Below are 54,292 nucleotides of genomic sequence, written 5' to 3'. Positions count from 1 at the left end.
GCGCTACTACACCGACGCCAACTTCCAGCGCCGCATCCTGCCGCCGCCCGTGCTGGTGCAGGGCCGCTATACGGATGCTCCAGCGGTCCGGCCGGACGACTGGAGCACCTTGGCGGTTCCCGCCATACCCGTTGCGCCTGCTGTCGCAGCCGCTGGGCTCGACGACCCCGACGACGGCGGCCCGCGCCGCCAGCCCGAGCTGTCCGACGCCGTGGCCTACAGCGCCGAACCCGAGCACGCGGCCAGTGACCTGGCGCTGCTTGATGACGAAGACGACCTGCCGCTTCCCCTGCCATCCCAGCTCGACCCGCGCCTGACGCGCGCGGCGCGGCTGGCCGCCCTCGATCCCAACGACGGAATCCAGCTATGAGCCATCTTCATTCCCGCCATCGCCTGAACCTGTTCATCGAGCGCGACCACGCCAAGCGCCTGGACGAGCTGGCCGCCAAGAAAGGCGTGTCCAAGTCGTCCATCGTTGCGGCAGCGCTGGCGTCCTGGCTGTCGCCGGACGCGGCCGACCAGCGCGAGGCGGCCATCGCCAAACGCCTCGATCGCCTGTCGCGCCAGTTCGAGAAGCTGGAGCGCGACCAGAACATCCTGATCGAGACGCTGGCGCTGTTCGTGCGCTACTACCTCACCGTCAGTACGCCGCTGCCGGAGGCGCATCAGGAGGCGGCGAAGGCGCAGGGCAAGGCGCGCTTCGAGCAGTTCATCGAACAGCTCGGCCGCCACCTGCTGCGCGGGCGCAGCCTGGTGCGTGAGGTGGTCGAGGAGATCCAGCCCGACGTGCAGCGGCTGGACGAGGCGGCGGCGCTGGCCGAGGCGCAGGAGCGTGCGAGGGAGACGGCCTTATGAACGAGCTATCTTCCGCCGCCACGTCGCTGGACCGACGCATCCGCATGTTGCGCACGGCGATGGGGCCGCTGATCGCCGCCGCGCTGGAAGACCCGGACGTGGTGGAGGTGATGCTGAACCCGGACGGCGCGCTGTGGCTCGACCGGCTGTCGTCGGGGCGTGCGGCCACTGGCGAGTCGCTGTCCGCCGCCGATGGCGAACGCATCATCCGCCTGGTGGCCGCGCACGTCGGCACGGAGGTGCATCGCGGCCAACCGCTGCTGACCGCCGAACTGCCGGAAACCGGCGAGCGCTTCGAGGGCATCTTGCCGCCGGCGGCGCCAGGCCCGGCCTTCGCCCTGCGCAAGCGCGCCGTGGGCGTGATCGGCCTAGCCGACTATGTGAGCGACGGCATTCTGTCCGAGCCGCAGGCCGCGTTTCTGCGCCGCGCGGTGCGCGAGCGTCAGAACATCCTGATCGCCGGTGGCACCAGTACCGGCAAGACCACGCTGGCCAATGCGCTGCTGGCCGAGATCGCCGATACCGGCGACCGCGTGCTGGTGCTCGAAGACACGGTGGAGTTGCAGTGCGCGGCGCGCGACCACGTGCCGCTGCGCACCCGCGCCGGCGTGGTGTCGATGACCGAGCTGGTGCGCGCCACCATGCGCCTGCGCCCCGACCGGGTGATCGTTGGCGAGGTGCGCGGCGGTGAAGCACTGGACCTCATCAAAGTGTGGGGCACCGGCCACCCCGGCGGCATCGCCACGTTGCACGCCAGCTCCGCCCACGGCGCGCTCTTGCGCCTGGAGCAACTGATTCTCGAAGTCGCCCTGACCCCGCCGCGCGCGCTGATCGCCGAGGCGGTGAACGTGATCGTGTTCATCGCCGGACGCGGCCGTGCCCGGCATGTGCAGACCGTCGCCCGCGTGAGCGGCTTCGACGGCCACGGCTACCAGCTCGACGACGCACTGGCACAGCCACTTCCTTCCCCGTCCTCAACCCACCCTGGAGAACTGCCATGACGCCTTCTCATGCTTTGCGCATTTCCGTAAATCCGCCTTTCCACGTTTCCCGCCTTGCGCGCCTGGCCGGGCCGACGCAACAGGGACTGCTGCTGGCGCTCGTATTCCTGCTGATGGCCGGCACGGCGCACGCGGCCGGTTCCTCGATGCCCTGGGAAGGACCGCTGCAAGCCATCCTCGAATCCATCCAGGGGCCGGTGGCGCGCATCGTCGCGGTCATCATCATCATTGCCACCGGGTTGGCGCTGGCCTTCGGCGATACCAGCGGCGGCTTCCGCAAGCTGATCCAGATCGTCTTCGGCCTGTCTATCGCGTTCGCAGCGTCCTCGTTCTTCCTGTCGTTCTTCAGCTTCTCCGGCGGGGCCGTCGTATGAGCGCGCCCGATGAGTTCGCCGACGGTTTCGCCAGTGGTTTCGAGGTGCCGCTGCATCGCTCGCTGACCGAGCCGGTCCTGCTGGGCGGTGCGCCGCGCACCGTGGCAATCGCCAACGGCACGCTGGCCGCTGCCGTGGGCCTGGGTCTGCAACTGTGGATTCCGGGCCTGGTGCTGTGGATCGTCGGCCATTCATTGGCGGTGTGGGGCGCACGGCTGGACCCGCAATTCATGCAGGTGTTCGCTCGGCACATCAAGCACAAGCCGCTGCTGGACGTGTGAGGGCGCCGCCATGTTGAACCTCACCGAATACCGCCAGCGTCCCGCACTGCTCGCCGACTGGCTGCCCTGGGCCGGGCTGGTGGCGCCCGGCGTGGTGCTCAACAAGGACGGCTCGTTCCAGCGCACCGCGCGCTTTCGTGGCCCGGACCTGGACAGCGCGACGCAGGGCGAGCTGATCGCCACGTCGGCGCGGCTCAACAACGCACTGCGCCGCCTGGGTTCGGGCTGGGCCTTGTTCGTGGAGGCCGAGCGGTTGGCGGCGGCCGACTATCCGCAGTCCGACTTTCCCGAGCCGCTGTCCTGGCTGGTGGACGAAGAGCGCCGTGCGACCTTCGAGGAAGACGGCAGCCACTTCGAGAGCGGCTACCACCTGACGCTGCTGTACCTGCCGCCGGAGGAATCCCACGCGCGCGCCGCCAAGCTGCTCTACGAGAACACGCCGCAGCGCGGGGTGGACTGGCGCGAGCGGCTGGCCGCCTTCGTCGCGGAGACGGATCGCTTCTTCGACCTGCTCGACGGCGTGATGCCGGAGATTGCCTGGCTCGACGACGGCGAGACGCTGACCTACCTGCACGCGACCATTTCCACGCGGCGCTACCGCGTCGGGGTGCCAGAGGTGCCGTTCCACCTCGATGCGCTGCTGGCCGACTGCCCGCTGGTCGGCGGCCTGGCGCCGATGCTGGGCGATGCGCACCTGCGCGTGGTGTCGGTGCGCGGCTTCCCGACCTCGACCTGGCCGGGGCTGCTGGACGATTTGAACCGCCTGGGCTTTGCCTACCGCTGGAGCACGCGCTTCCTGTGCATGGACAAAGCCGAGGCCGAGCGTGAACTGGGCCGCCTGCGCCGGCAGTGGTTCGCCAAGCGCAAGAACGTGGTGGCGCTGCTGCGCGAAACGATCTTCCAGCAGGAAAGCCCGCTGGTGGACACCGACGCCAGCAACAAGGCCGTCGATGCCGACGCGGCCTTGCAGGAGCTGGGTGGCGATCAGGTGGCCTTCGGCTATGTGACGGCGACCGTGACGGTGCTGGACGCCGACCCGGCCGTGGCCGACGAGAAGCTGCGCATGATCGAGCGCGTCATCCAGGGTCGCGGCTTCGTCACCATTCCGGAAACACTCAACGCCGTGGATGCCTGGCTGTCTTCGGTTCCGGGCAACGCCTACGCCAATGTGCGCCAGCCGATCATTTCCACGCTGAACCTCGCGCACCTGATGCCGGTGTCGGCAGTGTGGGCCGGGCCGGAGCGCAACGACCACCTCGACGGCCCGCCGCTGATCGTCACGCGCACCGACGGCGCGACGCCTTTCCGGCTGGTGACGCACATCGGCGACGTGGGCCACACGCTGGTGGCCGGCCCCACCGGCATGGGCAAGTCGGTGCTGCTCGCCACGCTGGCGATGCAGTTCCGACGCTATCCCGGCGCGCGCATCTTCGCCTTCGACATGGGGCGTTCGATGCGCGCCACCATCCTGGGCCTGGGCGGCGAGCACTACGACTTGGGCACGGATGGCGACATCGCGTTCCAGCCGCTGGCGCGCATCGACCAGGAGGGCTACCGCGCCTGGGCGGCCGAATGGCTGGAAGGCCGGGCGCAGCAGGAGGGTGCCACCATCGGCCCCGACGAGAAGGCCGCCATCTGGTCGGCGCTGCAAAGCCTCGCCGGCGCGCCGGTGGAACAGCGCACGCTGACCGGATTTTCAGTGCTGTTGCAGAACAACGCGCTGCGCCAGGCGCTCGCGCCCTACGTGCTCGGCGGCGCGCACGGCAAGCTGCTGGACGCCGACCACGACCGGCTCGGCACCGCCGATGTGCAGGGCTTCGAGATGGAGGAACTGATGGCCAGCCGCGCCGCCGTGCTGGCAGTGCTGGGCTATCTGTTCGCGCGCTTCGATGAGCGTTTCGACGGCGCGCCCACGCTGTTGATCCTCGACGAAGCCTGGCTGTTCCTCGACGACCCGGTGTTCGCGGCGCGCATCCGCCAGTGGCTCAAGACTCTGCGCAAGAAGAACGTCAGCGTGGTCTTCGCCACGCAGTCGCTTGCCGACATCAAGGATTCCAGCATCGCACCGGCCATCGTGGAGAGCTGCGCGAGCCGCATCTTCCTGCCCAACCCGCAGGCCACCGAGCCGCAGATTCGCACGATCTACCAGGGCTTCGGGCTCAACGCCCGGCAGATCGAGATCGTCGCCACCGCGCAGCCCAAGCGCGATTACTACTACCAGTCGCGCCTCGGCAACCGCCTGTTCGACCTCGACCTGGGGCCGGTCGTGCTGGCGTTCGCCGGCGCCTCGACGCCGCAGGATCAGCGCGACATGGACCGTGTATTGCGCGAGGCCGGCCACGCCGACTTCGCCAGTGTCTGGCTGCGCCATCGCGGCCTCGATTGGGCGGCCGAGCTGCTGCCGTCCGCGCCCGCCGCATCCCCGTTCTTATCCCCCCAATCACAGGAGAACCTGTCATGAAAACCCGTGTGCTTTCCGTTTCGCTCGCCGCCGTGCTGGCGGGCTCGCTGCTGGTCGTGCAACCCGCGACGGCGTTCACCGTCATCGACCCGACCAACCTGATCCAGAACACGCTGACCGCGATCCGCACGCTGGAGCAGATCAACAACCAGGTGCGCCAGCTCCAGAACGAGGCGCAGATGCTCATCAATCAGGCGCGCAATCTGGCTGGCCTCGACTACAACGTGGTCAACCGGCTGCGCTCGACGCTGGCGACCACCGAACGCCTAATCGCAGAGGCGCAGGGCCTGGCCTACGACGTGGCGCACATGGATCAGGAGTTCGCGCGGCTGTACCCGCACGAGTACGCCGCCAGCGTCAGCGGCGACCGCATGGCGCAGGATGCGCGCGAGCGCTGGCGCCACACGCTCGACGGCCTGCACACAGCGATGCGCGTGCAGGCGCAGGTGTCGCAGAACCTCAGCGAAGACGAGAGCGTGCTGGCCGATCTGGTCGCCCAGAGCCAGTCGGCCGGTGGCGCGCTGCAAGCCATGCAGGCGACCAACCAACTGCTGGCCTTGCAGGCCAAGCAGGCGATCCAGGCGCAGCAGCTCCAGTTGACGCAGGACCGTGCCGCATCGCTGGAGCTGGCGCGCCAGGCGGCGGCCACCGAGCGCGCCCGCGAGGTGCGGCGGCGCTTCCTCGGCGAGGGCACGCCGTACACGCCGCAGCCCGTGCGCTTCTACGGCAACTGAGGAAAGCGTGATGGACGACGTGGCGGTGATCGACCGATTCCTTGGTGTTTTCTCCACCTACATCGACTCGGGGTTCGGACTGCTGGGCGGTGAGATCGCCTTTCTCACCGCCACCCTGATCGTGATCGACATGACCCTGGCCGGTTGGTACTGGGCCATGAGCCACGCCACCGGCCAGGGTGACGACGTGATCGCCAAGCTGCTGCGCAAGGTGCTCTACGTCGGCGCCTTCGCCTACATCCTCAGCAACTTCAACCTGCTGGCGGGCATCGTCTTCCGCTCGTTCGCCGGGCTGGGGCTGATGGCTTCGGGCTCGACGATTTCGGAAACCGAGTTCCTGCAACCCGGCCGGCTGGCGAAGGTGGGCATCGACGCCGCCGAGCCGATCATGGAGCAGATCGGCGACATGACGGGCTTTCCCGGCGTGTTCGTGAACCTCGATGCCATCATGGTGCTGTTCCTGGCCTGGCTGGTGGTGATCCTCACCTTCTTCATCCTGGCGGTGCAGCTTTTCATCACGCTGATCGAGTTCAAGCTGACCACGCTCGCCGGCTTCGTGCTGGTGCCGTTCGCCTTGTGGAACAAGACCGCGTTCCTAGCCGAGAAGGTCTTGGGCAACGTGGTGTCGTCGGGCATCAAGGTGCTGGTGCTGGCGGTGATCGTCGGCATCGGCACCGGCCTGTTCGCCGAGTTCCAGACCGTGCCCGATGAACCGTCCATCGACCACGCGCTGGTGGTGATGCTCGCCTCGTTGGCGATGCTGGCGCTGGGGATCTTCGGGCCGGGCATCGCCACCGGGCTGATTTCCGGCGGCCCGCAACTTGGCGCGGGTGCGATGGCCGGTGCCGCGCTCGGCGTGGCCGGCACTGCCGTTGCGGCGGGCGCGGTGGCCACGGGCGTGGGCGGTGCCGTCGTCGCCGGTGCGCGCATGGCGCCCGGCGCTGCCCGCATGGTCGCCGGCGGTGCGCGCTCGATGGCATCCACCGCCAGCAGTGCGAAGTCCGCCTTCCAGGCGGGTTCCGCTGGCGCTGGTGGTGGCCTCAAGGGTGCAGCGGCCGGGCTAGGCAACGTCGCCCGCACGGGCGCGCAGTCGGTCGGCCAGAAGGTCGCCGCCGGTGCCCGCTCGCTGAAAGAGCGGGCCGCCTCTGCCATGCAGCCCGAAGCCGCCACCTCGACGGCTGGGGCGGGCGGCGGCGCTGCTGCCTCGACCGCCCAGGGCGGTGCGGACGCCACGTCCGACAGTACCTCGCAACCGGCCTGGGCCAAGCGCCTGCAACGCCGCCAGCAGCTTTCCCATGCCGCCACCACCGTTGCGCACACGCTGCGCGGTGGCGACGGCGGCGGCGCGGGCAGCGGCCCCAGCCTGCGCGATCCCTCGAATTCATAAGGAGAACTTGCCATGCGATTCAAACGACCGCAGGTGCGCTATGCCGAATCGCCGCAGCCGGCCACGCCGTACCAGAGCGCCGAACAGGTGTGGGACGAGCGCATCGGCTCGCCCCGCGTGCAGGCGAAGAACTGGCGGCTGATGGCCTTCGGTTGCCTGACGCTCGCGCTGCTGATGGCCGGCGGCCTGGTGTGGCGCTCGGCGCAATCCATCGTCACACCTTATGTGGTGGAAGTGGATCACGGTGGGCAGGTGCGCGCTGTCGGCGAGGCGGCCACGCCGTACCGCCCCAACGACGCGCAGATCGCGCACCACCTGGCGCGCTTCGTCACGCTGGTGCGCTCGCTGTCCATCGACCCTATCGTCGTCCGGCAGAACTGGCTGGACGCCTACGACTACACCACCGACCGCGGCGCGGCGGTGCTCAACGACTACGCGCGGGCCAACGATCCCTTCGCGCGCATCGGCCGGGAAACGGTGACGGTGGAGATCAACAGCGTCGTGCGCGCCAGCGATGCGTCGTTCCAGATTCGCTGGACCGAGCGCCGCTACGTCAACGGCGCGGCGGCGGGCATCGAGCGCTGGACGGCGGTGGTGTCCATCGTGCTGCAACTCCCCCGCACCGAGGCGCGGTTGCGCCGCAATCCCCTGGGCATCTACGTCAACGGCCTGTCGTGGAGCCGCGAACTCGATTCGACCGAAGGAGGCAGGCCATGAAAACGTCTTTCCGCTTTTACGCTGTTGCAGTGGTCGCCATTGCGCTGACCGGCTGTGCCACACCGCGCAAGCCGCCGACCATCACCCTCGACGAGCCGGTGCAGGCGCAGCCGCTGCCTGAACTGCCCAAGCCGGTGGAGGTGGTCGCGGTGCCCGAACCTTTGCCGCTGCCGGGGCAGTTGATGCCGTTGCCCGAGACGGTGGAGCCGCCACCGACGCCCGAGCCCACGGACGAGCGCGTGCGCGTGTCCCGCGCCAACGCGGAGGCGCGCGTCGCCCCCACGCGCGAGGGCTACGTCAACGCGATTCAGGTCTGGCCCTTCACCGACGGCGCGCTGTACCAGGTCTATGCCAGTCCGGGCCGGGTGACGGTGATTGCCTTGCAGCCCGGCGAGGAGCTGGTGACGGTCGCCGCCGGCGACACCGTGCGCTGGATCGTCGGCGACACGGCCAGCGGCGGCGGTGACGAGCTGCGCGTCAATGTGCTGGTGAAGCCGATCCGCTCGGGCCTCAAAACCAATCTGGTCATCACCACCAGCCGCCGCACCTACCTGATCGAGCTGACCTCGACTGAGAAGGCGTGGATGGCCTCGGTGTCCTGGGACTACCCGAGGGACCGGATGCTGTCCTTGCAGCGCCAGGCGCAGGCGGCCAGCGTCGCCGCGCCGCTCGATACGGGCCTGTCGCTGGAAAACATCCGCTTCCGCTACGCGATCAGCGGCAGCAATGCGCCGTGGAAGCCGCTGCGCGCCTTCGACGATGGCGAGAAGGTCTATATCCAGTTTCCCGCCGGCATCGCCCAGGGCGAGCTGCCGCCGCTGTTCGTGATCGGCGCGCAGGGCGACGGGCAACTGGTGAACTACCGCTTCCGCTCGCCGTACTACATCGTGGACCGGCTGTTCGGTGCGGCTGAACTGCGTCTGGGCGGCAAGAAGGGCGACATCGTGCGCATCGAACGTACCGATGGCGTCACGCGGGGGAACTGACCATGAGCCAGGACGATACCCCCGAGCTTGCCGCGCCACCGGCCGGCAAGCTGGCGCCCGAGGCGGTGGCGCTGCGCGCCCAACCGCGCCCGGTCACGCGCCTGAACCGGCGCATGTTGGCGGTGCTGGTCGGCGGCATGGCCACCGCCGTGCTGGGCGCGACGATCTGGTCGCTGCAAGCCCCGCAACGTCGGGGCGCAGGCGAGCAGGCCGAGCTGTACAACGTCGATCGCGTGTCGCGCTCCGAAGGGCTGGCGCAGTTGCCCGCCGACTACTCGCAACTGCCACCCGCGCTGCCGCCGGAGGTGCCGATGCTGGGCGAGCCCTTGCCCGGCGACCTGGGCGGGCCGATCCTGCGCGCCGAGCAGCGTGCGCAAGGCTACCCGCCATCCGGCCACGACCCGGCCGAGGCCGAGCGCCTGGCCCGCTTGAAGGAGGCCGAGGAAGCGGCTGCCTCGTCGGTGTTCTTCCGCTCGGGCGGGCAGCGCGCCACGGCGGCGGCACCAGCCCAGGCCGCCGCGCCTGCGTTCGCGTCGAACGCGGCCTTCGACCCGCTGGCGGCCGGGCCGGCCTCGACGGCCGCGCAGTCGCTCGACCCCACGGCCGTGCAGAACCGGCAGGAGCAGAAGGAGGCGTTTCTGTCACAAGCCGGTTCCACGCAAACCCGTAATTCCGGGAATCTGCAAATGCCTGTCTCGCCGTATCAGGTGATGGCCGGCACGGTGATCCCGGCCGCGCTGGTGACGGGCATCAAGTCCGACCTGCCGGGTGACGTGATCGCCACGGTGACGGAAACGGTCTACGACACGGCCACCGGCCGTTATCCACTGATCCCGCAGGGCTCGCGCCTGATGGGCCGCTACAACAGCCAGGTCAGCTACGGGCAGACGCGCATCCAGATGGTGTGGCATCGCATCATCCTGCCGGACACCTCATCGGTTCAGCTCGACAATCTGGTGGGCAGCGACCCGGCCGGCTATGCCGGCCTGGAGGATGGTGTCGATTGGCATTGGGATCGGATCTTCGCCGGCGCGGCGCTGACCACGCTGCTCGGCATCGGTGCCGAACTGGCCACCCCCGAGAACCGCCAGGACGGCAACCGCGTCATCATCGCCGGCCGCGACAGCGTGCAGGACACGGTGAACCAGATCGGCCAGGAGGTGACGCGCCGCAACCTGAACATCCAGCCCACCTTGACCAACCGGCCCGGCCTGCCGGTGCGCATCATCGTCAACCGCGACCTGGTACTTCAGCCGTACCAGCCGCTGTTCTTCAACAGGGGGTCGTCACGATGAGCACGAACAAACTGCGGCTCGGACCGCTGCCTTCCAGCACCAGCGTCAAGCTGACCTTCACATGCCCGGCCAGCCTCAAAGCCGACCTCGACCGCTACGCCGCGCTGCACGCGCAGACCTACGGCGAAGCGGTCGATGCCGTGACGCTGATTCCGCACATGCTGGAAGCGTTCATGGCGCGGGATCGGGGATTCAGGAAAGGGACGGCACCGCCGAAAGCGCCACCCGCGCCCCGACGCGATGCGCCGCCTGCATAGATGCGGTGCCGTACCCGCTGCAAACAAAATGCGCAGGCCATCGACCTGCGCTTTTTGCTTTGGGCTATGGCTCGGGGGAGCCTCGTCATATCATCGCCGCCAACGCCGAGCGTGGATGCACGCTCGGACACGCCGGAGCCCGCAACCGCGTTGCCCTTATGTGGCTCCTAGCCTGTTTGCGCGGAACCGCGCGAAGGGCCGGCGAGAAGACTCAAGCCCTTGTCCCATATAGACTTCGGGCATCTCGCCTATCTTTCGATGATGCTTGACAGGCGAAATTTTTTATGTCCCGTCGTCGGTGTTGCTCTGAGTCATCGCCTTTTAGGCGATAATCCAACACCTTGGCGTTTTTCCTGGAGAGCTCGACATGCGCGGCGAAGCGGAAGTCATCAATTATTTCATCGGTCTGCTCAAGGGCGAGCTGGCCGCTCGCGACCAGTACTTCCTGCACTCGCGGATGTATGCCGACTGGGGACTCACCGAGCTTTACGAGCGGATCAACCACGAGATGGAAGAGGAAACCCAGCACGCGGACGCGTTGCTCAAGCGCATCCTGTTCCTCGAAGGCGTACCGGACATGACTCCCGAACCGCTGAATACCGGCACCAGCGTGCCGGAAATGCTGCGGGCCGACCTCGCCTTGGAATACCAGGTGCGTGCGGCGCTGGCACAGGGTATCGCGCTCTGCGAGAAGTGCGGCGACTACGAGAGCCGCGAAATCCTTGAGCTACAACTCAAGGATACCGAGGAAGACCACGCCTACTGGCTGGAACAGCAACTGGGTCTGATCGACCGTATCGGCTTGCAGAACTACCTGCAGTCGAAGATGTAGAGCCGGCATCAACGAAAAAGCCCCGCGAATGCGGGGCTTTTTGTTTTTGTGCTGCACTCAGGCCTTGTCGCGTTCCAGCAGAGGCTTGAGGAAATGCCCGGTGTAGGACTGCGGTAGGGCGGCGAGCTCTTCGGGCGTGCCGCTGCCAATGATCTGGCCGCCCTTGGAGCCGCCTTCCGGGCCGAGGTCCACCAGCCAGTCGGCGGTCTTGATCACGTCCAGGTTGTGCTCGATGACCACCACGGTGTTGCCGTGGTCGCGCAACCGGTGCAGCACGTCGAGCAACTGCTGGATGTCGGCGAAGTGCAGGCCGGTGGTGGGCTCGTCGAGGATGTACAGCGTCTTGCCGGTGTCGCGCTTGGACAGCTCACGCGACAGCTTGACGCGCTGCGCCTCGCCGCCGGACAGCGTCGTCGCGCTCTGCCCCAGCTTGATGTAGGAAAGGCCCACGTCGATCAGCGTCTGCAGCTTGCGCGACAGCGCCGGAACCGCTTCGAAGAATTCGCGGGCTTCTTCGATAGTCATTTCCAGCACCTCATGGATGCTCTTGCCCTTGTACTTCACTTCCAGGGTCTCGCGGTTGTAGCGCTTGCCCTTGCAGACATCGCAAGGCACGTAGATGTCCGGCAGGAAGTGCATCTCCACCTTGATCACGCCGTCGCCCTGGCAGGCCTCGCAACGGCCGCCCTTGACGTTGAAGGAGAAGCGCCCCGGGTTGTAGCCGCGCGAGCGGGCCTCCGGCACACCGGAGAACAGCTCGCGGATCGGTGTGAACAGGCCGGTGTAGGTCGCCGGGTTGGAACGCGGCGTGCGGCCGATCGGGCTCTGGTCGATATCGACCACCTTGTCCAGATGCTGCAGGCCGTCGAAGCTATCGTGCGCCGCCGCTTCCAGCGTGGTGGCGCCGTTCAGCGCGGTGGCGGTGATCGGGAACAGCGTGTTGTTGATCAGCGTCGACTTGCCCGAGCCGGACACCCCGGTCACGCAGGTCAACAAGCCAACCGGGATTTCCAGGTTGACGTTCTGTAGGTTGTTGCCGCGCGCGCCCTTGAGCTTGAGCAGTTTCTTCTTGTCGCGCGGGGTGCGCTGCGTCGGCACCGCGATCTTCACCCGGCCGGAGAGGTACTTGCCCGTGAGCGAGTCGGGGTGATCCATGATTTCCTGCGGTGTGCCCTCGGCGACGATCTGCCCGCCATGCACGCCGGCGCCGGGGCCGATGTCGACGACGTAGTCGGCGAGGCGGATGGCGTCCTCGTCGTGCTCCACAACGATCACCGTGTTGCCCAGGTTGCGCAGGTGATTGAGCGTGCCGAGCAGGCGCTCGTTGTCGCGCTGGTGCAGACCGATGGAGGGTTCGTCGAGGATGTACATCACCCCGACCAGGCCGGCACCGATCTGGCTGGCCAGGCGGATGCGCTGCGCCTCGCCGCCGGATAGGGTGTCCGCGCTGCGGTCGAGGGTCAGGTAGTCGAGTCCGACGTTGACCAGGAACTCCAGGCGCTGGCGGATTTCCTTGAGAATCTTGTCGGCGATCTGGCCCTTCTGTCCGGTCAGCTCGAGCCCGGCGAAATAGTCGCTGGCATCGCCGACCGGCAGGCGGGTCACCGCCGGCAGTGTCTTCTCGCCCACCCACACATGGCGCGACTCGCGGCGCAGGCGCGTGCCGTTGCAGTCCGGGCAGGGCTGGGTGCTGAGGAACTTGGCCAGCTCCTCGCGCACGGTTTGCGATTCGGTCTCGCGGTAGCGCCGTTCGAGGTTGGGGATGATCCCCTCGAACGGGTGCGAGCGCTTGACGATATCGCCCCGGTCGTTGAGGTAGCGGAAGTCGACGCTCTCGCGGCCCGAGCCGAACAGGATCGCCTTCTGGTCGTCGGCACCGATCTGCCCGAACGGCGTTTCCAGGCTGAAGCCATAGTGGCTGGCCAGGGAACCGAGCATCTGGAAGTAGTAGACGTTGCGCCGATCCCAGCCGCGGATCGCCCCTTCGGCGAGGGTCAGCTCGCCGTTGACCAGGCGCTTGGCGTCGAAGAACTGCTTAACGCCGAGGCCGTCGCAGGTCGGGCAGGCGCCGGCCGGGTTGTTGAAGGAAAACACCTTCGGTTCCAGCTCGCTGATCGAGTGCCCGCAGACCGGGCAGGCGAAGCGCGCCGAAAAGATGGTTTCCTCGCCGGTTTCGCCTTCCATCGGCGCCACCAGCGCGATGCCGTCGGCCAGGCCCAGCGCGGTCTCGAAGGACTCGGCCAGGCGCTGCTGCAGGTCGGCACGCACCTTGAAACGGTCGACCACGATCTCGATGGTGTGCTTCTTCTGCTTGTCCAGCTTGGGCAGGTCGTCGAGTTCGTGGAGCTTGCCGTTGACCCGCGCGCGGACGAAGCCCTGGGCGCGCATTTCCTCGAACACCGAGAGGTGCTCGCCCTTGCGCTCGCGAATGATCGGCGCGAGCAGCATCAGCTTGGCGCCCTCGGGCATCGCCAGTACCTGATCGACCATCTGGCTGACGGTTTGCGCCTCCAGCGGGATGTCGTGGTCCGGGCAGCGCGGCGTACCGACGCGGGCATAGAGCAGGCGCAGGTAGTCGTAGATCTCGGTGATGGTGCCGACGGTGGAGCGCGGATTGTGCGAGGTGGACTTCTGCTCGATGGAGATCGCCGGGGACAGCCCTTCGATGGTGTCCACGTCGGGCTTTTCCATCATCGAGAGGAACTGCCGGGCGTAGGCGGAGAGCGACTCCACATAGCGGCGCTGCCCCTCTGCGTAGAGCGTGTCGAAGGCCAGGGACGATTTTCCGGAGCCGGACAGGCCGGTGATCACGATGAGTTTGTCGCGGGGGAGGGTGAGGTCGATGTTCTTCAGGTTGTGGGTACGAGCCCCACGGATCAGGATCTTGTCCAAAACAGCCTCGCATGGCGGGCGAAAACCCATGAGTATACGGATCGGCGAGCCGGCGCGTCAGGGCGCCGCGGTCTTTCTCTGACCGGCAGGGTGCGCGAGGGTTTAGCCGCCGCTCGCTGCTTTTGCGCGGGCTCTTGGGGATGGGGGCTGGTAGAATCCCCGCCCTGTTCGTAACAGGGGTGGCAGAGTCAAATGCACGATCCGTACAGCGATCGCATGAGTGGCAGTGAGACCCGCGCCGCCGGTGGCCTGGCGTTGGTGTTCGCCTTCCGCATGCTGGGCATGTTCATGGTGCTGCCGGTGCTGGCGACCTATGGGCAGGACCTCGCCGGCGCCACGCCCGCGCTCATCGGCCTGGCCATCGGCGCCTACGGCCTGACCCAGGCCGTGCTGCAGATTCCCTTCGGCATCATCTCCGATCGCATCGGCCGACTTCCGGTGATCTATATCGGCCTGCTGATCTTCGCTGCCGGCAGCGTCCTCGCTGCCAATGGCGACTCCATCTGGGGCGTGATCGCCGGCCGGGTGCTGCAGGGCGCTGGGGCAATTTCGGCCGCGGTCATGGCGCTGCTGTCCGACCTGACCCGCGAGCAGCACCGGACCAAGGCGATGGCAGCGATCGGCATGAGCATCGGCCTGTCGTTCGCCGTGGCGATGGTGGTCGGCCCGCTGCTGACCCGCGCCTTCGGCCTTTCCGGGCTGTTCTGGGTCACCGCTGCCATGGCCATCGTCGGCATCCTCATCATCGCCTTCATCGTTCCGCGTGCGGACGTCCGCCTGCAGCACCGCGAGTCCGGCGTAGCCAAGCAGGCGCTCGGCGCCACCCTGCGCAACGGCCAACTGCTGCGTCTGGACTTCGGCATCCTGGCGTTGCACGCGGTGTTGATGTCGAGTTTCGTCGCCCTGCCGCTGGCGCTGGTCGAGCGCGCCGGCCTGCCCAAGGAAGAGCACTGGTGGGTCTACCTCACCGCGCTGCTGATCGGCTTCTTCGCGATGGTGCCGTTCATCATCTATGCCGAGAAGAAGCGCAAGATGAAGCGCGTACTCCTGGGGGCGATCAGCGTGCTGCTGATCTGCGAGCTGTTCTTCTGGCTGTTCGGCAGCAGCCTAACGGCATTGGTGGTCGGCACCGTTGTGTTCTTCACCGCCTTCAACCTGCTGGAGGCCAGCATGCCTTCGCTGATCAGCAAGGTCTCGCCGGCGGGTGGCAAGGGCACGGCGATGGGTGTGTACTCGACCAGCCAGTTCCTCGGCGCGGCGGTCGGCGGCATCCTCGGTGGCTGGTTCTACCAGCATGGCGGGCTGGCCACGGTCTTCATCGGCTGCGCCGTGCTCTGTGCGATTTGGCTGGCGTTTGCTGTTACCATGCGCGAACCGCCTTATGTCACCAGCCTGCGCCTGCCGTTGTCGCCCGACGCGGCAGCGGACGCGGGTTTGGCCGAGCGTTTACTGGCAGTGCCCGGAGTGGCGGATGCCATGGTGGTGGTCGAAGAGGCCGCCGCCTACGTCAAAGTGGATACCGAACAATTGGACCGCACGTCCCTCGAGCGCCTGGTCGATCCGGCGCCGCGGCGTGCCGAAGCCTAGGAGAACGTCATGGCCCGTGGGGTTAACAAAGTCATTCTGATCGGCAACGTCGGCGGCGACCCGGAAACCCGCTACCTGCCCAATGGTAACGCCGTCACCAACGTGACTCTGGCAACCACCGACAGCTGGAAAGACAAGCAGACCGGTCAGAATCAGGAGCGTACCGAATGGCACCGCGTGGTGTTCTTCGGCAAGGTCGCGGAAATCGCCGGCGAGTACCTGCGCAAGGGTTCGCAATGCTACATCGAGGGTCGTCTGCAGACCCGCGAGTGGGAAAAGGACGGCGTGAAGCGCTACACCACCGAAATCGTCGTCGACATGGGCGGCACCATGCAGCTGCTCGGCGGCCGCGGCGGTAACGATGGCGATTCGGCCCCGCGCCAGCAGCGTCCGCAACCGCAGCGCGAGCCGCAGCAGCAGGCCCCGCGCGAGTCGCGTCCGCAACAGCAGCCCGCCGCACAGCCTGCTCCGGACTACGACAGCTTCGACGACGACATTCCGTTCTAGGAATCCGCTTCGCATGCACATGCGCCTGATGCTTCTGGGTGGGGGCAATGCGCTGGGACAGGCGTTGATCCGGCTCGGCGCCGAGGAGAACATCGGTTTCCTCGCGCCTCGCCCGCCTGATCAGGGCTGGGACGCCTCCAGCCTGACCCAGCTGCTCGATGACACTCGCCCGGATGCGCTGATCAACCTGGCATTCTATTTCGACTGGTTCCAGCGCGCGGACGCCGATGTGGCGCGCCTGGAGACTCAGGAGCGCGCCGTCGAGCGGCTGGCCGAGCTGTGCCAGTACCACCAGATCCTTCTGCTGCAGCCTTCCAGTTACCAAGTTTTCGATGGCGCGCGGGCGACCGCGTACAGCGAGAAAGACGAGCCACAACCGCTCGGCCTGAGGGGCCAGGCGCTCTGGCGGATCGAGCAGAGCGTGCGCGCCGCCTGCCCGCGGCACGTGCTGCTGCGGTTCGGCTGGCTGCTCGACGACAGCAAGGACGGCATTCTCGGCCGCTTTCTCGCGGCGGCGCAGACGCGCGAAGAGCTTCTCCTTGCCGACGACCGCCGCGGCAATCCGTGCCCGGTCGATGACGTAGCACGGGTCATGCTGTCGGTCCTGAAGCAGCTGGATTGCGCGGCGCCGCTCTGGGGCACCTACCACTACGGCGCCCACGAAGCGACCACGGCGCTCACTTTGGGGCAGGCCGTGCTGGCGGAGGCGCGGGCCTTCCGCTCCTTCACCGTCAACGAGCCCACGGCCCAGGCACATGCCGCCTGCGCCGACGCCGCCGACGAGCCGCAACATGCGGTGCTGGCGTGCCGCAAGATCCTCAATACATTCGGCATCAAGCCGCGCGCCTGGCGCTCCGGGCTGCCCTCACTACTGGACCGTTTTTACCGCCATGTCTGATTCGCCCATCCTGGTCACCGGCGGCGCTGGTTTCATCGGCTCCCACCTGGTGGATGCCCTGCTCGCGAGCGGGCAGTGCGTTCGGGTGCTGGACGACTTCTCGACCGGCAAGCGGGATAACCTTCCGCTCCACGATGAGCGTCTCGAAGTGCTTGAGGGCAACGTCGCCGATGCCGACTGCGTCCTTGCGGCGATGCGAGGCTGCGCTGCCGTGGCGCACCTGGCTGCTGTGGCCTCCGTACAAGCTTCGGTGGACGATCCGGTGGCCACTCACCGCAGCAATTTCATTGGTACGTTGAATGTCTGTGAGGCGATGCGTACCCATGGCGTGAAGCGCGTGCTGTTCTCTTCCAGCGCCGCGGTTTACGGCCAGAACGGCGAGGGCGCCGCGATAGACGAGGACACGCCGAAGTCTCCATTGACCCCTTATGCCTCGGACAAGCTGGCCAGCGAGTACTACCTGGATTTCTACCGGCGCCAGCATGGCCTGGAGCCGGCGGTATTCCGCTTCTTCAATATCTACGGCCCGCGCCAGGATCCTTCGTCGCCTTACTCGGGCGTCATCAGCATCTTCACCGAGCGGGCAGCCAAAGGCTTGCCCATCACGGTTTTTGGCGATGGGGAACAGACCCGGGATTTTCTCTACATCGACGATCTGGTCGGCGTGCTGGTGCAGGCGCTGAATGCGGCATCGGTCGAAGTGGGGGCGGTGAATGTGGGGCTGAATAAGGCAACCACCTTGCTGCAGTTGCTTCAGGCCATCGGTGACGTGCTGGGCGATTTGCCGGAGATCGCTCACCTGCCTGCGCGCGCAGGCGATATCCGCCATTCCCGGGCTGACAACGCACGCCTGCTACGTCGCTACGACCTCGGGCGGACTACGCCCATGCGCGCAGGGCTGGGCCGACTTCTCGGTCGCTGAGTTCTGCAGGCAAAAAAACAGGCGCCTGGGCGCCTGTTTTAATTTCGGTTCGGCTTAGAACTTGTAGCCCAGGCCGATCATGTAGACGTACGGGCTGACGTCGACGTCAACCTTGGCGCGTACACCCAGGTCGACGTTGTCGACGTAGGCGGTAGTGTCGAGATCGATGTAGCGAACCTGTGCGTTGATCAGCAGATTGTCGGTCAACATGTAGTCGGCACCGATCTGTGCTGCCCAGCCCCAGCTGTTGTCGGCTTGCAGATTGCGGAAACCGCCAGCTTCGGCTTCGCTGCTGGTATCGCCATCCATGATCCAGGTGTAGTTGATACCGGCACCAATGTAGGGCTGGAAGGCGGACTTCTTGTCCAGTGGGTAATAGACCAGGCTCAGCGTGGGCGGCAGGTGTTTCAGCGTACCCAGTTTGCCGTTACCGAGGGCTGCACCTTTGATGTTTACATCGTGGGTGAACGGGGTTGCCGCGAGCAGTTCAACACCCACATGGTCGGTCACCATATAAGCGAAGTTGAGGCCCAGCTGGGTATCGTTGTCCATGGTTGCCTTGCCGCCGAGGTCGGTGCCTGCGAGGCTGCCGCGGTCGACTTTGACGCCGGAGCTGTCTTCATGGGTGCTGACGGTAACGGCACCGGCACGAACGATGATGTCGCCCGCTTCGAATGCTTGTGCGAGCGGAGCGGCGAGAGCCATGGCCAGCACGCTAAGGGTGAACAGGGACTTGCGCATAAGTAACTCCAGTCGAGTCTGTGTTTGTATTGGCTGGAGGCTATGGTAAGGAGGTGGCCGAAAGGCTTGTTGATTTAGCTCAACGGATACTTTTGTAGGGTTGCGGCGCTTTGTCAGCCGTTTCTCGGGCTATCGCAAGCGTTTTTCGGCGTGGAGAAATCACTGATCCGGCATTTCGTAAGGGTAGATCTTGCCGGCTTGCATGGCATATCCGGATTCGGCCAGATCGCTGTGGCTCTGCTCTACTTTGAGGGTGCCTTCGATCCAGAACGGCTGGTAAAGGGTGTCCAGCAGCACGCCGTTTTCGCTCTTCACGTGGACGATCTGGTTGGACGGCGGCGGCGGTACGTGGATACAGGCGCCGAAGTAGGGCACCAGGAGAAACTCGGTCACCCGGCCTTCCTCGCTGACATCCAGTGGCACGATGTAGCCCGGCAGTTTCACCGAGACACCGTCGAGTTCGCGCACCGTCGGTTCGGACGGGCGCTGTTGCGCGACCGGGGGCGCCGACTCTGCTGAGAGGGCGTCGCCGAGCTGCGACAGATCGTGCATGGCCACCGGTGGCGGAGCGGCCGGGGCGTCCGCCGGGATCAGTGCCTCCCAGGTCAGCTCGCGCGGTGAAGCGGCGAATGCCGGGAGACTCAGTGCGAGTAGCAGGAGCAAAAGCGCGCGTGGTTTTTTCATACGCGGATGGTCAGGCCATCGGCCAGCGATTGTCGATAGGCGCGCCAGGCCGGGATGCAGCCCATCAGCAGCGCGGCGATGAGGATGCCGCCGAGCATCTGCCATTCATAGGCGCTTGGCAGCGACAGCGGCAGATACAGACCATAGGTGCTCTGCACGAAGCCCTGCGCGGCGGCGATGCCGATATACAGCAGCATGACGCCCACCACCACGCCGGCGGCGGCCAGCGCGAAGGCCTCGACGATCAACAGCCCGGCGATGTGCCAGGGCCGCGCGCCGACCGAGCGCAGGATGGCCATCTCGCGACGGCGCTCGTTGAGGCTGGTGAGAATCGCCGTGAGCATGCCGATCAGCCCGGTCAGCACGACGAACAGCGAGACCATCAGCAGCGCTTTCTCCGCCGTGCGCATCAGGCTCCAGAGTTCCTGCAGCGCCACGCCGGGCAGGATCGCCAGCAGCGGCTCGCCACGGAACTCGTTGATCTCGCGTTGCACGGCGAAGGTTGCGACCTTGCTGTTGAGGCCGAGCAGGAAGGCGGTGATCGCCTTGGGCGTCAAGTCCATGTGTCGCGCCTGTTCGGCGCTGACCTTGCCGGCGCCGCGAGCCGGCACGCCGTTCTGCCAGTCGACGTGCAGCGCCTCCATGCCGGCGAGGGAAATGTGCAGCGTGCGGTCCACCGGCGTGCCGGTGCGCGCGAGGACGCCGACCACGATGAACGGCTTGTCGGCGTGCTGGACCAGGCTGACCGTGGCAACGCCGTGGGCGAGGACGATCCGGTCGCCGAGTCTGTAGTGCAGCGCATCGGCCACCTCGGCGCCGAGCACCACCTCGAACGGGTCGTCGGCGAAGGCGCGGCCGTCGCGCAGTTGCAGGGCCTGGCTGCGGCCGTAACGGTAGTGCTCGAAGTACGCCTGGCTGGTGCCCATCACCCGGTAGCCGCGGTGCGAATCGCCCAGGGAGATCGGGATCGCCCATTTCACTTTCGGGTCGGCGGCGACTGTTTCGAAGCTGTCCCAGCGGATGTTGTTGGTGGCGTTGCCGATGCGGAACACCGAGTAAAGCAACAGGTTGATCGAGCCGGAGCGCGCGCCGACGATCAGGTCGGTGCCGCTGATGGTGCTGGCGAAACTGGCGCGGGCTTCGGTGCGCACGCGTTCGACGGCGAGCAGCAGGGTCACCGAGAGGGCGATGGCAAACATCGTCAGCAGCGCGGTGAAGCGCCGGTTGGCGAGGCTGGCCAGGGCTAGGCGGAACAGGTGCATCTCAGACTCCGGCGGGTTGGGCGGCGCGATTGAGTTCGGCCAGCGACAGGCTGCGGTCGAACAGCGGTGCCAGGCCCTGATCGTGACTGACGAACAGCAGGCTGGAGCCGGCGGCGCGGCATTCGGCGAAAAGCAGTTCGAGAAAGGTTTCGCGGGTGTCGCTGTCCAGCGCCGAGGTTGGCTCGTCGGCGATCACCAGCTCCGGTTGGCCGATCAGCGCGCGCGCCGCGGCGACCCGCTGCTGTTGGCCGATCGACAGCGCATCGGCGCGGCGCTCGTGCAGTGCGGGCGGCAGCCCAAGGTGAGCGAGCAGTTCGCTGGCGGCCAGCGCCACGCTGCCGTGGCGCTGGTGCGCGCGCTGGCTGCGCAGGCGCGAGAAGCGGCACGGCAGCTCGACGTTTTCCCGCACCGAAAGAAACGGCAGTAGGTTGAACTGCTGGAAGATGTAGCCGGTGTGGTTGACGCGAAAACGGTCGCGGGCGCCGGCGGACATTCTGCCAAGTTCCTCGCCAAGCAGGCGAATGCTGCCGCGTCCGGCCTTCTGCACGCCGCCGAGCAGGCCGAGCAGAGTGGTCTTGCCGCTGCCGCTGGGGCCGCGCAGGAACAGGGTTTCGCCGCGTTCGAGGCGAAACTGCGGGATATCCAGCAGTTCCTCCTGGCCGGGCCAGGCGAAGCCGAGGTCGTTGAGTTCGAGCAAAGAGGTCATTGCGCTGCCGGAGAAGTAAGGTGAAGGCGCGGAGCGGCCTGGCTGCCCCGCGCAAGGTTCAGAAGTTCAGCGTGGGGCTGGCCGGGGTGGCCTCGGCACCCTGCTGGCCGTTCGGGCCGATCAACTGGACGTTGACCTTCTGGGTCGCCGGGAACTGGCTGAAGAAGGCCGAGAGGTCGAGGGTTTTGAGGGCTTCGGGCGTGGCACAGCTGAGCTTGTATTCGGCGTCGACGTCGCTGTGTTCGTGTCCGACGTGCTCGTCGTCATCGTGATCCGCGTGCGCCTTGGCGTTGCCGAACAGCGGGCTTTCCAGTGCCTGCTCGGTCACCGTGCAGCCCGCGGCGGCAGGCAGGCTGAACAGCACCAGCGGTTTTTCCAGCTGTGCATGGGCGGCAGAAACCTTGGCCTTGTCGGCGACGCTGTTGGCCTTGTGCTCGAAGCCGACGATGTTCATCGCCGGACTTTCCAGGTCGATTTCCAGGGTCTTGCCGTCCAGCGCCACGTTCAGCGCGGCGACGCCATGTTCATGTTTGCCGAGACTGCCGTGTTCGTGGTCATGATCGTCATCGTGGGCCTGGGCGATTGCCAGGGGCATCAGGGCGAAGGGCAGGGCGAGCAGGAGGCGGCGCATCGGATTCTCCGGGTGGTGAGACATTTGTCGTTACGTTATAACAAGGTTTTGGCGAAGAATGCCAGCGCGACGTGGTGTCATTCCTCGCACCATGGGAGCATGCGTGTTCGATGAGAGGAGCGTGGCATGGTGCGAATTTGCGGGAAGGTCGGCGACTGGCCGGTGGATCTGACGCTTGAGCTGGATGCGCAGGAGTGGGCGCTGCTGGCGGAGAGGGTCCAGGTGGAGCCGGCTGCGGCGGCGGCGAAGGTGGCGCCGTCGGCGTCAGCGGAAGACGGCCGCTGGCAGATGGCGCAGGACCTCTTGCGCCAGGCGCAACAGATGGAGGGGCCGCAGTTGCTGGCGGATCTGTCTGCGCTGGCCGGCAGCACGCAGGCCGGCAAGCGCCTGTTGGTGCGCTTGCGGCATTGCGAGCAGGTGAAGATGGAGAACGGCGGCGAGACGCCTGTCTATCGCTGGATCGAGGGCTGATCCGGCGGGATCAATAGATCGCCTGGTACAGCCGCCGGCGATAGGTGGTGACCAGCGGGTGATCGCTGCCGAGCAGGTCGAACACCTGCAGCAGCGACTTGTGCGGCAGGCCATCGGCGTAGCTGCGGTTGCGTACGAAGAGTTTCAGCAGCCCGTCCAGCGCGGCCTCGTACTGCTGGCGCGCCAACTGCTGAACCGCCAGTTGATAGGCGGCCTCGTCATCTTCGGCGTTCTGCGCCAGACGCGCTTTCAGCGTCGCGGCGTCGGGCAGGTCGATGGCCTGACGCAGGAACGTCAGCTGCGCGCGGGCGCCGGAGAGCGCCTGCTTGTGCTCGTCGCCCTTGACCGCGCCGAGCACCGCCTCGGCCTCTTCCAGCTCGCCGCGTTCGGCCAGGCAGCGCGCATAGAGAATCAGCGCCGCCGCGTTGCCGTTGTCTTCACCCAGCAGTTGCTTGAGCTGGGCCTCGGCGTCGCCGATGCGGCCTTCGTCGAACAACGCCTGGGCGCTTTCAAGCGGGTCGGCCGCTTCCGGCGGCGGCATCGGCACGTGCGGTTCGAGCATCGCGCGCACCGCGGATTCCGGTTGGGCGCCGGCGAAACCGTCCACCGGCTGGCCGTCCTTGAACAGCACCACGGTGGGCAGGCTGCGGATGCCGAAGCGCGCGACGATCTCCTGCTCGGCGTCGCAGTCGACCTTGGCCAGCAGCAGTTCGCCTCGATAGCTCTCGGCGACCTGCGCGAGCATCGGCATCAGCGCCTTGCAGGGCGCGCACCATTCCGCCCAGAAATCCACCAGCACCGGCTTGTGGAAGGAATTCTCGATCACCAGCTGTTCGAAGTTGGCGGCGCCGGATACGTCGAAGATATGGGGCAGGTCGCTCATGGATTGTCTCGGCAAGGCAGAAAAGTGGCAGAACTATAAGTGGGGGCGCTTTGGTCGTGAAGCAAGTCCCGATCAGCCGGCGCGGCGGGCGTAATAGAGGCTGACGTGGCGAAATTCTGCGGGTTCGGCCAGGTCCGGCCAGGTGCAGGCTTCCCTCTGGTCGAGGCGGCGGTACAGCGGATGCTGGAAATCGCGGACCCGCGAATCGGCGACCAGTGCCTCGCGGCCACGGCTGAGGAACTGGTCGAGCAGCGGCAGGTTGGCGCGATCGTAAAGCACGTCGGCGACCAGGATCAGGTCGAAGCGATCAGCCTCGGCGAAAAAGTCGTCCGAATAGCCCATGGTCACCCCGTTCAGTTCGGCGTTGGCCCGGCAGGCCTGCAGGGCCAGCGGGTCGAGATCGCAGGCGACGACTTCCGCGGCGCCCGCCCTGGCCGCGGCAATCGCCGCCACGCCGGAGCCGGCGCCGAAATCCAGCACGCGCTTGCCGCGCACCCATTGCGGCTGCTGCGCCAGCCAGCGCGCCAGCACCAGGCCGCTGGCCCAGCAGAAGCTCCAGTACGGCGGCTCGTCGAGAATCCGCCGGGTTTCCTCCGGGCTGAAGGCGCGCTGCATGTTCGCCGGGTCGATCAGCCACAACGACAGATCGGTGCCCGGCAACCGCTGCGGCAGCAAGTGCGCATCGCCGAGGAGATCCTCGATCGCCCGCTGCAGGGCCGGGCTCGGGGTCACGGCGCGACTTCCAGCTCCAGTGCGCCGAGCGTCTGGGTTTCCGCGCGGGTGATGCGCTGCGGCTGCAGGCGCAGGGTCAGCACGCCGGATTCGACGACACGGGCGCGCAACTCGACGCGGGCATCGGCCGGGAAGGCGGTCGGGTTGAACGGCAGGCGGAACGGCAGGGCGCCACCGGTGCCGGCCAGTTTGAGGCTGCTGAGCAGTTGCTGCGGACGGTCGCGCTCGTCGATCACCAGCAGCGCCAGTTCCACTTCGCTACCCGCCGGCGGCGTATTAAGCGTGCCGACCAGCTCGCGCATGTAGTCCGGCAGGCTCAGCTCGGTGACCACCGGTTTCGCCGGGGCCTTCTGTGCGGGTGGGGCGGAGGGTTCGGGCGTGCTGGCGCAGGCGGCGAGCAGGGTGGCAAGGAAAAGCAGGCACAACGGGCGTAGGGGCATCGGTAAATTCCATCGCTTCGGTTGACTGTATGACAACGCCATCCTGCCTTCGGCAGGGCGCCTGTATAGCGCAAAGTCCTCGTCTTGTCTTGCCGGGAGGATGCGCTACCATGGCCGCCCGTTTTCTCTATTGCACCCTGCCATGCACTGTCCCTTCTGCAGCGCCAACGACACCAAGGTCATCGACTCGCGGCTGGTTGCCGAGGGCGATCAAGTGCGCCGTCGGCGTGAATGCATGGCCTGCGGGGAGCGCTTCACCACCTTCGAGACCGCCGAGCTGGTAATGCCGCGGCTGATCAAGCAGGACGGCAGCCGCCAGCCGTTCGACGAAGAGAAGCTGCGCGCCGGCATGCAGCGCGCGCTGGAGAAGCGCCCGGTCAGCATCGAGCGCCTCGAAGAGGCCATCGCCCACATCAAGAGCAAGCTGCGCGCCACCGGCGAGCGCGAGGTCAAGTCGCTGGTGCTCGGCGAACTGGTGATGACCGAGCTGCAGAAACTCGACGAGGTCGCCTACATCCGCTTCGCCTCGGTCTACAAGCGCTTCCAGGACCTCAACGAATTCCGCGAGGAGATCGAGCGGTTGTCCCGCGAGCCAGCCAAGCAATGAGCGACGCGCCGGTAGACGATATCCGCCACATGGCCCGCGCCCTCCAGCTGGCGCGCCGGGGCCTGTATTCCACCCATCCCAACCCGCGTGTCGGTTGCGTCATCGTGCGCAACGGCGAGGTCGTCGGCGAAGGCTGGCACCTGCGTGCCGGCGAGCCGCACGCGGAAGTCCACGCGCTGCGCCAGGCCGGCGAGCGCGCGCATGGCGCCACCGCCTACGTCACGCTGGAGCCCTGCAGCCATCACGGACGCACGCCGCCGTGCGCCGATGCGCTGCTGCAGGCCGGCGTCGCACGGGTGGTCGCGGCGATGCAGGACCCCAATCCGCAGGTGGCCGGTCAGGGCTTGCAGCGTCTGGCCGCGGCCGGCGTCGCGGTGGCCTCCGGTGTGCTCGAGGCCGAGGCGCGGGCGCTCAACCCGGGTTTCATCAAGCGCATGGAACAGGGCCTGCCCTACGTGCGGGTCAAGCTGGCGATGAGCCTGGACGGCCGCACGGCGATGGCCAGCGGTGAGAGCCAGTGGATCACCGGGCCGGCCGCGCGTGCCGCGGTGCAGCGCCTGCGCGCGCAGTCCGGTGTGGTCCTCAGCGGCGCCGACACCGTGCTGACGGATGCCGCGCGGCTCACCGTGCGTCCCGACGAGCTGGGCCTGGATGCCGAGCAGACGGCCCTGGCCGCCGGCCGCGCGCCGTTGCGCGTGCTGGTCGACGGGCGCCTGCGCGTGCCGCTGGATGCGCCGTTCTTCCAGGCCGGCCCGGCCCTGGTGGCGAGCACCGGCGCGGCCGCGAGCGAGCGTTACGCGGCGGCCGGGCACGAGTTGCTGGCGCTGGGCGGGGACGACGGCCATGTCGACCTGCGCGCGCTGCTCGTCGAGCTGGCCGCGCGTGGCACCAACGAGGTGCTGGTGGAGGCCGGCGCGCAACTGGCTGGCGCTTTCGCCCGGCAGGGGCTGGTGGACGAGTACCAGTTGTTCGTCGCCGCCTGCTTCCTCGGTTCCGCTGCGCGGCCGCTGCTCGAGCTGCCGCTGGAGCGCATGGCCGAAGCGCGCGCGTTGAAGATCGCCGATATCCGCGCCGTCGGCGATGACTGGCTGATCGTCGCCCGCCCCGTCACTCACTAGCTCCGATCGTCCCCGAACCGTCGCCGCGAGGGCTGCGAGACGCCTTTGCGCTTCCGGCCCTGCGGCATTTTGTGCTAAAAACGCCGTCCGGCCATTCAGCTGGCCGGAACGTTCTCAGGGCGGGGCGCAATTCCCCACCGGCGGTGATGGCGCGCAATGCGTCGAGCCCGCGAGCGCTCGTCTTACCCCACACGGGGCGGCGAGGTCAGCAGACCCGGTGTGATCCCGGGGCCGACGGTCATAGTCCGGATGAAGAGAGAACGGGATGCCACCACGGGCAGCGTTCAGGCGCGCCCCTGCAATCCCTTTCGATCGACGTGCCCTGTTTTTCTTAAAAACAGGAGTCTCACGATGTCACTGTTGTATTTCCTCAGCCGTTCGACGGCTTCTGCGCGGCTCGCGCGGGAGGTCGTATGTTCACCGGCATAATCGAAGCCATCGGCAGCATCCGCGCGCTGACGCCCCAGGGCGGCGACGTGCGCCTCTACGTGCAGACCGGCAAGCTCGACCTGGGCGACGTCAAGCTCGGCGACAGCATTGCGGTGAACGGTGTCTGCCTCACCGCGGTGGAGTTGCCCGGCGACGGCTTCTGGGCCGACGTTTCCCGCGAGACCCTCAGCCACACCGCGCTGGCCGGTCTCAAGAGCGGCAGCCCGGTGAACCTGGAAAAGGCGCTGACCCCCACCAGCCGCCTCGGCGGTCATCTGGTCAGCGGCCACGTCGACGGTGTCGGCGAAGTCGTCTCCCGCGAGGAGAACGCCCGCGCCGTGCAGTTCCGCATCCGCGCGCCGCGCGAGCTGGCCAAGTACATCGCGCTGAAGGGCTCGATCACCGTCGATGGCACCAGCCTGACGGTGAACGCGGTGAATGGCGCCGAGTTCGAGCTGACCATCGTCCCGCACACGCTCGCCGAAACCATCATGGCCGACTACCGCCCCGGGCGGCAGGTCAACCTCGAGGTCGACCTGCTGGCACGCTACATCGAGCGCCTGCTGCTCGGCGACAAGGCCGCTGAGCCCGCCGCCTCCGGCATCAGCGAAAGTTTCCTGGCCGAGCACGGCTACCTGAACAAGTAAGGATTCGCCAACCATGGCACTCAACAGCATCGAAGAACTCGTCGAAGACATCCGCCAGGGCAAGATGGTCATCCTCATGGATGACGAAGACCGCGAAAACGAAGGCGACCTGATCATGGCCTCCGAATGCGTGCAGGCCGAGCACATCAACTTCATGGCGCGCTACGCCCGCGGGCTGATCTGCATGCCGATGACCCGCGAGCGTTGCGAAACGCTGAAGCTGCCGCTGATGGCGCCGCGCAACGGCTCCGGTTTCGGCACCAAGTTCACCGTATCGATCGAGGCCGCCGAAGGCGTCACCACCGGCATCTCCGCCGCCGACCGCGCGCGTACCGTGCAGGCCGCCGCGGCGAAGAACGCCAGGGCCGAAGACATCGTCAGCCCCGGCCACATCTTCCCGTTGATGGCGCAATCCGGCGGCGTACTGGCTCGTGCGGGCCACACCGAAGCGGCCTGCGACCTGGCGCGGATGGGCGGTTTCGAGCCGAGCGGGGTGATCTGCGAGGTGATGAACGACGACGGCAGCATGGCGCGCCGGCCCGAACTCGAGGCCTTCGCCGAGCTGCACGGGATCAAGATCGGCACCATCGCCGACCTCATCCACTACCGGCTGATCCACGAGCGAACCGTGCAGCGCATCGCCGAACAGCCGCTGGACAGCGAAGTCGGTCCCTTCAACCTGGTCACCTACCGCGACTCGGTGGAGGGCGACGTGCACATGGCGCTGACCCTCGGCAGCATCTGCCCGGAAGAGCCGACGCTGGTGCGGGTGCACAACATGGACCCGATGCGCGACCTGCTGATGGTCCGCCAGCCGGGCCGCTGGAGCCTGCGCGCGGCGATGACCGAAGTGGCCCGCGCGGGCAGTGGGGTAGTGCTGCTGCTCGGCCATTCGCTGGACGGCGACGAAGTGCTCGCGCACATCCGCGAGGCCGATGCCGGCACCGCGAAGACGCCGAGCACCTACAGCACGGTCGGCGCCGGCTCGCAGATACTCCGCGACCTCGGCGTGCGCAAGATGCGCCTGATGAGTTCGCCGATGAAGTTCAATGCGATATCCGGGTTCGACCTGGAGGTTGTAGAATACCTGCCCGCCGATTGACAGGCGGCCCGCAGGGCCGCTTCCGATGACCCTCTTCCGTTCATGGGAGAGGGTGCCCGAAGGGCGGGAGAGGGTGTTGTGGCTTCACGCGCAGCCCTCTCCCGCACCTGGGCAAGGGGAGCAAAAAGCTTATTTTCGGGGCGAGTGACGCCCGGCTCTTTATACAGATCGAGACCCATCCATGCCTCTGAAGACCATCGAAGGTACCTTCATCGCCCCCCAAGGCAAATTCGCCCTGGTGGTTGGCCGCTTCAACAGCTTCGTCGTCGAAAGCCTGGTCAGCGGGGCGGTCGACGCCCTGGTCCGCCACGGCGTCAAGGAAGCCGACATCACCCTGATCCGCGCGCCCGGCGCCTTCGAGATCCCGCTGGTCACGCAGAAAGTCGCCCAGCAGGGCGAGTACGCGGCGATCATCGCCCTTGGCGCGGTCATCCGCGGTGGCACTCCGCACTTCGAATACGTCGCCGGCGAATGCACCAAGGGCCTGGCCCAGGTTTCCATGGAGTTCGGCGTGCCGGTCGCGTTCGGCGTGCTGACCGTGGACTCCATCGAGCAGGCCATCGAGCGCTCCGGCACCAAGGCCGGCAACAAGGGCGCGGAAGCCGCGCTGTCCGCTCTGGAAATGGTCAGCCTGTTGGCGGCCTTGGAGGCCAAGTGAGTCTTAACCGGGACGACCAGCAGCCGGCCAAGCCGGCGAAGGGCAGGATCGCGCAACGTCGCGTGGCCCGCAGCCTGGCGATGCAGGCGCTTTATCAGTGGCACATCGCCGGCCAGTCGCTCAACGAGATCGAAGCGCAGTTCCGCGTCGACAACGACTTCGCCGGTGTCGATGGCGCCTACTTCCACGAAATCCTCACCGGCGTTGCGCACAACAAGCCGGAAATCGATGGCGCCTTCGCCGCGTTCCTCGATATCCCGCTGGAGGAACTGGACCCGGTCGAACTGGCTATCCTGCGCCTGTCCACCTGGGAAATGACCCATCGCGTCGACGTGCCGTACCGTGTGGTGATCAACGAGGGCATCGAGCTGGCCAAGGTGTTCGGCGCCACCGACGGGCATAAGTTCGTCAACGGCGTACTGGACAAGCTGGCGCCGACCCTGCGCGCAGCCGAAGTGCGCGGCGGCCAGCGCGGCGACAAGCGCTGATGCCGTCCCTTCCCTCGTCCCCGGACGCTGCCTGAGGCGTCCCGATGGGGGAGTTCGAGCTGATCCGCCATTACTTCGCCGCCGCGCCTTGTGCGCAGGCGGCCGAAGGCGTGGCGCTGGGCATCGGCGACGATTGCGCGCTGCTCGACCTGCCGCCCGGCGAACAGCTGGCGGTATCCACCGACACGCTGGTCGCCGGCGTGCACTTCCCCGATGCCTGCGAGGCCTTTCTGCTCGGCCAGCGCGCGCTGGCGGTATCCGCCAGCGACCTGGCGGCGATGGGCGCTACGCCGCTCGCCTTCACCCTCGCACTGACCCTGCCTGGCGCCGATGACGACTGGTTGCGCGGTTTCGCCGACGGCCTTTCGTTAATGGCGGCGGCCTGCGGACTGGCGCTGGTCGGCGGCGATACCACGCGTGGCCCGCTGAGCCTGACCCTGAGCGTGTTCGGCCGCGTGCCGCGCGGCCAGGCGCTGACCCGCAGCGGCGCACGGCCCGGCGACTTGCTCTGCGTCGGTGGCAGCCTCGGCGACGCCGCCGGTGCGCTGCCGCTGGTGCTCCGCGAACGCCGTGCGGCGGCGCGGATCGCCAGGCCGCTGCTGGAGCGATACTGGGCGCCGCAGCCGCAACTGGCGCTGGGCCAGGCGTTGCGCGGCAGGGCCACGGCGGCCCTGGACATCTCCGACGGCCTGCTCGCCGACTGCGGCCACATCGCCCGCGCCTCCGGTGTCGCCCTGCTCGTCGAGCGCGAGCGGCTGCCGTTGTCGGGGCCCTTGCTGGCGCTGCTTGGGCGTGAGGCGGCGCAGGCCTGCGCGCTGGGCGGCGGCGACGACTACCGCCTGGCATTCACGCTGCCGCCGTCCCTGCTGCCCGCGTTCCAGCGCGACTGGCCGGAGCTGGCGGTGATCGGCCGCGTCGAGGCCGGCGCCGGCGTGCAGCTACTCGACGCCCAGGGACGGTTCCTCGACCTGCCTGCGGGCGGCTACCAACATTTCGGAGCGACCCATGACTGATTCCCACCAGGCGCCGACGCAGCCGGTTCCGCATTCGGTGTGGTCCGACCCCTGGCATTTCCTCGCCTTCGGCTTCGGCTCCGGCACCTTGCCCAAGGCACCCGGTACCTGGGGTTCGCTGATCGCCCTGGTGTTCGTCCCGCTGTGGCACCTGCTCCCGGTGTGGGGCTACGCGGCGCTGCTGGTGGCCACCACGCTGTTCGGCATCTGGCTGTGCGGCAAGGTCGCCGACGACCTGCGGGTGCACGACCACGAAGGCATCGTCTGGGATGAACTGGTCGGCATCTGGATCACCTTCTGGCTGGCGCCGGACGGCTGGGCGTGGCTGCTGCTCGGCTTCGTGGCCTTTCGTCTGTTCGATATCTTCAAGCCGGGACCGATCGGCTGGCTGGACAGGCACCTGCAAGGTGGGCTGGGTATCATGCTCGACGACGTGCTGGCGGGCGTCTTCGCCTGGGCAGTCGTCCAGGGCGCGGCCTGGCTCGTGATCTAGGAAACACAGCGATGAAGTCATGGATGATCGGTGCGCTGCTGCTCTGCGCCGCCGTGTTGGGCGAGGCGTACGCCGAGGACGCCGAGGCGATGGATATCCGCCTGGTCAGCGACATTTGGCCGGGCTACACCAATGCCGACGGCAGCGGCCTGGCCTGGGAGATCATGCGGCTGATCTTCGAGCCGGCGGGGGTGAAGGTGAAGATCCGCAGCGACATCACCACCCGTGGTATCGGCCTGGTTCAGCGCGGCGAGGCGGATGCCTGGCTGGGCTCCTACCGCGACGAGGACCTCGACGGCGTCATCTACCCGCGCGGCTCCTACGGCCTCGACCCGGTGGTCGCCCTCGGCTTGAGCAGCAAGCCGGCCCCCACCCTGGACGATCTCGCCCAGTACCGGCTGACCTGGATTCGTGGCTACGGCTACCAGCGCCATTTGCCCGGCGTGGTGGGATACGAAGAGATCCGCCGCCGCGACGGGGTGCTGGAAATGCTCGAACGCGGTCGCGCCGACTTCTACATCGACGCGCTGCCGGACGTGCAACTGCTGCTCCAGGCCAGCCCGCAGCCGGATCGTTATCGGATCACCGAGCTGACCGTCCTGCCGATGTACCCCGGTTTCGCCGCGAGCCCGCGCGGGCGCGCCCTCGCGGCGCTGTACGACAGGCGCCTGCAGGCGCTGAAGGACGATGGCAGCCTGCGCGCCCTGTATGGTCGCTGGAACCAGCTCTATCTGTTCGACCGCTATCCGGAGAAGGCCGATGCGCCACGCTGAGCTGCTCGCCTGCGGCCTGTTGTGGGCCTGCATGCTCCACGCCGCGCCCCAGGTGCAGGTGGTCGGGCTGTTTCCCAGCGCCGTGGTGCTCAACGTCGACGGCACGCGCAAGCTGGTGCGCGTCGGCCAGAGCGGGCCGCAGGGCGTGGAGGTGGTGGCGGCGGACAAGAACGGCGCGCTGCTGCGCATCGGTGGCGTCGAGCGGCGCATCGAACTGAGCCGCGAGTACGGCCAGGGCAGCGCGACGCCGAAGCGTCCGCAGGTGTCCATTGCGCGGAGCAACTCGGGGCACTACTGGGTGCCAGGCTCGGTCCAGGGCTTCCCGGTGCAGTTCCTGGTAGATACCGGCGCCACCTCGGTGGCGATGAACGAGGCGCAGGCGACTCGCCTGGGCATCGACTTCCGGGTGCTTGGCCGGCCGTTGGTCGTCAGCACCGCCAGCGGCACGGTGAGGGCCTGGGGTGTGACGCTCACCAGTGTCAAGGTCGGCGAGATCGAGTTGCGCGGCGTCCAGGCCTCGATCCTCGAAGGCCCGGCGCCGGGTGAAGTCCTGCTCGGCATGAGCTTCCTCAGCCGTGTGCGCTGGGGCGAAGAGCAGGGAATGCTGGTGCTCGAGGCCAAGTAGCTCCCGCGGGTCACGCGCATCCCTTTTCTACAGGTAGCGGCTCCAGAGCAGCTCGGCGCTGGCGGCGGCCGAGCCGTGGCCACCGTCGCAATTGCTGGTGCAGTTGTCCATGTCGGGAATCCCGCCCGGGTTGTAGCCGGCCGGGAGGTTGGTCAGGTCGATGGTCAGGCTGCCGCCCCAGTCGTTGCTGGTGCTGCTGCCCAGGCCGGCCGCGGTGATGTAGCCATGCACGGTGCTGTTGCCGCTGGTGAGCAGGGTGTCGCCGGCGATCACGCTGCCGAAGACCTCGGTGGAGGCGCCGAGGTTGATGATGCCGCCGCTGTAGGCGCCGTTGATGTAACCGCCGGCCAGCAGGCCGATGTTGCCGACAGGGTTGCCGATCAGGGCGCCATCGGTACCGCAGTAGTTGACCGGGGAAAGTCCTGAAAAAGTGTTGTTCTGGCAGGTGAGGGTGTAACCGCTGTAGTTGATCGCGGAGACCTTGTCGCTGCCGGAGGTGGTGATGTTGCCGGTCGCGATGATGCTGTTGCGGAAGAAGCCGCTCTGCAGGGCGAGGTTACCCTTGAGCCAGAGGACGCCCGGGGCGATCACCGTATTGTCGCTTTGGCCGTTGAGCGTCCAGGTTCCGTTCGAGTAGGCGATGCACTCCGCGCCGTCCCAGGTGCCCTGGCAAATCTTGCGTGCGCTGGCGACGCCGACGCCACTACAGCTGCCGTTGGTGACCGTCGCGCATTCGGTCCTGCAATAGCCGGAGCCGTCGATGTCGCTGCACAGGTAACCCCACTTGTCGTTGTAGTTGGTCTTGATCTTGCCGATCCGGTAGCTGCCGGCGGGAATGCCGCTGATGTTGGCGACGCTCACCACAATGTGCCCGCTGTCGTAGGTGAAGGCGTAGTTGGCCGAACTCTTCAGCGGGTACGCATCCACCTGCGGCTGGGTCAGGCTGAATTCGGTCAGCGGGGTCATCGGCACGACGTCCACCAACGGCACGTCGACCACCAGGCCGGGCTGCCTGGAGACGTTCACGTTGTTGTTGTATTGCTCGGCCTTGGTGACCGTGCCGCCCACGCGACCACTCGCGCTTCCCCAGCCGTTGAACGTCAGGTTCTGCTGCGCGGTGACGCTGCTCAGGTTGCCGGCGTTGACCAGCACCGAGCCTTTGGTGGTGACGCTCTTGCTGCCGGAGTCGTTGAGCGTGACGTTGCCGATTGCCTTGATCACCGTGGCGGCGCTGCCACCGGCGACTACGCTGCCATTGGCATTGATCTGCGCGACGTTGCGAGTGGAGGTCACGTCCCCTTCGCTGTTGATGACGTTGACCGAGCCCCCGGTCACGGAAACGTTGCCGACCGCGGCCGCGACGTTCGTGGTGCCGCCGTTGCTGATGGCGATGGTCTGCGCCGCGTTCAGCGCGCCCTGGTTGCTGCCGCTGCTCACCTTGATCCAGCCCAGCGCATTGGCGGTGCTGGTGCTGCCGTTGCTCAGGGTGATGTTGCCGTTGGCGTTCAGCGTGCCCTGGGTGCCGCCGCTGGCAACGGTGATGTTGCCGAGCGCCGAGGCGGTGGTGGCGCTGGCGGAGCCGGTCAGCGCGATGTTGCCGTTGGAGTAGAGCGTGGTCACGGCGATGGCGCTGCCGATGGAAATGTCGCCGGTCGCCTTGATCGTCTTGATCCCGGTGATCGAGGCGTTGTTCAGGCTGACGTTGCCGCTGACGTTGAAGTTGGCGTTGTCATAGCCGCGGATACCGATGCCGCCGCTCATGTTCAGGTCGTTGTAGATGTTCAGCACGTCGCTCCAGGGCAGACCGGATTCGGTGTTGGTCGCGCCCCCCGGCGTCACTTGATAGACCGCCTGGATCACCGAGGTGGAGCGCGCGGCGGCGTCCTGATTGCGGATGTTGGCGGTGATCCGCCGGGTGCTGCCGCTGGTGACGGTGTTCTGCACGATCACCGCCCCCAGCGCCATGTCGCCGAGGCTGATGCTGACCGCCTGGCCGGCCGCCAGCGCTTCCAGGCTGGCCTGGTTGATCGACTTGAGGTACTGGCGAAACACCTCGACGCCGGTCCAGGCGCCCGCCTGGGCGTGCGTCGCGGCATGCACCGTGACCTGCTTGTCCTGGGCGCTTCGCACGGCATGGGTGACGCCCAGCGCGGTCACCGTCAGCGCCAGCCCGGCGAGCAGGATGATCATCAGAGTCGCCATGCCGCGTTGGCAGGCGGGCAGGCGGGGCGTGCGCTGCGGATGAAGGCCCATGGCGGTTGTCCTAGACGGGTTTGATGTTGGGCAGGCAGACGCTGTAGCTGATCGGGTCGGCTACCGCGCCCGCGAGCTGCGAGCTGCTGGGTGCACTGAGCGTCACCAGCGCATGGGCGCTGGGAGTGCTGTTGTCGCCCACACCGAACGGCCAGCAGTTGCTGGTGCTGATCTGGAAGACGACTTGCGCGAGGTTCTGCCCGCGGAATTCGGCGAGGTCGCCGACCACCGCCCAGGTCTTGCCCGACAGTGCGCCGCTCGCGTCGCAACCGTTCGCCTGCAACAGCGACAGCACGCGCATGCTCTGGCCGCTGGCGCTGTCGTTCACGCTGCGTTCGAGCAATCCGCGGCAGCGGTAGGTGCCGGTGTCGACCAGGCGCCAGAGCAGCGCGCGGGTGGTGCTGTCGAGGTTGGTGGTGGCCAGTGTGAGATCGGCATTGCCGGCCGCTTCGATGCCGAAGCCGGCGCTCTGGATCTCCAGTTGCGCACTGAGCAGGCCGGCGGCGATCTGCCCGTCAAGGTTGGCATCGCGGGTCGCCACCACCGCGCTTTGCACCAGGCTGCGGTACAGCGAAAGCATGGCGACGATGCTGAACATCGAGATCACCAGGCCGACCATCATGCTGATCAGCGTCATCCCGCGTTGGCGTTTCATAGCGTCGCCCCCACGCTGACTTCGCCGCCCAGCGCGCTGTTGCTCACGCTCAGGGTCAGCGGGCTGGCGATGCCGCTCAGCGGCTGGCCACCCACCGTGGCATTGGCGGTGGTGCCGCAGCCGGTGACGGTGACGTTGAGGGTGCCGATCGACGGCAGGCTGATCTGGTGGCTGCCGCCGCACAGGTCGGTGCCGGCGCCGTTGCGTTGCAGCAGGTCGCGCAGTTGGGCGATCGCCAGGCTCTGCAGGTTCATGTCCTTCTGGCTGACTGCGACGCGCGAGGTCACGTAGACCAGCCCGAGGCCGATGATCGCCATCAGCAGGATGCCGATCAGCGCCTCGAGGAGGATGTCGCCGCGCTGCCGGCGGCGATCAGTTGAAGACCAGAGCGACATTCTCACCTCCCGCGGCGAGCGTCAGCGCGGTGCTGGACGAGCAGCCGCTGGGCACCGAGGCGCTGGCGAGCGCGGCGTGGTTGTCGAAACTCAGGCAGCTCAGGGTGCTGGCGTCGGCGGTCAGGGTGACGCTGACGCTCGCAGGCAGTTGTGCCTGCCACGGCGAATGGGTGAGGCAGGTGGCGGGCGTGTCCTTGTCGTTGGCTTCGTGGAGGCTGAGCAGGTTGCTGTCGGACAGGCACAGCGTGGCCGCCGGCTTGCCGTCGACGATGCCATAGCGGTTTCGCAGCGCGGCCGCCTTGGCCCGGCCGATGCCCTGGTTGAGCACACCCTCGGCATCGCGCACCTTGGCGCCGTTGCTCCAGGCGCTGGTGAACGGCCCGGCGATCAAAACCAGGAACGCGAACAGGGCCACGGTGATCATCAGTTCGATCAACGAGAAGCCCCGCGCCTGGCGCCTCACAGCCAGCTACCGTTGTAGGCGCCGCATTGGGCGATGGTGCGGGTGTTTTCGTTGTCCAGGGTGATCTCGCAGCCGTTCACCTTGCCGGTGCTGCCGGTGGCGGTCAGCGTGTAGCCGCTGGCGGAGGAGGACAGGCTGTACTCGAAGTTCGATTCCGCGGGGTGCCAGCCGCTGAACTGCGCGGTCACCGCGGCGCTGTCGTCGAGCGTCAGGGTCGGGTAGGCGAGCTTGCGCTGGTAGGCGTTCTCGAGGTTAAGGGCGAGCGCGGCGAGATCGGCCTGGGCGGTCTTGATCCGGCTCTTGGTGATGTAGCTGTCGTACGCGGGCAGGGCGATGGCCGCGAGTATGCCGATGATCGCGAGGGTGATCATCAGCTCGATCAGGGTAAAACCCGCGGTTCGGCGGGGAACAAACATGACCATCTAAGGCGTCCTTGGAAGTCGCGATGACCGGGTCCGATGACCCACTGCACCAGGGAATCTCGCGCATCCGAGAGTGAGGAGGGATGTGCGTCGAAAGCATGACCTGTGCCAATAGCGGGGCCTCTAAATCGGGCCTTTGGCGCATTCACTGCCTGCTTTGATGGCGAAACGCCTGCATTATGAACCATCCGAGGGCGTGGCCTGCGGACGATGAGCCGCAAAAATTGTAACGCCCGCGCTGGTCTCGACGATGCAGTGGCGGTAACAAGATGTAAGCAATGGCTTATGAGGTCTTGGGTGATTCGGTAGGGCCTTATCTAAAAAGCTGATAGTGATAGACGGAAATTCACGCTGACTCGACGTCGGTCGGCGCTGGTACAATGCCCGCCCCGCTTATCCCCATGGAGCCTCACGGTGTCCGTCGTTTTCGTCGCCGCTTCGAAATTGCCCACGCCGTTCGGCGAGTTCGTCATGCACGGTTTCCTCGATGAGGAAACTGGCAAGGAGCATGTCGCCCTGACCATGGGTGATATCTCGGACGGCGCTCCGGTACTCGGTCGCCTGCATTCGGAATGCCTCACGGGCGATGCGCTGTTCAGCCTGCGTTGCGATTGCGGTTCACAGCTCGAAGCCGCGCTGCGGGCGATTGCCGACGAGGGCCGCGGTGTGCTGCTTTATCTGCGTCAGGAGGGCCGTGGCATCGGCCTGCTGAACAAGATCCGCGCCTATGAGCTGCAGGACGGTGGCGCTGACACCGTGGAAGCCAACGTGCGCCTGGGCTTCGGCGCCGACCAGCGCGACTACGCGATCTGCCTGCCGATGCTCGAACACCTGGGCGTCAGCGCGATCAGGCTGATGACCAACAACCCGCGCAAGGTGAAGGCGCTGGAAGGCTTCGGCATCCGCATCACCGAACGCAGGCCGTTGCAGACCGGGCTCAACCCGCACAACGAGCGCTACCTGGCGACCAAGGCCGGCAAGCTCGGCCACCTGCTGGGCAGACTGCACCAGGGTGAAGTGGAGAAGCCGTGAATCGGGCCAACGCACGCCGCAGGCTGGCGCTGGCCTGGTGGCTGCAACTGGCGCTGATGCTGGCGCCGTTGGGGTTGGCGCAGGTGCTGGCCGGCGACAACCCGCCGCGCGAGCCGCTGCTGATGCCGCTGTTCATCGCCGGGCTGCTCTCGATGTTCGTCAGCCTGCCGCTGTTCCATGCCTACAAACGCGCCCTGATCGCCACCGAGAAAGCCCGAGACAGCGACGACGAGCCGCTCGCCTGGCGTGCTCTGGGCCTGCGCCGGCGCAACGCACTGCTCGGCGCCAGCCTGCCGGCCTGGTGCGCCGCCGCCGGGCTGCTCGCCGGGCAGGAGGCGATTCCGCTGCTGTTGCTGACGCTCTCCAGCCTGGTGCTGTTCTACCTCTACCGCCTACCTCGCCAGCTCTGATGCGGCCTCTGCTCGTCGCGCTGCTGCTACTCGCCTGTACCGCGGCGGGCGCGGTGGAGCGGGTGGTCAGCCTGGCGCCTTCCCTCTCGGAAATCATGCTCGACCTGGACGCCGGCGACCTGCTGGTCGGCGTGCTCGATGGCGGCGAGCGGCCGGCGGCGCTGGCCGGCGTGCCATCGGTGGGGCGCTACGGGCAGGTCGAGATGGAAACCCTGATCGGCCTCAAGCCCGATCTGTTGCTGCTCTGGCCGGGCAGCGTGAATGCCGCGCAGCGCGCCCAGCTCGAAGGCCTGGGCATCGCGATGTTCGTTGCCGAGCCGCACAGTTTCGACCAGCTCGGCGATACGTTCGCCCGTCTCGGCGAACGTATCGGCCGTGTCGAACAGGGGCAACGCGTGCAGGCGCGCTTCGTCGACGGTATCGCCGAACTGCGTCGGCACTATGCGCGCGCCGAGCCGCTGCGGGTGTTCTACCAGGTGTGGAACCCGCCGCTGTACACCATCGGCGGAGGGCAGATCATCAGCGACGCGATCGCCGTCTGCGGGGGGCGCAACGTCTTCGCCGACCTCGCCCTGCCGGCGCCCCAGGTGAGCGTGGAAAGCGTGCTGGCGCGCGATCCGCAGGTGATTTTCGGCGCCAATGCGGCGCAGCTGGACGGTTGGCGGGTGTGGGCGCAGCTCGCCGCAGTGCGCGCCGGGCAGCTGTGGAGCGTGCCGGACAAGGGCCTCGAACGGCCCAGCCTGCAGATGCTGCAGGCCACCGCGAAGCTCTGCCGGCAGATGGCCGAGGCTCAGTAGTAGCGGGTCCAGAGGGTTTCGGCGGTTCCGGGCTGGGTGGCGCAGTCGCGCGAGCAGGGGTTTTCGCTCGGGTCGAAGCTCGACGGCGCGCCGCTGACGTCGACGACGGTGCTGCCGCCCAGGCTGGTGGACGTGGTGGAGCCCTGGCCGGCGGTGGTCAGGCTGCCGTGGATCACCGTGCTGCCGGTGGTGCTCAGGGTATTGCCGGCCAGCACGTTGCCGTAGACGTTGTTTGCCGAGCCGAGGGTGATGTTGCCGCCGACGAAGCTGCCGTTGAGGTAGCCGCCGGAGATCAGTGCGGTGTTGCCCGCGGCGTTGCTGATGAAGGTTCCGGCGCTGACGTTGCAGAAGTTGCTCGGATACAGCCCGGTGAACGCCGGGTTGCGGGTGATCGCCACCGGCGCATTGGCGCACACCGCGGCGTAGCCGGCGTAGTTGACCGCCACCACCAGGGCCGAGCCGGAGGTGGCCAGGTTGCCGGTGGCGATGATGCTGTTGTTGTAGCTGCCGTCGCCGACGTTGACGTTGCCGGCGAACCAGAGCACGCCGGGCGCGAGGCTGATGCCGTTTATCGACCAGGTGGTGGTGTCGGCGGCGTAGGTGATGCAGCCGTTGTAGGCCGAATAGCCCTGGCAGATCGTGGCGTAGGGCGTCACGGGCTGGGCGCAGGTCGGCTCGTCCGTCGAACCGCTGACCTCCGTGCACAGATAGTCCCGGTACGGCCCTGGGTAGTTGCCCAGGTAGTAACTGCCCGGCGCGATGCCGGCGATGTTCTGCACGGTGACCTTGCGAAAACCCGCCTGATCGGTCTCGAAGATGTAGTTGGCCGAGTTGCGCAGCGCGTAGGCATCGACCTGCGGCGGCTGGATCGAAACCGTGTTCGCCGCGACCACCGAGACCGTGCTGGGCGACGCCACGTAGCCGCTCTGCACCAGCACGCCGGGGCAGTTCAGGTACACCGGGCAGGATTTCGTCCCGCCGATGGTGCCGGCCAGCACCAGGCCGCTGCTGCTGCTCAGGTTGCCGCTGGCGTCGATCCTGTTGAGGGTGCCGTAGGCCGACACCACGTTGCCGCTGGTGGTCACCTGGCTGGCGCCGCCGCCACTGAGGGTCACGGTGCCCTTGGCGCTGATGGTGGGTGTCGCCAGCGCCCCGGCGTAGGTCACGTAGCTGTTCGAGTTCAACGCGGTGGCGCTGGCCGAGCTGGTCCACTCGATGAAGCCCAGCGCGTTGATCGTGTTGGCGTAGGCGGCACCACCGGAAACCACCACGTTGCCCTGGCTGTTGATCGTCCCCGCGTTCGCAGCGCCTCCGGACAGCGTCACGTTACCGTTGGCCTGGATCGCGTTGGCACGGGTGGCGCCACCGCTGAGGCTGACGCTGCCCAGGGCCTCCACCGTGCCGATCGCCGCCGAGCCGCTGAGGGTGATGTTGCCGTTGGCCTGCACGCAGTTCACCACGATCCCGGAACTGATGCTGACGTTGCCCGTGGCGCGGATGCAGTCGATCCCGGTCACGCTGCCGGACAGGTTGACGTTGCCGTTGACGTTGAAGCTGGTGTTGTTGAAGCCCACCGCGGCGACGTTGCCGCTCATGTTCAGGTCGCCGTTGATGTTCACCGCACCCTGCACGCCGATGGGCGCGCTTTCGCCGTCGTCCTGCGCGGTGGTGACGATGAACACCGCCTGCACGGTGGACCGGGCTTCCGCATGGCTGCCACCGGCGGAGGTGCCGGTGATGTCGACCACCAGGCTGAAGTCGTTGGCGTTCTTCACCGGCGCGCCCTCGATGCGCGCGCTGAGCCCCTCGACGCCGCTGATCGGCAGTTCGCCGCGCAGCGACATGAGGGTGGCGTCATCGAGGGTCAGCAGGTAGCTGCGCACCATCTCGACGCCGCCCCAGGCGATCTGCTGGGCCTGGGTCGCGCTGTGCACCGAAAGGGCCTTCTCCTGGGTCCCGCGCACGGCATACATCACCCCGACCGCGGTGGCGGTCAGCGCCAGCCCGGTCATCAGGATGATCAGCAGTGTCGCCATGCCGCGCTGGCGGGATAGCCGGAAGGGCCGTTTGGCGCTCATCGAAACAGGTCCGTCAAGGTGGCGCGAGATTGGGTAGGCACACGGTGTAGCTCGACGCCGCGTAGGCGGTATCGGTGTTCAGGGTGCTTCCGCCGGCGCTGATGACCACCTGCACCGCCGGGTTGGCGAAACTCTTTCCGTACGGCCAACAGGCGTTGACCTGGGTCTTGATGCTCACCGCCTGGCTTGCATTGAGCGTGCCTGGCGCGATCAGCGCGACGCTTTCGCCCAGCCAGTCGACGCTGGAGAACTGGATCGCCGCCGCGCAGGGCTTGCCGCGCAGCAGGATCAGCCCGCCATCGCGCGCCAGCAGCGCGCTGCACAGGTAGGTGCTGCGGGTCGGATTGCTGCCCCAGACGATGGCCTCGCCCTCCTGCTCGCTGCCGAGGATGTTCTGGATCGTACCGCTGAGCATGCCGCCGGGCGTCAGGCTGGCTCCGGCGAGCAGCATCAGGTCCTGGTTCACCGCTGCCGAGGGGATGCCGAACCCCGCGCTCTGCAGTTCGATCTGCGCCGTCAGCAGCCCCGCCGCCACCTGGCCGTCGAGGTTGGAGTGGACGATCGAGTCCGCCGCCTGATGCACGAGGTTGCGATACAGCGAGAGCATCGCGAGGATGCTCAGCGAGGAGATCACCAGGCCGATCATCATGCTTATCAGCGTGATCCCGGCCTGCGGGCGCGCCCTAGTTCTCACCCACCTTCACCACACCGCCGAAATAGTCCGACGCCTCGTCCGGCGTGCTCAGCGTCACCGTGTCCGGCGGGCTCTCCAGCGCCACGCCCCTCACGCTGATGGTCGGCGTCGCGCAGGTCACCTGGAGGTTGAAGACCTGATCGTTGGGCGGCAGGGTGATCACCGCCAGGCTCGAGTCACTGCACAGTTCGTTTCCGTATTGCTGCAGCAGATTGCGCATCTGTCCCACCGCGAGTCCTTGTGCGTTGCTGTAACGATGGCTGACCTCGACCCGCGAGGTCACCGCCAACATGCCCAGGCCGATGATGCTCATCAGAACCACGCCGATCAGCGATTCGACCAGGATGTCGCCGCGCTGTCTGGCGGGGCGGAGACCGCCATCAGATGAGCGTGACATCCAGCGAATCCTCGCTGCCGACAATCACGTTGAAGGTGCCGGTGCTGGTCTCGACGCAACCGCTGACCGTTACCGGTAGCCCGCGGTTGTCCAGTGCCAGGCACTGGAAATCCTCTCCCCCGATCGTGATGCTGGCGGCGCTCGGTATCACCGCGGACCATTGCACATCCTCGTCCGCCTCGGGCGTGCAACTGAAGGTCACGTCACGTGCCAGCCGCAGCACGCTGAGCGTGCCGCCGCTCAGGCACAGCGCCGCACTCGGCATGCCCGCGCCCACCGCGCCGGGATTGCGCAACGCCAGCGCCTTGGCCCGCGACAGTCCTTGCTGCAGCAAGCCGGCGGCGTCGCGCTGCTTGGCGCTGTTGCTCCAGGAAATCGTCATCGGGATCGCCGCCATCAGCAGGATCAGCATGACGGCGAGGCTGATCATCACTTCCACTAGCGTGAAACCCCCGGCGTCCTGCCTCATTGCCATCCCGTGAAGCTCCCGCAGTTGGATACGCTGCGCTCGTTGAGATTGGTCAGGCTGATGGTGCAGCCGCTCAGGTTGCTGCTGGTGCCGGTGGCCGTCACGGTATAGGTGGTGGACGTGGCGGTACTCAGGGTATAGCTGAAGTCGCTGGCCTGCGCCGGGGTCCAGCCGGTGAACAGCGCCTTGGTCTCGGCGGTGTTCGAGGTCGTGCTGGTGGGATAGGTCAGCTGGCGCTGAAAGTGGTTTTCCAGGTTCAGGCTGAGCGCCACCAGGTCGGCCTGCGCGGTCCTGATCTTGCTCTTGGTGATATAGCTGGTGTAGCTGGGCAGGGCGATGCCGGCGAGGATCGCCACGATGACCAGGGTGATCATCACCTCGATCAGGGTAAAGCCCGAGTGCGCGCCACGGCGGACAGCCGCGTGCCGCGCACCGGTTTTCGCGAAGGAGAGGATTGCCCGGGGGCAGCGAGCGGCACCGACAATCCGTGCAGGGTTGGTTAGCAGGTGGTTATTCATAAGCCAATCGACCCCCCTTCCCGGCAAAAGGTTGCCTGGGAATTCGTCTTTGAGAAGTAAGCCGTTATTTTTGCTGAATTAGATTTTTTTCAACGGCGGACGGCGGCTTCAACGAAGCGGCAGGAACGGCCCTGAAGCGGGCTTTTTCGGCAGTATGGCGTCTAGCATGAAGGCACGGGGCCAGCGTCTTGGGAGTTTCCCCGGCGTCTTTTCCTGCCGCTGCCGGCCCAGGTCAAATTTTGTCATTTCATGCGGCTGGCAATGTGCGGGGACTGCTGGCAGATTGTCGGTCGCTGTCAGGCCGTCATCCGATCAGGACTTCATGAGCAATTCCTCCCGCCGCACCTTCTGCTACGCCAGTCTGCTGATTCTGGGCATCGCCCTGATTCTCGTCCTGCCGCTCAAACTGTTGCCGAGCCTGCTCGCCGGGCTGCTGGTATTCGAACTGGTGAACAGCCTGGCGCCGCTGTTGCAACGCCTGTTCGCTGGTCATCTCGGGCGTCTGCTGACGGTCGGGCTGCTCGGCGTCATGGTCGTCGGGGTGCTGACGCTGGCGTTCGCCAGCGCGTTCTCCTTCGCCCTGCTGGAACTGAACAATCCGGGACAGATGCTCGGCAAGCTGATGGGCGTGGTCGACCGCGTGCGCGAGCAGGTGCCCGAGGGGCTGGTGGCCTACCTGCCGGCCAACGTCGACGACGTCCGCCTGACCCTGCACGACTGGCTGCGCCGTCACGTCGGCGAGCTGCAACTGCTCGGCAAGGGCGCGGCGCATCTGTTCGTCACCGTGCTGATCGGCATGATCCTCGGCGCCGTGGTCGCGCTGCAGCGCCTGCCCGATCCGCAGACGCTCAAGCCGCTGGCAGGCGAGCTGCTGGTGCGGGTGACGCGGTTCACCGCGGCGTTCCGCAACATCGTCTTCGCCCAGTTCAAGATTTCCCTGCTCAACACGGCGTTCACCGGGGTCTTCCTGATGGGTGTGCTGCCGCTGTTCGGCATTCACCTGCCGCTGACCAAGACGCTGATCGTGCTGACCTTCGTCGTCGGGCTGCTGCCGGTGATCGGCAACCTGATCTCCAACACCGCGATCTTCATCGTCGGTTTCTCGCTGTCGCTCTGGGTCGCCGTGGGCGCGCTGGCGTACCTGATCCTGATCCACAAGGTCGAGTACTTCCTCAATGCGCGGATCGTCGGCGGGCAGATCAACGCCAAGGCCTGGGAGCTGCTCCTGGCGATGCTGGTGTTCGAGGCCGCCTTCGGCATCGCCGGACTGGTCGCCGCGCCGGTCTATTACGCCTACCTGAAGAGCGAGATGAAGGCCCAGGACTGGGTCTGACAGGCGCCGCTCTAGGGCCCGCAGTTCCTGTAGGTGGTGACGAAGAAGCCGGCCGAAGCCGCTCCGTAGGCTACCCGCGCGACCACATCCCGCCTCCGGGCCGACGCAGCGTCCTTGTTTTCCTCGAGGGCGCCGACTAAGGTGCGCGACGTTTTCATTTCCGCCGAGGTACGCGGGCCACAGGGCCGGCGTTAATCGGGAAGCCGGTGCGCCCCAGTCTTACTGGGCAAACCCGGCGCTGCCCCCGCAACGGTAATCGACCGCGATCCGCCCGGATCGCACTCCGCTCAACGGCCACTGTGCGCATGCATGGGAAGGCGAGCGCGAGCCGCGTCGAGAGCCCGGAGACCGGCCACGGCGGAATGCCACTGGTGTTGCGGAGGGCGACACCATCAGGCGTCGGCCCGCGCACGAAACGGCCCGCGTCTGCCTGCCCTCCTCGAACGTCTCGCCGACCTTGAGGATTTCCCATGACGCTTTCCCGCCTCGCCTTGACCCTGGCCCTGCTGCCGACCCTGCCGGCCCTGGCCGAAACCCCGTCGCAGGACGACGCGCTGAAACTCGACGAACTGCTGGTCACCGCCAATCGCAGCGTCGAGGCGCGCAGCCAGAGCTCCGCCGCCAGCACCGTGTTCACCCGCGCCGACATCGAGCGGCTGCAGGCAAGCGACGTACTGGACCTGCTGCGTCATGCTCCGGGTGTGAGTATCGCGCGCAATGGTGGGCCGGGCAGCCTGTCCGGGCTGTTTATGCGGGGCACGAGCAGCGCTCAGACCTTGGTCCTAGTGGACGGCGTACGCATCTCCAGCGCCTCCAGTGGCACCAGTGCATTGGAGAACCTGAATCTCAACCAGATCGAACGTGTGGAGGTGGTGCGAGGGGGCCGCTCCGCACTGTACGGCGCAGACGCGATTGGGGGCGTGGTGCAGATATTTACCCGTCGAGGAGATGCTGGACTGACCCCACGCCTTCACTTCGGGATTGGCAGCCATGGCACCTTCGAGCGCAGCCTGGGCATCGCGGGCGGAGATGAGGAAACCCGCTTCGACCTCAGTGCATCCCTTGGCGAGACCGTGGGCACTCAGCGAACCGACCTTCCCGGAAGCGATGACAGTGCCTACCGCAACAGGGCATTCAGCCTGAGCCTGTCACATCGTTTCAGCGATACGTTGAACGGAGGTATCAGCCTGCTGCGCCAGAGTGGCCAGAGTGAATACGACAACTCCGATTACCCGACCACCCCGGCGGATACCGATTTTGAGCTTTCCAGCGGTAGCGCATTTCTCGAAGCAGAAATGAACGATCAATGGAGTGGTCGTGTTGAACTAGGGCACGCCGAAGACAGGCAGACCTCTCATGCGTCCTATGGAAACTCGGTCTACAACACCTATCGCGACCAGGCATCCTGGGTGAACCAGTTCGAACTCACCGACGCCCAGCGACTCCAGCTGGGAGCCGATTGGTATGAGGACCGGCTAAACAGCGACAACGCTTTTATCAAGGATTCGCGTTGGAACCACGGCTTCTTTGTTCTGCATCGCATCGAGACCGGCAGCTTCTCTACCGAACTGGGTGCACGCTACGACGATAATCAGGCCTATGGCAGCCATACCAGTTGGAACGGCGCATTCACTTATCATTTAAATCCCGACAACGACCTGATCGCGTCTTATAGCGAAGCATTCCGCGCGCCGACCTTCAACGATCTGTACGACCCCTTTGGCGGGGGCAACCTTGATCTTGATCCTGAAAAGGCACGTAGCTTCGAGCTGCAGTGGCGCAGCCAGCTGGCCAAAGCCACGCGCCTTGAATTGTCGCTATACCGCACCACCATCGATGATGCGATCGTGGGGTATCCGCCGATGAACATAGACAAGGCTCGCATCCATGGTTTCGAGGCGAGCCTTGCGCAGGACTTTTTTGGCTGGCAGGCCCAGGCTAGCTTCACTCTGGTGGACGCCCGCAACGCCAGCAGTGGGAGCAGTGCTGGTAACCGCCTGCCACGCCGCCCTGAGAACAGTTTCAAGCTCGACCTGGACCGCCGCTTCGGCGACTACAGCGTCGGTGCCAGTTGGCAACTGATCGGCCATACGTGGAACGACGTGGCAAACGATCAGGAGATCGCAGGGTATGGACTGCTTGACCTGCGCAGCGCTTGGCAAGCGCGCCCGGATCTAAGGTTTGATCTAAAGATCGACAACCTGCTTGACCATAATTACTACCAGACCCTTGGCACCGCTTACGACGCGTCCTTCACCAGCGTGCCCTATCGATACGAAGAGCTGGGACGAACCGCTTTGCTCGGGATGACTTGGACTCCAGCGCTTTGAAGCCCTGCTTAGGAACGAAGAGGCCCGCCTTCGCGGGCCTCGATCGATCTCCTGGGTTCATTGCGGCGTTCAGTGCGCCACGCGGCCAGGTATGGGCGTCGCCGTCTGCAAGGGCGGGCCGGGCGCAGCGTTGCCCGATTTCTCTTCGCGGCTGAGCCGGCTGGCGGTCTTGTGCAGGTCGAGTACCAGCTGCGCCAGTGACTGTGCCGCCTGCAGGGGTTCCCCGGCACTCTGGCTGCTGTGTTCGGCGGCGCCCGTGATGGCCTGGGCCTGACCGTTTACGGCCTGCAACTGGCCCATTTGCAGCGTCATGGCCTGGCTGATCTGGCCCAGGCGGTCCTGCATGCCGGCCACTTCCTCCTCAATGCGTTCGAGTGCCTCGTTGGCGCACGAGCGGGCCACGCTGCTCTGTGCCGCCTGCTGGCAGCTGTGCATCGCCAATTGGCTGCCCAGCGTCGTGGCAATTTCCTGGGTGGCCTGCGCGGTGCGTCGGGCCAGGTTGCGCACTTCATCGGCCACCACGGCGAAACCGCGACCGCTTTCGCCGGCGCGCGCCGCCTCGATGGTGGCGTTGAGGGCCAGCAGGTTGGTCTGATCGGCGATACCGCGGATCGCCTCGCTGATGTGCTGGATCTTCTCGGTTTGCCGGCTGAGGGCTTCGAGTGCCTGGCTCGACTGTTCGATGCGATCCGCCAGTTGGGCGACGTCGTCGGCGTTGTGCTGCACGGCGCTGGCGCCCTTGCGGGTCATGCTCAGCGCGTGCTGCGAGGCGCTTTCGCTGTCGCGGATGTGCTCGGCGACCTGCCCGATGCTCTGGTTGACCTCGAGCATCGTGCGCACGGTGGATACGGCCGCCGCCTGGCCCTGAGCGGCGCACTGGCTGGCGTTGGTGGCGGTGCGCGTCAGCCCGGTGGAGGTCTCGTGCAGCGCGCTGCCGGCGGTGACGATGCCCTGCATAGTGTGGTCCATCTTGTCGACGAAGCTGTTCACCCAGCCGGCGAGGGTGCCCGCTTCGTCACTGGCGAAGCGCTCCAGCGCCAGGCGATTGCTCAGTGGCGCGCCACATTCGGCGGTGTCCAGAAAGAAGTCCGACAGCGCCTGCAGCGAGCGCGCCCGCGCGCGCAGGCTGAACGCCCAGAAGGCCAGCAGCAGTCCGCCGGCGGCGGCGAAGGTCAATGGCGCGGCGAGATCGGGCAACTGACGCGTCAGCCACCAATGCAGACCGCCGGAGTCGGCTGCCTCAGCGCGCCAGGCGGTGGCGGATCGCCGCTTCGATACCGGCTTCGTCGAGGCCGCATTCTGCCAGCATCTCCGCCGGTTTGGCGTGCTCGACGTAGCGATCCGGCAGGCCGAGGTTGAGGATCGGCTTGAGCAGGCCTTCGCGGGCGAGGAATTCGTTCACCGCGCTGCCGGCGCCGCCCATCACACTGCCTTCCTCGATGCTCACCAGCAGCTCATGGCTGTCGGCGAGTTCGCGCAGCAGGGCTTCGTCCAGCGGTTTGACGAAGCGCATGTCGACCACCGTCGCATCCAGGGTTTCGCCGACGGCGAGCGCTTCGGCCAGTTGCACGCCGAACACCAGCAGGGCAACGCGGCTGCCCTGGCGGCGAACCAACGCCTTGCCGATTTCCAGCGGCTCCAGGCCCGGCTCGATCCGCGCATTCGGTCCACTGCCGCGCGGGTAGCGCACGGCGGCGGGACCTTCGAAGCGGTAACCGGTGCAGAGCAATCGGCGCAGTTCGTTCTCGTCGCTCGGCGTCATCACCAGCATGCCGGGGATGCAGCGCAGGTAGGCGAGGTCGAAGCTACCGGCGTGAGTCGGGCCGTCTTCGCCGACCAGGCCGGCACGGTCGATGGCGAACAGCACGTCGAGGTTCTGCACCGCGACGTCGTGGATCAACTGATCGTAGCCGCGCTGCAGGAAGGTCGAATAGATCGCCACCACCGGCTTGGCGCCGTCGCAGGCGAGGCCGGCGGCGAGGGTTACCGCGTGCTGCTCGGCGATGGCGACGTCGAAGTAGCGCTGTGGAAAGCGCTCGCTGAAGGCCACCAGGTCGGAGCCTTCCTTCATCGCCGGGGTGATGCCGACCAGCCGCGGGTCGCTTTCCGCCATGTCGCACAGCCATTGGCCGAACACGCCGGAGTACTTCGGCCCGGCGACCTTCTTCGTCGCCGGTGCCACGCCGGCCGGGCTGTCGGCGGGCTCCAGCTTGGTGATCGCGTGGTAGCCGATGGGGTCGACTTCGGCCGGGGCGAAGCCCTTGCCTTTCTTCGTTACCACATGCAGGAACTGCGGGCCCTTGAGGTCGCGCATGTTGCGCAGGGTGGCGATCAGCGTCGGCAGGTCGTGGCCGTCGATGGGGCCGATGTAGTTCCAGCCGAGTTCCTCGAAGAGCGTGCCGGGAACCAGCATGCCCTTGGCGTATTCCTCGGTGCGGCGGGCGATTTCCCAGGCGCCGGGCAGGCGCGAGAGGACCTTCTTGCTGCCCTCGCGCATGCTCGTGTAGGTGCGGCTGGAAAGTATCTTCGCCAGGTAGTTGGACAGGCCGCCGACGTTGCGCGAGATCGACATGTCGTTGTCGTTGAGCACCACCAGCATGTCGGCGCCGACTTCCGGTGCATGGTTCAGCGCCTCGAACGCCATCCCGGCGGTGAGCGCGCCGTCGCCGATCACGGCGATGGATTTGCGCCCGCTGCCTTGCATCCGCGCGGCGATGGCCATGCCCAGGGCGGCGCTGATCGAGGTGCTGGAATGGCCGACGCCAAAGGTGTCGTACTCGCTCTCGCTGCGCCGCGGGAAGGCGGCGATGCCGTCCTTCATGCGCAGGCTGGCCATCCGTTCGCGGCGGCCGGTGAGGATCTTGTGCGGGTAGGCCTGGTGGCCGACGTCCCACACCAGGCGGTCGTCCGGGGTGTCGAAGACGTAGTGCAGGGCGATGGTCAGTTCGATCACGCCGAGGCCGGCACCGAAGTGACCGCCGGTCAGCCCGACGCTGTAGAGCAGGTCCTGACGAAGTTCGTCGGCGAGGGTTTCCAGTTCGGCCTCGCCCAGGCGGCGCAGCTCTTCCGGCGTCGCAGCGCGGTCGAGCAGGGGAGTGGACGGGCGCTCGCGGGGAAATTCGTGGAACGTCTTGGGCATCAGGCTGATCGTTATTGGAAAAGGCGAAGGGCGCAGTTTAACCGAAAGCGGTCGCGGGAGGCTTGCGCCGCGGTGCGAGTCGGTATCGCTGCAGTGGGTCGGGATGCACCGCTGCGCTATGCTGCGCGGCGCATCGGGACGTCAATTGATGATGAAGCTGAGCAGCCAGAGCGCCAGCAGCAGGAGAATGATGCCGCTGATGATCGACCGTCCGAAGAAGGCGCGAAACGCCCCGACCAGCAGGATCAGGCCGAGGATCAGGGCGGCGATGTTGAGGATCGAGCGGTCCATGCCCAGCGCGGCGGCCAGGCCATCGACGAAGTTGTGCCCGGCGACGGCGAACAGGCTGAACAGCCAGTCCAGGCTGTCGACGATGAAACGGATCAGCGAGCCCAGCATCTGGCCGAGCGTCTCGAAGAAATCTACTTGCATATGAGGTTCCCTGTGAGGTCCATGCAGGCGCCGCGCTGTGCGCGAAGCGCTCCTTCGAGGCTTTGGCTGTCACGCAGGCTCGCGAGTTCCCTGTGTGTGGCGAGAGTCGCGCATGTCTAAGCGGCGCGTACCGCGCTGGCTCAAGCGAAGCGGCGGGCTACTGCTGGCGCTGCTCGCCGGCCTGTGGCTGGCCGATCGTCTGTTTCCGCTGCCGTTGCCGGGCGACGACCTGGCGCGCGTGGTGCTCGCCGAGGATGGCACGCCACTGTGGCGCTTCGCCGATGCCAACGGCGTGTGGCGCTACCCGGTGCGCCTGGACGAGGTTTCGCCGTATTACCTGGAGGCGTTGCTGACCTACGAGGACCGCTGGTTCTACCGGCATCCGGGGGTCAATCCGCTGGCCGTCGCCCGCGCCGCCTGGCAGAACCTCAGCGGCGGCCGCGTGCTGTCCGGCGGCAGCACGCTGTCGATGCAGGTGGCGCGTCTGCTCGATCCGCACCCGCGTACCTTCGCCGGCAAGCTGCGCCAGGTCTGGCGCACCGCGCAGCTGGAATGGCACTTGTCGAAGGATGAGATCCTCACGCTCTATCTGGACCGCGCGCCCTTCGGTGGCACCCTGGAGGGCGTCGCCGCGGCGAGCTGGACGTACCTGGGCAAGCCGCCGGCGCAGTTGACCCGCGCCGAAGCCGCGCTGCTCGCGGTGCTGCCCCAGGCGCCCAGCCGGCTGCGTCCGGACCGCCACCCGCGTCGGGCCCAGGCGGCGCGCGACAAGGTGTTGCAGCGCCTGCGGCAGTTCGCGGTGTGGCCGGCGCAGGCGGTCGACGAGGCCCTGCAGGAGCCCGTCCTGCTGGCGCCGCGCGAGCAGCCTCAACTGGCGCCGCTGCTGGCGCGGCGGCTGAATCGCCCCGGCAGCCCGCCGCTGATCCGCAGCACCCTGGACGCCGCGCTGCAGCGGCGCCTGGAAGACTTCCTGCTGGGCTGGCGCGCGCGGCTGCCGGAGCGCACCTCGGCGGCGCTGCTGGTGGTCGAGCACCAGAGCATGGCGGTGCGCGCCTACCTGGGCTCCGTGGACCTCAGCGACCGCGCGCGCTTCGGCCACGTCGACATGGTCGCCGCGCAACGCTCGCCCGGCTCGACGCTGAAGCCCTTTCTCTACGGCATGGCGCTGGATGCCGGGCTGATCCATTCCGAATCCCTGCTGCAGGACGTGCCGCGGCGCTATGGCGATTACCGCCCCGGCAACTTCGCCTCCGGGTTCAACGGGCCGGTGGCGGCCAGCGCGGCGCTCTCGGCCTCGCTCAACCTGCCGGCGGTGCAACTGCTCGAAGCCTACGGGCCGAAGCGCTTTGCCGGCGAGCTGCGCAACGTCGGCGTACCGCTGGCCCTGCCGGCGCTGGCCGAGCCGAACCTGGCGCTGATTCTCGGCGGCGCCGGCAGCCGCCTCGACGAGCTGGTCAGCGGCTACAGCGCCTTCGCCCGCGGTGGCGAAGTGGCGCGGCTGCGTTTCCAGCCCGACGATCCGCTGCTCGAACGGCGCCTGCTGTCGCCCGGCGCGGCCTGGATCGTGCGGCGCATCCTCGCCGGGCAGGCGCGCCCGGACCGCGACCCGCGCGCCAACTTGGTGCAGCGTTCCGGCCTGGCCTGGAAAACCGGCACCAGCTATGGCTTTCGCGACGCCTGGGCCATCGGCGTCGGCCCGCGCTACCTGATCGGCGTGTGGATCGGCCGGCCCGACGGCACGCCGGTGCCCGGCCAATTCGGCCTGGCCTCGGCAGCGCCCCTGCTGCTGCAGGTGCACGACATCCTGGTCAACCGCGACGCGCAGCGCGGCTTGCCGCCGTCGGGCGATACGCAGCCGGCGAGCGTCGGCGTCGCGGCGATCTGCTGGCCGTTGGGCCAGCCCCTGGCGAAGAGCGACCCCAACTGCCGGCGTCAGCGCTTCGCCTGGACACTGGACGGCACCACGCCGCCGACCCTGGCGGCGGGCGACCAGCCGCTCGGCCTGGGCCTGTTGCAGACGGTCTGGCTGAATCCGGCCGGGCGGCGGGTGGATGCCGATTGCCCCGGCGCCCGCGCGCAACCGGTGGCGCTCTGGCCGGCGCCGCTGGAGCCCTGGCTGGCGCGGCGCGAGCGACGTGCCGCGCGGCTGCCGGTGATCGACCCGGGCTGCCCGCCGAAACTGCCCGACGCCGCGCCCGGGCTGTCCATCGTCGGCGTGCGCGAGGGCGACCAGCTACGCCGTCCGGCAAATAGCGGCGAAGCGCTGCAGTTACGCCTCGGTGCGCTGGGCGGCGGCGGGCGGCGCTGGTGGTTCCTCGACGGCGAGCCACTGGGCGAAAGCCAGGGCGAGGAAACCCTCACCCCGACCTTGAGCCGTCCCGGCCATCACCAGCTCAGCGTGCTCGACGAAAGCGGGCAGACCGCGCGCGTCGAGTTCAGCCTGCTCGACTGAGCGACAGCCATCGGATTTTCATCCGTTCCCGGTGGACTGGCTCAAGAGCTGCATCGATTCAGCCGATAGCGCCTCCACAAGAACAATCCGGGCCCCGTCGCCCCCAAACACTTTTTCCGTTTTTCCCCAGGAGTCATGCATGCGCCTCTGGCAACGCAGTATTCAGTGGCAGTTGACCCTCAGCATGGGCGCCGCCCTGTTGGTCAGTATTCTCATCGTGATCGCCATCTATTCGCTGGTGGTCGATCGCCTGGCCGAGCAGGCGCTGGTCGAGGACGCCCTGCCGGCCAGCGTGGCGGCGGTCGGCAACGACCTCGAACGGCTGCTCGCCGAACCGGTCACCGCGGCGCGCGACATCGCCGGCAACAGCATGGTCCAGGAGTGGTTGGGCGAGGGCGAGGCGCCGGAGCGCCAGGACGCCTTCCTGCGCTACCTCAAGGGTGTGGAGGTGCAGCAGAAGGCGCTGACCACGTTCATCGTCGCCCTCGGCAGCGGCCACTACTTCACCGAGAAGGGCCTGGATCGCACCCTCACCCGCGGCCCGGCGGAGAACGACTGGTTCTATTCGATGCTCGATTCGGGCGTCGAGCGCACGGTGCAGGTGGACATCGACAAGTCGACCCGCGTGCCGACGCTGTTCATCAACTACCGGGTCAGCCAGAACGGCAAGCCGCTGGGCATCGCCGGGCTGGGCTTCGGCCTGGATGCGATGTCGCGGCTGATCAGCGACTTCCGCTTCGGCGAGCGCGGCCGCGTGCTGCTGGTCGCCGCCGACGGCCGGGTCAAGGTGCATCCGCAGGCCGAGTTCAACGACGCCCGCGAGCTGCGCGATCTGGTTGGCGGCCAGGCCGAGCAGGCGCTGCTCGGCGGCTCGACCCAGGCGGTGCCGTTCAGCCGTGATGGCGAGGACTACCTGGCCCTGGCGCGACCGCTGAAGAGCCTCGGCTGGCTGCTGGTCGCCGAAGTGCCGGCAACACAGGTGTACGGCGCGGCGCGCCAAGCACTGCTGCTGACCAGCCTGACCGGGCTCGGCGTGGCGCTGCTTTCGCTGCTGCTGGTGGTGCTCCTGGCGCGCGGGCTGGTGCGGCCGATCCTGCAGGTCACCGCGGCGCTGGTGGAGATCGGCGGCGGCGGTGGCGACCTCACCCGGCGCCTGGACGAGAGCCGCAAGGATGAACTGGGCGACTTGGCGCGTGGCTTCAACCGCTTCATCGGTAGCCAGCGGCAACTGATCGGCGACGTGCTGGCGACCAGCGCCCAGCTGCGCACCGCGGTCGGCCACGTCGCCAAGGTGGTGGACAACACCGCCGGGCGCACCGGCCAGCAACAGCAGATGACCGACATGGTCGCCACCGCGGTGCACGAGATGGGCCTGACCGTGCAGGAGGTCGCGCGCAACGCCAGCCAGGCCGCGCAGGCCTCGCAGAGCGCCCATGACGAGGCCAGCCAGGCGCGCATCGTGGTCGGCCAGTCGGTGGCGAACATCGAGAAGATGTCCGCCGAGATCGGTAGCGCCGCCAGCGCCGTGCAGGCG

General features: G+C 67.1%; 56 protein-coding genes, 1 pseudogene and 2 riboswitches (1 of these 59 cut by a window edge). Of the genes and pseudogenes, 35 read left to right on the top strand and 22 right to left on the bottom strand.

Going from position 1 to position 54,292, the window contains the following annotated elements:
* The 13 genes and pseudogenes from QMX85_RS10765 to bfr all read left to right on the top strand — a co-directional run.
* Positions 1-370, top strand: the end of a protein-coding gene (locus QMX85_RS10765) for a conjugal transfer protein TraG (RefSeq protein ID WP_031643436.1). It extends 1,628 nt beyond the left edge of the window; only the last 370 of its 1,998 coding nucleotides appear in the window; the start codon falls outside the window, past its left edge; its stop codon occupies positions 368-370.
* Positions 367-855, top strand: coding sequence for a ribbon-helix-helix protein, CopG family (locus QMX85_RS10760; RefSeq protein WP_031643435.1), 489 nt, complete (start codon positions 367-369; stop codon positions 853-855). Before QMX85_RS10765 ends, QMX85_RS10760 begins: the two co-directional genes overlap by 4 nt.
* A pseudogene (gene trbB, locus QMX85_RS10755) lies at positions 852-1,805 on the top strand (P-type conjugative transfer ATPase TrbB); the annotation flags it as partial. The gene QMX85_RS10760 and the pseudogene trbB, both read left to right, overlap by 4 nt.
* 47 nt (positions 1,806-1,852) lie before the next feature.
* Positions 1,853-2,230, top strand: a complete 378-nt coding sequence (locus tag QMX85_RS10750; protein WP_031643433.1) for a TrbC/VirB2 family protein — start codon at positions 1,853-1,855, stop codon at positions 2,228-2,230.
* A complete protein-coding gene (locus tag QMX85_RS10745) occupies positions 2,227-2,511 on the top strand; it encodes a VirB3 family type IV secretion system protein (protein ID WP_031643431.1) in 285 nt (94 codons plus the stop codon). The genes QMX85_RS10750 and QMX85_RS10745 overlap by 4 nt, the downstream gene beginning before the upstream one ends.
* A 10-nt stretch (positions 2,512-2,521) precedes the next feature.
* The gene (gene trbE, locus QMX85_RS10740; protein WP_031643430.1) at positions 2,522-4,972 is read left to right on the top strand and encodes a conjugal transfer protein TrbE; all 2,451 of its coding nucleotides are present in this window, start codon (positions 2,522-2,524) and stop codon (positions 4,970-4,972) included.
* Positions 4,969-5,706 (top strand): P-type conjugative transfer protein TrbJ, encoded by a 738-nt coding sequence (gene trbJ / locus QMX85_RS10735; RefSeq protein ID WP_031643429.1) that lies wholly within the window; start codon positions 4,969-4,971, stop codon positions 5,704-5,706. The genes trbE and trbJ overlap by 4 nt, the downstream gene beginning before the upstream one ends.
* A 10-nt stretch (positions 5,707-5,716) precedes the next feature.
* A complete protein-coding gene (gene trbL / locus QMX85_RS10730) occupies positions 5,717-7,093 on the top strand; it encodes a P-type conjugative transfer protein TrbL (RefSeq protein WP_282340723.1) in 1,377 nt (458 codons plus the stop codon).
* Between the two features lie 12 nt (positions 7,094-7,105).
* Positions 7,106-7,810 (top strand): conjugal transfer protein TrbF, encoded by a 705-nt coding sequence (trbF, locus tag QMX85_RS10725; protein WP_031643427.1) that lies wholly within the window; start codon positions 7,106-7,108, stop codon positions 7,808-7,810.
* Positions 7,807-8,796, top strand: coding sequence for a P-type conjugative transfer protein TrbG (trbG, locus tag QMX85_RS10720; RefSeq protein ID WP_181119332.1), 990 nt, complete (start codon positions 7,807-7,809; stop codon positions 8,794-8,796). The genes trbF and trbG overlap by 4 nt, the downstream gene beginning before the upstream one ends.
* Positions 8,797-8,798: 2 nt before the next feature.
* Positions 8,799-10,091: a TrbI/VirB10 family protein gene (locus QMX85_RS10715; RefSeq protein WP_031643424.1), complete on the top strand. Its 1,293-nt coding sequence runs from the start codon at positions 8,799-8,801 to the stop codon at positions 10,089-10,091.
* Positions 10,088-10,348, top strand: a complete 261-nt coding sequence (locus QMX85_RS10710) for a DUF2274 domain-containing protein (protein WP_031643423.1) — start codon at positions 10,088-10,090, stop codon at positions 10,346-10,348. Before QMX85_RS10715 ends, QMX85_RS10710 begins: the two co-directional genes overlap by 4 nt.
* A 367-nt stretch (positions 10,349-10,715) precedes the next feature.
* Entirely contained in the window at positions 10,716-11,180 is a 465-nt protein-coding gene (gene bfr / locus QMX85_RS10705; RefSeq protein WP_090225273.1) for a bacterioferritin, read from the top strand.
* Positions 11,181-11,237: 57 nt separating this feature from the next.
* Here bfr and uvrA read toward each other — a convergent pair whose 3' ends face one another.
* Entirely contained in the window at positions 11,238-14,072 is a 2,835-nt protein-coding gene (uvrA, locus tag QMX85_RS10700) for an excinuclease ABC subunit UvrA (RefSeq protein WP_282340714.1), read from the bottom strand.
* Positions 14,073-14,264: 192 nt separating this feature from the next.
* Here uvrA and QMX85_RS10695 point away from each other — a divergent pair, with 192 nt between their 5' ends.
* Genes QMX85_RS10695 through QMX85_RS10680 form a run of 4 tightly spaced genes read left to right on the top strand, consistent with a single transcriptional unit; the run spans position 14,265 to position 17,986 of the window.
* A complete protein-coding gene (locus QMX85_RS10695; RefSeq protein WP_090225275.1) occupies positions 14,265-15,659 on the top strand; it encodes an MFS transporter in 1,395 nt (464 codons plus the stop codon).
* Positions 15,660-15,668: 9 nt separating this feature from the next.
* Positions 15,669-16,166: a single-stranded DNA-binding protein gene (locus QMX85_RS10690; RefSeq protein WP_090225276.1), complete on the top strand. Its 498-nt coding sequence runs from the start codon at positions 15,669-15,671 to the stop codon at positions 16,164-16,166.
* 13 nt (positions 16,167-16,179) lie between these two features.
* Entirely contained in the window at positions 16,180-17,064 is an 885-nt protein-coding gene (locus tag QMX85_RS10685; RefSeq protein WP_282340710.1) for a sugar nucleotide-binding protein, read from the top strand.
* On the top strand, positions 17,057-17,986 hold the full coding sequence (locus QMX85_RS10680) for an NAD-dependent epimerase/dehydratase family protein (RefSeq protein WP_282340708.1): 930 nt from the start codon (positions 17,057-17,059) through the stop codon (positions 17,984-17,986). Before QMX85_RS10685 ends, QMX85_RS10680 begins: the two co-directional genes overlap by 8 nt.
* Before the next feature lie 54 nt (positions 17,987-18,040).
* On the opposite strand, the gene QMX85_RS10675 is transcribed toward QMX85_RS10680, so the two are convergent.
* The 5 genes from QMX85_RS10675 to QMX85_RS10655 all read right to left on the bottom strand — a co-directional run bounded on the left by QMX85_RS10675 (position 18,041) and on the right by QMX85_RS10655 (position 22,010).
* On the bottom strand, positions 18,041-18,727 hold the full coding sequence (locus QMX85_RS10675) for an OmpW family outer membrane protein (protein ID WP_282340706.1): 687 nt from the start codon (positions 18,725-18,727) through the stop codon (positions 18,041-18,043).
* Between the two features lie 159 nt (positions 18,728-18,886).
* The gene (locus QMX85_RS10670; RefSeq protein WP_282340704.1) at positions 18,887-19,411 is read right to left on the bottom strand and encodes a DUF3299 domain-containing protein; all 525 of its coding nucleotides are present in this window, start codon (positions 19,409-19,411) and stop codon (positions 18,887-18,889) included.
* On the bottom strand, positions 19,408-20,673 hold the full coding sequence (locus tag QMX85_RS10665; protein ID WP_282340701.1) for an ABC transporter permease: 1,266 nt from the start codon (positions 20,671-20,673) through the stop codon (positions 19,408-19,410). Before QMX85_RS10665 ends, QMX85_RS10670 begins: the two co-directional genes overlap by 4 nt.
* A gap of 1 nt (position 20,674) precedes the next feature.
* The gene (locus QMX85_RS10660; RefSeq protein ID WP_282340699.1) at positions 20,675-21,379 is read right to left on the bottom strand and encodes an ABC transporter ATP-binding protein; all 705 of its coding nucleotides are present in this window, start codon (positions 21,377-21,379) and stop codon (positions 20,675-20,677) included.
* A gap of 58 nt (positions 21,380-21,437) precedes the next feature.
* Complete coding sequence (locus QMX85_RS10655; RefSeq protein ID WP_282340697.1) at positions 21,438-22,010, bottom strand: DUF2796 domain-containing protein; 573 nt, start codon at positions 22,008-22,010, stop codon at positions 21,438-21,440.
* Between the two features lie 126 nt (positions 22,011-22,136).
* Here QMX85_RS10655 and QMX85_RS10650 point away from each other — a divergent pair, with 126 nt between their 5' ends.
* Positions 22,137-22,481, top strand: coding sequence for a hypothetical protein (locus tag QMX85_RS10650; protein ID WP_282340695.1), 345 nt, complete (start codon positions 22,137-22,139; stop codon positions 22,479-22,481).
* 10 nt (positions 22,482-22,491) lie between these two features.
* On the opposite strand, the gene trxA is transcribed toward QMX85_RS10650, so the two are convergent.
* From trxA to QMX85_RS10635, 3 genes are all read right to left on the bottom strand, one after another.
* A complete protein-coding gene (gene trxA, locus QMX85_RS10645; protein WP_282340693.1) occupies positions 22,492-23,364 on the bottom strand; it encodes a thioredoxin in 873 nt (290 codons plus the stop codon).
* A 72-nt stretch (positions 23,365-23,436) separates the two neighbouring features.
* Complete coding sequence (locus QMX85_RS10640) at positions 23,437-24,096, bottom strand: 50S ribosomal protein L11 methyltransferase (RefSeq protein ID WP_282340691.1); 660 nt, start codon at positions 24,094-24,096, stop codon at positions 23,437-23,439.
* Positions 24,093-24,536 carry a YbaY family lipoprotein gene (locus tag QMX85_RS10635; RefSeq protein ID WP_282340689.1) on the bottom strand — a complete coding sequence of 148 codons (444 nt, stop codon included), beginning with the start codon at positions 24,534-24,536 and terminating at the stop codon, positions 24,093-24,095. Before QMX85_RS10635 ends, QMX85_RS10640 begins: the two co-directional genes overlap by 4 nt.
* Positions 24,537-24,678: 142 nt before the next feature.
* Here QMX85_RS10635 and nrdR point away from each other — a divergent pair, with 142 nt between their 5' ends.
* The 10 genes from nrdR (at position 24,679) to QMX85_RS10585 (ending at position 32,489) form a co-directional block, all read left to right on the top strand.
* Positions 24,679-25,143, top strand: coding sequence for a transcriptional regulator NrdR (gene nrdR, locus QMX85_RS10630; RefSeq protein ID WP_273230288.1), 465 nt, complete (start codon positions 24,679-24,681; stop codon positions 25,141-25,143).
* The gene (ribD, locus tag QMX85_RS10625) at positions 25,140-26,261 is read left to right on the top strand and encodes a bifunctional diaminohydroxyphosphoribosylaminopyrimidine deaminase/5-amino-6-(5-phosphoribosylamino)uracil reductase RibD (protein ID WP_282340686.1); all 1,122 of its coding nucleotides are present in this window, start codon (positions 25,140-25,142) and stop codon (positions 26,259-26,261) included. The genes nrdR and ribD overlap by 4 nt, the downstream gene beginning before the upstream one ends.
* Positions 26,262-26,367: 106 nt before the next feature.
* Positions 26,368-26,527, top strand: a riboswitch (FMN riboswitch).
* Positions 26,528-26,674: 147 nt separating this feature from the next.
* A complete protein-coding gene (locus tag QMX85_RS10620; RefSeq protein ID WP_282340684.1) occupies positions 26,675-27,337 on the top strand; it encodes a riboflavin synthase in 663 nt (220 codons plus the stop codon).
* A 13-nt stretch (positions 27,338-27,350) separates the two neighbouring features.
* Positions 27,351-28,439, top strand: a complete 1,089-nt coding sequence (ribBA, locus tag QMX85_RS10615; RefSeq protein WP_090225313.1) for a bifunctional 3,4-dihydroxy-2-butanone-4-phosphate synthase/GTP cyclohydrolase II — start codon at positions 27,351-27,353, stop codon at positions 28,437-28,439.
* A 181-nt stretch (positions 28,440-28,620) separates the two neighbouring features.
* Positions 28,621-29,097 (top strand): 6,7-dimethyl-8-ribityllumazine synthase, encoded by a 477-nt coding sequence (ribE, locus tag QMX85_RS10610; RefSeq protein ID WP_090225314.1) that lies wholly within the window; start codon positions 28,621-28,623, stop codon positions 29,095-29,097.
* Positions 29,094-29,585, top strand: a complete 492-nt coding sequence (nusB, locus tag QMX85_RS10605; RefSeq protein WP_282340680.1) for a transcription antitermination factor NusB — start codon at positions 29,094-29,096, stop codon at positions 29,583-29,585. The genes ribE and nusB overlap by 4 nt, the downstream gene beginning before the upstream one ends.
* A gap of 44 nt (positions 29,586-29,629) precedes the next feature.
* Entirely contained in the window at positions 29,630-30,598 is a 969-nt protein-coding gene (gene thiL, locus QMX85_RS10600; protein WP_282340678.1) for a thiamine-phosphate kinase, read from the top strand.
* Positions 30,591-31,091 carry a phosphatidylglycerophosphatase A gene (locus QMX85_RS10595; protein ID WP_273230299.1) on the top strand — a complete coding sequence of 167 codons (501 nt, stop codon included), beginning with the start codon at positions 30,591-30,593 and terminating at the stop codon, positions 31,089-31,091. Before thiL ends, QMX85_RS10595 begins: the two co-directional genes overlap by 8 nt.
* An 11-nt stretch (positions 31,092-31,102) precedes the next feature.
* Positions 31,103-31,864 (top strand): transporter substrate-binding domain-containing protein, encoded by a 762-nt coding sequence (locus QMX85_RS10590; protein ID WP_282340676.1) that lies wholly within the window; start codon positions 31,103-31,105, stop codon positions 31,862-31,864.
* Positions 31,851-32,489 carry a TIGR02281 family clan AA aspartic protease gene (locus QMX85_RS10585; protein WP_282340674.1) on the top strand — a complete coding sequence of 213 codons (639 nt, stop codon included), beginning with the start codon at positions 31,851-31,853 and terminating at the stop codon, positions 32,487-32,489. The genes QMX85_RS10590 and QMX85_RS10585 overlap by 14 nt, the downstream gene beginning before the upstream one ends.
* A gap of 27 nt (positions 32,490-32,516) precedes the next feature.
* On the opposite strand, the gene QMX85_RS10580 is transcribed toward QMX85_RS10585, so the two are convergent.
* The 5 genes from QMX85_RS10580 to QMX85_RS10560 are packed head-to-tail and all read right to left on the bottom strand — an operon-like array spanning position 32,517 to position 36,677.
* Positions 32,517-34,742, bottom strand: a complete 2,226-nt coding sequence (locus tag QMX85_RS10580) for a hypothetical protein (protein ID WP_282340673.1) — start codon at positions 34,740-34,742, stop codon at positions 32,517-32,519.
* Positions 34,743-34,752: 10 nt separating this feature from the next.
* Positions 34,753-35,397 carry a prepilin-type N-terminal cleavage/methylation domain-containing protein gene (locus QMX85_RS10575; protein WP_282340672.1) on the bottom strand — a complete coding sequence of 215 codons (645 nt, stop codon included), beginning with the start codon at positions 35,395-35,397 and terminating at the stop codon, positions 34,753-34,755.
* Positions 35,394-35,792, bottom strand: a complete 399-nt coding sequence (locus QMX85_RS10570; protein WP_282340670.1) for a hypothetical protein — start codon at positions 35,790-35,792, stop codon at positions 35,394-35,396. Before QMX85_RS10570 ends, QMX85_RS10575 begins: the two co-directional genes overlap by 4 nt.
* The gene (locus QMX85_RS10565; protein WP_282340669.1) at positions 35,770-36,255 is read right to left on the bottom strand and encodes a prepilin-type N-terminal cleavage/methylation domain-containing protein; all 486 of its coding nucleotides are present in this window, start codon (positions 36,253-36,255) and stop codon (positions 35,770-35,772) included. Before QMX85_RS10565 ends, QMX85_RS10570 begins: the two co-directional genes overlap by 23 nt.
* A complete protein-coding gene (locus tag QMX85_RS10560) occupies positions 36,252-36,677 on the bottom strand; it encodes a type IV pilin protein (RefSeq protein WP_282340667.1) in 426 nt (141 codons plus the stop codon). Before QMX85_RS10560 ends, QMX85_RS10565 begins: the two co-directional genes overlap by 4 nt.
* A 414-nt stretch (positions 36,678-37,091) precedes the next feature.
* Here QMX85_RS10560 and ribA point away from each other — a divergent pair, with 414 nt between their 5' ends.
* Genes ribA through QMX85_RS10545 form a run of 3 tightly spaced genes read left to right on the top strand, consistent with a single transcriptional unit; the run spans position 37,092 to position 38,916 of the window.
* The gene (gene ribA, locus QMX85_RS10555; RefSeq protein ID WP_282340665.1) at positions 37,092-37,709 is read left to right on the top strand and encodes a GTP cyclohydrolase II; all 618 of its coding nucleotides are present in this window, start codon (positions 37,092-37,094) and stop codon (positions 37,707-37,709) included.
* Positions 37,706-38,119, top strand: coding sequence for an MFS transporter (locus QMX85_RS10550; protein ID WP_282340663.1), 414 nt, complete (start codon positions 37,706-37,708; stop codon positions 38,117-38,119). The genes ribA and QMX85_RS10550 overlap by 4 nt, the downstream gene beginning before the upstream one ends.
* Positions 38,119-38,916 (top strand): cobalamin-binding protein, encoded by a 798-nt coding sequence (locus tag QMX85_RS10545; RefSeq protein ID WP_282340661.1) that lies wholly within the window; start codon positions 38,119-38,121, stop codon positions 38,914-38,916. Before QMX85_RS10550 ends, QMX85_RS10545 begins: the two co-directional genes overlap by 1 nt.
* On the opposite strand, the gene QMX85_RS10540 is transcribed toward QMX85_RS10545, so the two are convergent.
* Genes QMX85_RS10540 through QMX85_RS10520 form a run of 5 tightly spaced genes read right to left on the bottom strand, consistent with a single transcriptional unit; the run spans position 38,910 to position 43,009 of the window.
* Positions 38,910-40,994, bottom strand: a complete 2,085-nt coding sequence (locus QMX85_RS10540) for a hypothetical protein (RefSeq protein WP_282340659.1) — start codon at positions 40,992-40,994, stop codon at positions 38,910-38,912. The two genes, QMX85_RS10545 and QMX85_RS10540, sit on opposite strands and share 7 nt — an antisense overlap.
* 13 nt (positions 40,995-41,007) lie before the next feature.
* The gene (locus tag QMX85_RS10535) at positions 41,008-41,643 is read right to left on the bottom strand and encodes a hypothetical protein (protein ID WP_273230317.1); all 636 of its coding nucleotides are present in this window, start codon (positions 41,641-41,643) and stop codon (positions 41,008-41,010) included.
* Between the two features lie 34 nt (positions 41,644-41,677).
* A complete protein-coding gene (locus QMX85_RS10530; RefSeq protein ID WP_282340657.1) occupies positions 41,678-42,085 on the bottom strand; it encodes a hypothetical protein in 408 nt (135 codons plus the stop codon).
* On the bottom strand, positions 42,069-42,554 hold the full coding sequence (locus QMX85_RS10525) for a prepilin-type N-terminal cleavage/methylation domain-containing protein (RefSeq protein ID WP_090225339.1): 486 nt from the start codon (positions 42,552-42,554) through the stop codon (positions 42,069-42,071). Before QMX85_RS10525 ends, QMX85_RS10530 begins: the two co-directional genes overlap by 17 nt.
* On the bottom strand, positions 42,551-43,009 hold the full coding sequence (locus QMX85_RS10520; RefSeq protein WP_282340738.1) for a type IV pilin protein: 459 nt from the start codon (positions 43,007-43,009) through the stop codon (positions 42,551-42,553). The genes QMX85_RS10525 and QMX85_RS10520 overlap by 4 nt, the downstream gene beginning before the upstream one ends.
* Positions 43,010-43,394: 385 nt before the next feature.
* Between QMX85_RS10520 and QMX85_RS10515 the strand changes: the two genes are divergently transcribed.
* Positions 43,395-44,405, top strand: a complete 1,011-nt coding sequence (locus QMX85_RS10515) for a hypothetical protein (protein WP_273230321.1) — start codon at positions 43,395-43,397, stop codon at positions 44,403-44,405.
* A gap of 149 nt (positions 44,406-44,554) precedes the next feature.
* Positions 44,555-44,777: riboswitch (cobalamin riboswitch) on the top strand.
* Between the two features lie 98 nt (positions 44,778-44,875).
* A complete protein-coding gene (locus QMX85_RS10510; protein WP_282340654.1) occupies positions 44,876-46,735 on the top strand; it encodes a TonB-dependent receptor in 1,860 nt (619 codons plus the stop codon).
* 69 nt (positions 46,736-46,804) lie between these two features.
* On the opposite strand, the gene QMX85_RS10505 is transcribed toward QMX85_RS10510, so the two are convergent.
* The 3 genes from QMX85_RS10505 to QMX85_RS10495 all read right to left on the bottom strand — a co-directional run bounded on the left by QMX85_RS10505 (position 46,805) and on the right by QMX85_RS10495 (position 50,306).
* A complete protein-coding gene (locus QMX85_RS10505; RefSeq protein ID WP_282340653.1) occupies positions 46,805-47,932 on the bottom strand; it encodes a methyl-accepting chemotaxis protein in 1,128 nt (375 codons plus the stop codon).
* A 43-nt stretch (positions 47,933-47,975) separates the two neighbouring features.
* A complete protein-coding gene (gene dxs, locus QMX85_RS10500; protein WP_282340652.1) occupies positions 47,976-49,874 on the bottom strand; it encodes a 1-deoxy-D-xylulose-5-phosphate synthase in 1,899 nt (632 codons plus the stop codon).
* A 141-nt stretch (positions 49,875-50,015) separates the two neighbouring features.
* The gene (locus QMX85_RS10495; protein ID WP_282340651.1) at positions 50,016-50,306 is read right to left on the bottom strand and encodes a hypothetical protein; all 291 of its coding nucleotides are present in this window, start codon (positions 50,304-50,306) and stop codon (positions 50,016-50,018) included.
* A gap of 112 nt (positions 50,307-50,418) precedes the next feature.
* Here QMX85_RS10495 and pbpC point away from each other — a divergent pair, with 112 nt between their 5' ends.
* Entirely contained in the window at positions 50,419-52,758 is a 2,340-nt protein-coding gene (gene pbpC / locus QMX85_RS10490) for a peptidoglycan glycosyltransferase PbpC (protein ID WP_282340650.1), read from the top strand.
* Positions 52,759-52,897: 139 nt separating this feature from the next.
* A partial coding sequence (locus tag QMX85_RS10485) for a methyl-accepting chemotaxis protein (protein WP_282340649.1) occupies positions 52,898-54,292 on the top strand: 1,395 nt, incomplete at its 3' end.

The sequence above is a fragment of the Pseudomonas sp. PS02288 genome (assembly GCF_029959715.1).
Classification (GTDB): Bacteria; Pseudomonadota; Gammaproteobacteria; order Pseudomonadales; family Pseudomonadaceae; genus Pseudomonas_O; species Pseudomonas_O kuykendallii.
The sequence above is the reverse complement of the archived record's forward strand: the minus strand, read 5'-3'. Positions and strand labels throughout refer to the sequence as shown.

What these genes read in the sequence shown, in the direction of transcription:
- QMX85_RS10760 (WP_031643435.1), top strand. Translation starts at nt 367, where the DNA reads ATGAGCCATCTTCATTCCCGCCATCGCCTGAACCTGTTCATCGAGCGC.
- QMX85_RS10750 (WP_031643433.1), top strand. Translation starts at nt 1,853, where the DNA reads ATGACGCCTTCTCATGCTTTGCGCATTTCCGTAAATCCGCCTTTCCAC.
- QMX85_RS10745 (WP_031643431.1), top strand. Translation starts at nt 2,227, where the DNA reads ATGAGCGCGCCCGATGAGTTCGCCGACGGTTTCGCCAGTGGTTTCGAG.
- trbE (WP_031643430.1), top strand. Translation starts at nt 2,522, where the DNA reads ATGTTGAACCTCACCGAATACCGCCAGCGTCCCGCACTGCTCGCCGAC.
- trbJ (WP_031643429.1), top strand. Translation starts at nt 4,969, where the DNA reads ATGAAAACCCGTGTGCTTTCCGTTTCGCTCGCCGCCGTGCTGGCGGGC.
- trbL (WP_282340723.1), top strand. Translation starts at nt 5,717, where the DNA reads ATGGACGACGTGGCGGTGATCGACCGATTCCTTGGTGTTTTCTCCACC.
- trbF (WP_031643427.1), top strand. Translation starts at nt 7,106, where the DNA reads ATGCGATTCAAACGACCGCAGGTGCGCTATGCCGAATCGCCGCAGCCG.
- trbG (WP_181119332.1), top strand. Translation starts at nt 7,807, where the DNA reads ATGAAAACGTCTTTCCGCTTTTACGCTGTTGCAGTGGTCGCCATTGCG.
- QMX85_RS10715 (WP_031643424.1), top strand. Translation starts at nt 8,799, where the DNA reads ATGAGCCAGGACGATACCCCCGAGCTTGCCGCGCCACCGGCCGGCAAG.
- QMX85_RS10710 (WP_031643423.1), top strand. Translation starts at nt 10,088, where the DNA reads ATGAGCACGAACAAACTGCGGCTCGGACCGCTGCCTTCCAGCACCAGC.
- bfr (WP_090225273.1), top strand. Translation starts at nt 10,716, where the DNA reads ATGCGCGGCGAAGCGGAAGTCATCAATTATTTCATCGGTCTGCTCAAG.
- QMX85_RS10695 (WP_090225275.1), top strand. Translation starts at nt 14,265, where the DNA reads ATGCACGATCCGTACAGCGATCGCATGAGTGGCAGTGAGACCCGCGCC.
- QMX85_RS10690 (WP_090225276.1), top strand. Translation starts at nt 15,669, where the DNA reads ATGGCCCGTGGGGTTAACAAAGTCATTCTGATCGGCAACGTCGGCGGC.
- QMX85_RS10685 (WP_282340710.1), top strand. Translation starts at nt 16,180, where the DNA reads ATGCACATGCGCCTGATGCTTCTGGGTGGGGGCAATGCGCTGGGACAG.
- QMX85_RS10680 (WP_282340708.1), top strand. Translation starts at nt 17,057, where the DNA reads ATGTCTGATTCGCCCATCCTGGTCACCGGCGGCGCTGGTTTCATCGGC.
- QMX85_RS10675 (WP_282340706.1), bottom strand. Translation starts at nt 18,727, where the DNA reads ATGCGCAAGTCCCTGTTCACCCTTAGCGTGCTGGCCATGGCTCTCGCC.
- QMX85_RS10670 (WP_282340704.1), bottom strand. Translation starts at nt 19,411, where the DNA reads ATGAAAAAACCACGCGCGCTTTTGCTCCTGCTACTCGCACTGAGTCTC.
- QMX85_RS10665 (WP_282340701.1), bottom strand. Translation starts at nt 20,673, where the DNA reads ATGCACCTGTTCCGCCTAGCCCTGGCCAGCCTCGCCAACCGGCGCTTC.
- QMX85_RS10660 (WP_282340699.1), bottom strand. Translation starts at nt 21,379, where the DNA reads ATGACCTCTTTGCTCGAACTCAACGACCTCGGCTTCGCCTGGCCCGGC.
- QMX85_RS10655 (WP_282340697.1), bottom strand. Translation starts at nt 22,010, where the DNA reads ATGCGCCGCCTCCTGCTCGCCCTGCCCTTCGCCCTGATGCCCCTGGCA.
- QMX85_RS10650 (WP_282340695.1), top strand. Translation starts at nt 22,137, where the DNA reads ATGGTGCGAATTTGCGGGAAGGTCGGCGACTGGCCGGTGGATCTGACG.
- trxA (WP_282340693.1), bottom strand. Translation starts at nt 23,364, where the DNA reads ATGAGCGACCTGCCCCATATCTTCGACGTATCCGGCGCCGCCAACTTC.
- QMX85_RS10635 (WP_282340689.1), bottom strand. Translation starts at nt 24,536, where the DNA reads ATGCCCCTACGCCCGTTGTGCCTGCTTTTCCTTGCCACCCTGCTCGCC.
- nrdR (WP_273230288.1), top strand. Translation starts at nt 24,679, where the DNA reads ATGCACTGTCCCTTCTGCAGCGCCAACGACACCAAGGTCATCGACTCG.
- ribD (WP_282340686.1), top strand. Translation starts at nt 25,140, where the DNA reads ATGAGCGACGCGCCGGTAGACGATATCCGCCACATGGCCCGCGCCCTC.
- QMX85_RS10620 (WP_282340684.1), top strand. Translation starts at nt 26,675, where the DNA reads ATGTTCACCGGCATAATCGAAGCCATCGGCAGCATCCGCGCGCTGACG.
- ribBA (WP_090225313.1), top strand. Translation starts at nt 27,351, where the DNA reads ATGGCACTCAACAGCATCGAAGAACTCGTCGAAGACATCCGCCAGGGC.
- ribE (WP_090225314.1), top strand. Translation starts at nt 28,621, where the DNA reads ATGCCTCTGAAGACCATCGAAGGTACCTTCATCGCCCCCCAAGGCAAA.
- thiL (WP_282340678.1), top strand. Translation starts at nt 29,630, where the DNA reads ATGGGGGAGTTCGAGCTGATCCGCCATTACTTCGCCGCCGCGCCTTGT.
- QMX85_RS10595 (WP_273230299.1), top strand. Translation starts at nt 30,591, where the DNA reads ATGACTGATTCCCACCAGGCGCCGACGCAGCCGGTTCCGCATTCGGTG.
- QMX85_RS10590 (WP_282340676.1), top strand. Translation starts at nt 31,103, where the DNA reads ATGAAGTCATGGATGATCGGTGCGCTGCTGCTCTGCGCCGCCGTGTTG.
- QMX85_RS10585 (WP_282340674.1), top strand. Translation starts at nt 31,851, where the DNA reads ATGCGCCACGCTGAGCTGCTCGCCTGCGGCCTGTTGTGGGCCTGCATG.
- QMX85_RS10580 (WP_282340673.1), bottom strand. Translation starts at nt 34,742, where the DNA reads ATGGGCCTTCATCCGCAGCGCACGCCCCGCCTGCCCGCCTGCCAACGC.
- QMX85_RS10575 (WP_282340672.1), bottom strand. Translation starts at nt 35,397, where the DNA reads ATGAAACGCCAACGCGGGATGACGCTGATCAGCATGATGGTCGGCCTG.
- QMX85_RS10570 (WP_282340670.1), bottom strand. Translation starts at nt 35,792, where the DNA reads ATGTCGCTCTGGTCTTCAACTGATCGCCGCCGGCAGCGCGGCGACATC.
- QMX85_RS10560 (WP_282340667.1), bottom strand. Translation starts at nt 36,677, where the DNA reads ATGGTCATGTTTGTTCCCCGCCGAACCGCGGGTTTTACCCTGATCGAG.
- QMX85_RS10545 (WP_282340661.1), top strand. Translation starts at nt 38,119, where the DNA reads ATGCGGCCTCTGCTCGTCGCGCTGCTGCTACTCGCCTGTACCGCGGCG.
- QMX85_RS10540 (WP_282340659.1), bottom strand. Translation starts at nt 40,994, where the DNA reads ATGAGCGCCAAACGGCCCTTCCGGCTATCCCGCCAGCGCGGCATGGCG.
- QMX85_RS10535 (WP_273230317.1), bottom strand. Translation starts at nt 41,643, where the DNA reads ATGATGATCGGCCTGGTGATCTCCTCGCTGAGCATCCTCGCGATGCTC.
- QMX85_RS10530 (WP_282340657.1), bottom strand. Translation starts at nt 42,085, where the DNA reads ATGTCACGCTCATCTGATGGCGGTCTCCGCCCCGCCAGACAGCGCGGC.
- QMX85_RS10525 (WP_090225339.1), bottom strand. Translation starts at nt 42,554, where the DNA reads ATGAGGCAGGACGCCGGGGGTTTCACGCTAGTGGAAGTGATGATCAGC.
- QMX85_RS10515 (WP_273230321.1), top strand. Translation starts at nt 43,395, where the DNA reads ATGAGCAATTCCTCCCGCCGCACCTTCTGCTACGCCAGTCTGCTGATT.
- QMX85_RS10510 (WP_282340654.1), top strand. Translation starts at nt 44,876, where the DNA reads ATGACGCTTTCCCGCCTCGCCTTGACCCTGGCCCTGCTGCCGACCCTG.
- dxs (WP_282340652.1), bottom strand. Translation starts at nt 49,874, where the DNA reads ATGCCCAAGACGTTCCACGAATTTCCCCGCGAGCGCCCGTCCACTCCC.
- QMX85_RS10495 (WP_282340651.1), bottom strand. Translation starts at nt 50,306, where the DNA reads ATGCAAGTAGATTTCTTCGAGACGCTCGGCCAGATGCTGGGCTCGCTG.
- pbpC (WP_282340650.1), top strand. Translation starts at nt 50,419, where the DNA reads ATGTCTAAGCGGCGCGTACCGCGCTGGCTCAAGCGAAGCGGCGGGCTA.